The sequence below is a fragment of the Vibrio sp. S234-5 genome (genome assembly GCF_000960595.1).
Classification (GTDB): Bacteria; Pseudomonadota; Gammaproteobacteria; order Enterobacterales; family Vibrionaceae; genus Vibrio.
This window is the reverse complement of record NZ_JZAM01000160.1, coordinates 1-57,671: the sequence shown is the minus strand read 5'-3', so window position 1 is coordinate 57,671 and position 57,671 is coordinate 1. Positions and strand designations below refer to the sequence as shown.

Below are 57,671 nucleotides of genomic sequence, written 5' to 3'. Positions count from 1 at the left end.
TCTTCCAGCTCGTCAATTTCACGCACGCTGCCATAGACAACAATGCCTTCCCATTCGTTTTCTTCTGCTAGGGTGGCAATTTCTGCATCGACCAGTGCGCGGCGCAATGAGCCTCCGCCATCGACCAGCAGCACGCGTCCAACACCATCTTGTTCCAGCGTCTCACGAATCAGCGAGTTATCTTCGAAGCATTTTACAGTGGTGATTTGCCCGGCAAATGAGGCACGCCCACCGAAGTTGCTGAACATCGGCTCGACCACATCCACTTGATCCAGATAGATATCACATAGGGCAGAGGTGTTGTATTTCATAGCATACCTTTTTCGGTAAATGAATTTTCTCTTGAGTATATCTGCGCATTAAGTCAATGCAATGACAATTAGTGATTAACTAACAAGAGTTTGAGCTATCACAACTGTTGCAAACAAAATATTGGTGACCAATGAGCACTTCACCACTACGGGCATCATCGGCGCAATTTGAGCGGGTTGATGGGTTAACCACACCGCTTTGCCATGATTAATAACCAGTAACAGGCTGAAAATAAAAGGAAAGCTGATCCACAGTGGTTTGCCTTGCAACAGCAAGTAAATGGCAAACGCCAGCACCGCGCCACCGAGTAATACGAAGTGGTATTGCTTGGCTTTGCGCTGACCGAGGCGAACTGCAACAGTGCGTTTCCCGCACGCGGCGTCGTTTTCGATATCGCGCATGTTGTTGATATTCAGTACCGCGACCGCTAACAAGCCGCAGCCCAAGGCAGGCAAAAACAGCGCTGAATCCAACACGCCGGTATGAAGGAAATAGGTGCCGGAAACACCGAGCAAACCGAAGAATATGAATACCGAGAGATCGCCCAGACCCACATAGCCATAAGGCTTATTGCCCATGGTGTAAGCAATGGCGGCGAGGATGGCTAAAATACCCAAAGCGATAAACGCGAGGATGCTTTGTAAACTGCTTAAGGCATAAAACACCAGTGCTAAACCCGAGACGATGGTAAGCAAAATATTAAATACGATGGCACGTTGCATCTCTTTAGCGCTGACCGCGCCAGATTGCATTGCTCGCAATGGGCCAAGGCGCTTGTCGTTGTCGGTGCCTTTGACGGCATCGCCGTAGTCGTTGGCTAAGTTAGACAAGATTTGCAGCAAAATGGCGGTAACAAACGCCAGCAGAGCGACCACCAATGAGAATTGCCCCGAAGAGTAAGCCAGCACACTGCCAGTTAAAATGGAGACCAAAGCCAGAGGCAATGTTTTAGGGCGCGCGGCATCAAGCCAGATTCTCAGAGATTGATTCATGTGTGTTTCGTGCGAGTAAAACCGACGGTCAGTATACGAAGAAACACGTAAGGAAGAAAGGGAGAAGAGAAGGTCGCTAGGGACTAGGAAAAGAAGGTTCTAGGTGCTAGGAAAAGAAGGTTCTAGGTTCTAGGTTCTAGGTTCTAGGTTCTAGGTTTCTAGGTTCTAGGAAGAGCGGATAAGAGCGGGCCTGGGAAGGGCAAGAGCGGCCCTGGTTCCTAGGTCGCTAGGTTCTAGGAAGAGCAGGAAGAGCGGTCCTTCTCTTCCGCTTTTTCTCTTCCTAGCAATCTAGACCCTAGAAAACTCGCCCCTTCTTTTTCCGCTCTTGCTCTTCCCCAGGACCATAGGACCATAGGACCTTTTTTTCCGCTTTTCCAAGGGCCCAGGACCCCAGGACCTTCTCTTACGCTCTTGCCTTTCCTAGTACCTGCTCTTCCCTAGAACCTTGTTTTCCCTTAAAGAATAAAGCGGCTCAGATCTTCGTCTGCAACAAACTCACCGAGGCGCTGCTTGACGTATTGCGCGTCGATGACAAACTTGGCGCCGGATTTTTCTGTGGCGTCGAAGGAGATTTCATCCATCAAACGTTCCATCACGGTGTGCAGACGGCGTGCGCCGATGTTTTCCGTGGTTTCGTTGACGGTCCATGCGGCTTCGGCTATTTGGCTGATGCCATCTTCAGTGAACTCGATATCAACCTGCTCGGTTTTCATCAGGGCGATGTATTGCTCGGTCAGAGACGCTTTAGGTTCGGTCAGGATGCGTTTGAAATCGTGGCTGGTCAGCGCTTCGAGCTCGACGCGGATCGGCAGGCGGCCTTGCAGTTCGGGGATCAAATCAGACGGTTTGGCTACTTGGAATGCGCCGGAGGTGATGAACAGAATGTGGTCAGTTCGCACCATGCCGTGTTTGGTCGATACGGTGCTGCCCTCAATCAGCGGTAGTAGGTCGCGCTGCACCCCTTCACGAGAGACATCTGGGCCTGAGCTTTCGCCGCGCTTACAGATTTTGTCGATCTCATCGATAAACACGATGCCGTTGTTCTCAACGTTGTAAATCGCCTGATCTTTCAGCTCTTCTTGGTTGACCAGCTTCGCCGCTTCCTCTTCGATCAGCGCTTTCATTGCATCTTTGATTTTCAGTTTGCGTTTTTTGCTGGTGTTGCCCGCAAGGCTTTGGAACATTCCCTGCAGCTGGTTGGTCATCTCTTCCATGCCCGGAGGCGCCATGATCTCCACGCCCATTTGTGGCGCAGCAACATTGACTTCGATCTCTTTGTCGTCGAGCTTACCTTCACGCAATTTTTTGCGGAAAATTTGTCGCGTATTGGAGTTGTCGTCACTCTGCTCACTTTGCCCCCATGCATCGCGTGCTGGCGGCAGCAAGGCATCAAGCACGCGCTCTTCCGCTAGCTCTTCAGCGCGGAACTGCACTTTTTCCATCGCTTGCTGGTGGGTCATTTTCACCGCCACGTCGGTCAGATCGCGGATAATGGTTTCCACCTCTTTACCCACATAACCGACTTCGGTGAACTTGGTCGCTTCGACTTTGATAAACGGTGCGTTGGCCAGTTTAGCCAAACGGCGAGCAATTTCGGTTTTACCTACCCCAGTTGGGCCGATCATCAGGATATTTTTTGGGGTGACTTCGGCGCGCAGCCCTTCTTCAAGCTGCATGCGGCGCCAGCGGTTACGTAGGGCAATCGCCACCGAGCGTTTTGCTTTTTCCTGACCAATGATGTGACGGTTCAGTTCGTGCACAATTTCGCGGGGAGTCATTTCAGACATCTTGCTTCCTCAAATTCTGTATAAGTTACGCTTGGGTTGCGCTTGGCAACTCTGGCGTGGCCGTGAGCTCTTCAATGGTGTGATTGTGGTTGGTAAACACACAAATGTCACCGGCGATATTGAGCGCTTTGACGGCGATCTCGCGTGCGTCTAGGTCGGTGTTTTCCAACAGCGCAGTGGCAGCGGCTTGAGCGTAAGCGCCGCCTGAGCCAATCGCAATCAGGTCGTTTTCTGGCTGCACCACGTCACCGTTACCAGTGATGATGAGCGACGCCGTTTCGTCGGCCACGGCGAGCAGCGCTTCGAGTTTGCGCAGAGCGCGATCGCTGCGCCAATCTTTGGCCAGTTCAACCGCGGCTTTGGTCAGATGGCCTTGGTGCATCTGCAATTTGCTTTCGAAGCGTTCAAATAGGGTAAAGGCGTCGGCTGTGCCACCTGCAAAGCCAGCCAGCACTTTGTTGTTGTAAAGACGGCGAACTTTGCGCGCATTGCCTTTCATGACGGTGTTGCCCAAAGACACTTGTCCGTCTCCGGCGATGACGACTGTGTTGTTACGACGTACAGATACTATGGTAGTCACGAGCAGACCTCTTGATACTTTTCACGATGGAGTTGTTTGATATATGGGGGTGGTAAAAGAGAATTCAAGAGCGAATCGAGGGCGGAGAAAGGGGGCCAGCCGAGGCAAATAAAAAGGCACAAGTGATGCACTTGCGCCTTTTCGAGTTTGCTATTTTACTGCGCTTCTTTCCAGATCGCGCAAGGCTCAATTTTGGCGCGTTGCAGCTTATGCCGATCGCGCTCGGCGTCCCTTTTGGTGGTGTACGGCCCTAGCACCACGCGATACCAGTCGCTGCCCTCTTTTTTGCGGATCTTACTGGTGATGCCTTGAAAGGCGATGTCTAGCTTGCGCGCTTCAGCTTGATCTAGCGTTTTGTAAGCACCGCACTGCATGATGTAAGGAATGGCTGAGATTTCCTGCTCTTTGGCCACCACTTCGATTTCGCGTTTAGGCAGAGACTCCACGTATTGCCATTTTTCTTCTGGCGGAGGAGGCAGCTCTTTTTTCGCTGCGGGCTTGGGAGTTGGTTTGCTTTGTTGCACGACCGGCACGGGGGGCTCAGGGTCGTTATTAAGGATATACAGGCCATAGCCAAACGCGCCAACCAGCAAAATTGCCAGTAGGCCTGCGCGCCAAGGTTTTCTTTTCGCTGTGGCGGTCTTTTTAGTAGCCGGTTTTTTGGGGCTACGACCACGCCTTACATAATCTTTAGCCACGATAATTACTAGGGTCTGTTGACCTTTTGCGGTTAAATTTTGTTCGAGATAAAAGCGTTTTAATCGCGGCGAGAGGTTTGTAGCCTAGTCATTCTAAGCAAAACACCTCTCAACAAAGAGTAAAACGCTTTTAGCTGAACCCTTCGGGCAGCGTTTGTGGCTCCTTTTTGCTGCGTTATCGGCTTATCATGTAGGCCACTACAATTCAAAGCCTCTGCCTTGCACAAAGAACCCACAAACTGCTGCAAAAATCATCTCAAAAGGTCAACAGACCCTAACTATGATTTATTCAGCCAGACATGGTAATCCAGAATGACAGAACAGAACAGGGCACGGCGTAATAAAAGGAAGCGACGCAACACAATGCGCCGCTTTGACTTGGTTTGAGCGCTTAACGCAATCTCGGTGGCGCGGCGCTGCCACGGATCACCAGTTGCGTTTCGAGCAGGCGAGAGCCGCTGTGGATCTCATGCCCTTTGAGCACTTCAAGCATCATCAACATCGCTTGACGGCCAATCTCATAGCGCGGCTGAGAGATGGTGGTTAAAGGGGGATCGCAGTACTGGGCAAATTGAATGTCGTCAAAACCGACCACGGAGAGATCTTGTGGAACGCGCAGGCCCAGTTTTTTCGCTTCTTGAATCGCGCCAATCGCCATGGTGTCGCAGTGGCAGAATACGGCTGTCGGCGGTTCAGGTAACTCTAACAACTGGCGAATGGCCTCTGTACCGCCGGCGAACGAGAATTCGGCTTCCGCGCAGTAATCTGGGTTCATGGTGATGCCAGCGCGTCGTAGCGCTTGTTGATAGCCTTGCTGACGGAACTGACACAGCACCGCAGACGATGGACCTGAGATTTGCGCGATGCGTTTGTGACCCAACTGGGTTAAGTAGTTCACGGCTTCAAACGCCGAGGTTAGGTTGTCGATGTGCACGGTGGGCAGTTCGAGCTCGGGGGCGAACTCACACGCCATCACCATCGGCGGCAGGTTTTTCTGCTCCGGCTTGCTGACATCAAACGGCAGATCGGTGCCAAGCAGCAACATACCATCGGCTTGTTTGGTGAAGACAAGGTTGACGAACGAGCTTTCGCGACGCTTTTGCTGACCACTGTCGCCCAGTAGAACCAAGTAGCCTTGCTCCATCGCTGCGTCTTCGATACCGCGAATAATCTCGGTAAAGTAAGGGTCACAGATGTCTGGGACAATCGTTACTATGGTTTTTGATTCGTTCCGACGTAAATTTCTTGCAAGCGAGTTTGGTGAATATCCAGCCTCTAAAACCGCGTCTTCCACCCGTTTTCTGGTGGTGGCCGACACTTTTTCGGGATTCATTAGTGCTCTTGAGACCGTGGCGGTCGAGACACCAGCAAGCTGGGCAACATCCTTCATTGTCGCCATAAATTAAACCCTCTTTTTCGCCATGATTGACGTTCAATTATTGTTCTGATGCAAAATATGAGATAACCCGGATAGTCTATTCATTTCTTCAGCGAAAGTTACGGCGGAATTAACAGAATTTACATTCTTCATGTGATTGTCATCACGTAAAAAGGTAATACCTTGCAAGTATCGAAGATTGTTTGAAGATTTTATCGTTTGCTAGCTCAAATCCTGTGGCTCAATGTCTACGATCCATCGTACTTTCTTTGCATTCGGTAACATTTCAATCGCCGGTTTCGCGCTGATTAACAATTTTTGCATCAAGACGCGGCTTTGCGTTTGCAGCAGCAGTTGCCAGCGATATTTGCCCGCGCGTTTGGCCAGCGGCGACGGGGTCGGCCCAAGCACTAAACAGGTGTCATCAAACAAGGGATGGGACTCGAGGGTGAGACGAACTTGGCGCAAGAACACCTCGCAAAGCTCGCTGTGATTGGCCTCGGCGCGAAACAGGGTTAAAAAGCTGTAGGGCGGCAGTTGGGCGATGCGTCGTTCTTCTAACGCGCTTAGGGCAAACGAGCGATAGTCCTTGGTCAGCAAGGCTTGCAGCAGCGAGTGTTCCGGATGATGGGTTTGCAGCAGCACTTCACCGGGTTTGCTGGCGCGCCCAGCGCGTCCGGCCACCTGGATAAACAACTGGGCCAATCGCTCGGAAGCGCGAAAATCACTGCTGTAGAGCGAGCCATCCACATCAAGCAAAGCAACCAGCGTCACATCAGGAAAATGGTGCCCTTTGGCCAGCATCTGCGTGCCGATCAAGATTTGATACTCGCCGCGTCGGATCGCTTGCAATGCATCTTCCAAGCTGCCTTTGCGCCGCGTGCTGTCTCGGTCAATACGGATCGCTTTGTACTCGGGAAAGAGGTTTTCCAACTGGTTCTCTAGCTGCTCGGTGCCGACGCCAACGGTGACCAACTGAGTGGAACCGCATCCTTGGCACTGATGAATCACCGGCTGCTGCGAGCCGCAATGGTGGCAGCGGATCTCGTTGCTGTATTGATGGTAGGTGTAGTAGGCATCGCAGCGTTTACATTCCGCAATCCAGCCGCATTGGTGGCACATCAGTGCTGGGGAGAAACCGCGCCGATTGAGAAACAGCATCACCTGATTACCCGCTTGGAGATGGCGGCGCATTTCGACAATCAAGGGCGCAGACAAGCCACTTTCCAAATAGAGCCCTTTGACATCCAGCACTTGGTTGCGTGTTGGTACGGCAACGCCGGCCCGCTGGGTTAAAGTCAGATGGTGGTATTTGCCGCTGAGTGCATTGTGCAGCGACTCCAGAGCTGGCGTCGCCGAGCCGAGGATGATCGGAATATCTTCTTTGGCGGCGCGCATCACCGCCACATCGCGCGCGTGGTAACGCAGGCTATCTTGCTGTTTATAGGACGTATCGTGCTCTTCATCGACGATGATCATGCCCAAGTCGGCAAACGGCGTGAACAAGGCCGAGCGAGTGCCAATCACAATGCCAGCCACTTTGTCGCGCGCGCTCAGCCAAGCGTTGAGGCGTTCAGTGTCGTTCAGACCCGAGTGAATCACCGCCACGGGGACATTAAAGCGGCGGCGAAAACGGTTAATGGTTTGCGGGGTTAAGCCGATTTCCGGCACCAGCACCAGCGCTTGGCGACCTTGGGCTAAGATCGGTTTGATCAGGTTTAAGTACACTTCGGTTTTACCCGACCCCGTCACCCCCTCAAGCAAGAAGCTGGCAAAGCTCGTCTGGCACTGTACGGTGGCAATGGCGATCGCTTGCTCTTGATTGAGTTTCGGCTTGTCGTTCTCATTTTCAATCGCCTCGCCCCAAGCTTGGACTTGCGGTGTTTTGTCTTGGCTTTCGATCCAACCTTTCTCTTCGAGGGCTTTGAGCACTGTGGAGGAAATCTCTTCGTCGAGAAAGCGCTGATGGCTAACTGGGCCATCGGCGAGCATTTTCATCACTCGCGCCTGTTTGACTGCACGGCCAAAATCCTGCATCAACTGGCTTTTGCCTTGCTCGGTTAACTGCCACTCCTGCAAAGTGGCAAAATCGGCCGCTTTGCCTTTGCGCAGCGCCGCGGGTAGAGCGTTGTGCAGCGTTTCTCCTAGAGGGTGCTGGTAATATTGGCTGCACCATTGCAGCAGGCTGTAAACCGACGCAGGCCACAGCGGTTGGCTATCGAGCACTGCTTTGACCGATTTGAGTTGCTCACGCGGAAAGTCCGACTCCTGCACCAGCGCCGTGACAATGCCGACCAGCGTCTGCCGGCCAAACGGGACGCTCACCCGACCGCCGATAATGGGAAACAGATGATTGGGCACCAGATAATCAAACTGTTTATCGAGGGGGACGGGTAGGGCAACTCGGGCAATCGATGGGCGCATAAGGTGGCGTGAGTAAACAGAAAAATAATGACTGACAGTCTAAAGGAAGCGGCGGGCAAATTCGAGAAGCGATGGCTGATTAAAAAACTAGCGCAAAATGGTGCAAATAGGTTGATCCGTTTGAGCCGATTCATTACTATATCGCGCCTTAAGATATGGCTTCGCATCAGCGAGCGCGGTATCTAAGAGTTCATTTTTAACTACGTGTGGTGTGCGGCAAAGGCTCGTATAGCGACACGGCCTACTATTTGAGGTTATCCCATGAAAGCTGGTATCCACCCAGAATACAAAGCAGTAAACGCAACTTGTTCTTGCGGCAACTCTTTCGTTTTTAGCTCTACTCTAGGTAAAGACGCTATCCACCTAGACGTATGTGACAAGTGCCACCCATTCTACACTGGTAAGCAACGTATCGTTGATACAGGCGGCCGTGTTGATCGCTTCAACAAGCGTTTCGGTGCGCTATCAAGCGGTAAGAACTAATCACATTTGTGATGACTGTTTGAGAAAAGGTCGCTTCGGCGGCCTTTTTGCTTTTTGCCTTTCTATTATTTTCCTCGTTATTTTCCTTGTTGTTGTTCAGGGGCGCTTTTCTCTCGCCCTTTGCTGGTCTTACCTTCGCCTTTCTTGGTCATTTTGTAGATATGCTTCGCATTCTTGGCTAGGAAGATTGACTTATATCAATTAGAATTTATCTCCAAATTATCTAAAAACGCAGAGTTTTAGGTCATTTTGCAACATTCCCCCTATCCCACAAAACATATAAAGAGAATAACGACCTATGTCCGATGACAATCGCCAGGCATTGACCCCTGAAGAAGATCGCCGCCAGCAAGCGCTGGATTACCATGCCTACCCAACGGCGGGAAAAATCGCCATTGCGCTGACAAAACCAGCCGAAACCGCCAAAGATCTTGCGCTCGCTTACAGCCCAGGTGTGGCTGAGCCAGTACGTGAAATCGCACAAAACCCGGAGAACGTCTACAAGTACACGGCCAAGGGGAACATGGTGGCAGTGATCTCTAACGGCACCGCAATTCTTGGTCTGGGCAATTTAGGTCCGCTGGCGTCTAAGCCAGTCATGGAAGGGAAAGCGTTACTGTTCAAACGTTTTGCAGGATTAGACTCGATCGATATCGAAGTAAAACACCGCACCATCGATGAGTTTGTCGATACCGTTGCCAACATCGCCGACACCTTTGGTGGCATCAACCTTGAAGACATCAAAGCGCCGGACTGTTTTGAGATCGAGAAACGCCTGATTGAGCGTTGTGATGTGCCAGTTTTCCACGATGACCAGCACGGCACGGCGATTGTGACGGCGGCGGGCATGCTCAATGCGATCGAGCTGCAAGGCAAAAAACTCAACGAATGTGTGATTGTGTGTTTGGGCGCGGGCGCGGCGGCGGTGGCGTGTATGGAACTGTTGATCAAATGCGGCGCGATGCGTGAGAAGATCTACATGCTCGATCGCAAAGGCGTGATCCATACGCGTCGTGATGACCTCAACGAATATAAGCAGCTGTTTGCCAATAACACCGACAAACGCACGCTGGAAGATGTGATTTCCGGCGCGGATCTCTTCTTGGGCGTGTCAGGTCCAAACCTGATGCCCGCAGAAGCGCTGAAACTGATGGCCGATAAACCGGTGGTGTTTGCCTGTTCAAACCCAGATCCCGAGATCAAGCCTGAGCTGGCACATGAAGTGCGTGACGATTTGATCATGGGAACGGGCCGCAGTGACTATCCAAACCAAGTGAACAACGTGTTGTGCTTCCCGTTTATTTTCCGCGGCGCATTGGATGTTCGCGCCAGCGAAATCAACGATGAGATGAAACTGGCGGCGGTGGATGCGATTCGTCAACTGGCGAAAGAACCGGTTCCTGCGGAAGTGTTGAAAGCGGCAGGCGTTGACAGCTTAGAGTTCGGTCCGCACTACATCATTCCAAAACCGATGGACCCACGTCTGCTACCGCGCGTAGCGAAAGCGGTCGCGCAAGCGGCGGTCGATTCCGGTGTGGCGCGCATCGCGATGCCAGAGAACTACATGGCGCAATAAGCCCAACGATGATGTAGACCAGTTAGCAAAACGGGACGCCAAGGCGTCCCGTTTTTATTTCTATTGTTGGCTTGGTAGTCAGCCGCTTCCCCCGAACTGACCAGCCAATCCTTAGTCGTCGTAAGCTTCGAACTCAATGCCCATCGCCGTCATCAGCGCTTTCGCTTCAGTTGGGATGTCATCTGGGCGATCTTTACGCAGATCTTCATCGGTCGGCAAGGGCTGGCCTGTGTAGGCGTGCAGGAAGGCTTCGCACAGCAGCTCACTATTGGTTGCATGGCGCAGGTTATTAATTTGACGACGAGTTCGTTCATCGGTCAGCACTTTCAGCACTTTCAATGGGATAGATACAGTGATCTTTTTCACCTGCTCGCTCTTTTTCCCATGCTCTGCGTATGGACTTATGTAGTCGCCATTCCAGTCGGCCATTGCGCACCTTTAGTCGTTATCGTTGGTTAATAAAATAATAGGCGCAGATTGTAGCTGGATTTACCGCCATAAGCAAAGACATATGGACGTCTAGAAGTGTTGACGTCTTAAATTTTGCTGGTTAAAGTGGCGGATAAAAGGAATGGATGACGCTGAAACAACAGTAGCCTATTCCCATTCAGAATGCATCTTTGGAGAAAGGAAACACTATGAGCACTCGCAAGCCCGCTACCATCGCCGTTCGAACTGGTATTGAGTCAGACAGTCAGTTCCGTGCTGTCGTTCCCCCCATTTACCTTTCGACCAACTACGGCTTTCCAGCCTTTGGCGAAGTGCCTAAGTACGACTATACCCGCTCGGGCAACCCCAACCGTGGCTTGCTGGAGCAGGCGCTGTATGAGCTAGAATCGGGCCAAGGGGCGGTGGTGACCAACTGTGGTACGTCGGCGCTTAACTTGTGGGTCTCTGCTTTCTTATCGCCAAACGATCTGATTGTCGCTCCGCACGACTGCTACGGCGGTACTTATCGCTTGTTCAATACCCGCGCCAACAAAGGCGATTTCAAGGTGCGCTTTGTTGATCAATCCGACCCAGCGGCGCTGGAGGCGGCCTTGGCGCTCAAGCCCAAACTGCTGTTGATTGAAACCCCCTCTAACCCGTTGGTGCGCGTGGTCGATATTGCGGCAGTGTGTGAAAAAGCGCATCGCGTTGGCGCGCTGGTGGCGGTCGACAACACCTTTCTCACTCCGGTCTATCAAAAGCCGTTGGAGCTGGGCGCGGATTTCGTGATCCACTCCACCACCAAATACATTAATGGCCATTCTGATGTGATTGGCGGTGTGGTGGTGACCAAAACCGCGCAACATGCCGAGGAGCTGGCGTGGTGGGGCAACTGTTTGGGCGCAACCGGCACGCCGTTTGACAGCTACATGACACTGCGCGGCATCCGCACGTTGGGGGCGCGCATGCGCGTGCACGAAGAGAGCTCACAGCAAATTTTAGCCTTTTTGCAAAGCGAACAGCTGGTGGGGACAATTTACCATCCGAGCCTGCCGCAACATCCGGGGCATGAGATTGCCAAAAAGCAGCAATCGGGGTTTGGCTCGATGCTCAGTTTTGAATTTGCCGGCTCGTTTGAACAGTTGAAGCAGTTTGTGCAAGCGCTGGAGCTGTTCTCTTTGGCCGAGTCGCTCGGCGGGGTAGAGAGTTTGATCTGCCATCCAGCGTCGATGACGCACCGAGCGATGGGCGAAGCGGCGCTGGCTGAAGCGGGTGTCTCCCAGCAATTGCTGCGTCTATCGGTTGGACTGGAAGATGCGCACGATTTGATCGCCGATCTCAAGCAAGCCTTTGAACAAGTGAAGGGAGCGCAATAAATGTCTGTTGTACGTCAGTTGCACAAGTTTGGTGGCAGCAGCCTTGCCGACCCAGAATGTTATCGCCGCGTCGCTAATATCCTCAAAGAGTACTCCAGCGAGAATGACTTGGTGGTTGTCTCTGCGGCAGGCAAAACCACTAACCGCTTGATTGAGTTTCTTGATGGGTTGGAGCGTGATGGCCGTTTGGCGCATGACGCGCTGCAATCGTTACGTCACTACCAGCTTGGTTTGGTTGAATCGCTGCTCAGTGGCGAGGCGCAAGGCCAATTACTCGCCCAACTGAATGATGAGTTCAGTACCTTGGCGGAGTTGGCGGCGCCGCTCACTCAAACGCAGAGAGCGGCGGTTCTGGGCCACGGTGAAGTGTGGTCAGCGCGTTTGCTGGCTGCGCTGCTTAACCAGTCCAATCTAGCGGCGGTGGCACAAGATGCGCGTGCTTTTTTGCGCGCCGAAAGCGGCACTCAGCCGGAGGTGGATCGCGCGCGTTCTTATCCGCTGCTGAAAGAGGTGCTGGCGCAGCACGCCAAGCGCCGAGTGATCATCACCGGTTTTATGGCGCAAAATGGCGCAGGCGACACGGTGTTGCTGGGTCGCAATGGTTCCGACTACTCGGCAACCATCATTGGCGCGTTGGCGGAAGTGTCACGCGTGACGATTTGGAGTGATGTGGCGGGCGTGTACAGCGCCGACCCGCGTATCGTGTCGGACGCGTGTCTGTTGCCGCTGCTGCGTTTGGATGAAGCGAGCGAGCTGGCTCGTCTTGCCGCGCCGGTGCTGCATAGCCGCACCCTTCAACCGGTGGCGCAAAGTGCCACTGAACTCGATTTGCGTTGCAGCTACGATGCGGAATCGGGCTCGACGCGCATTGAACGCGTGCTCGCATCCGGGCGCGGGGCGAAAATCATCACTTCGCTTGATGAGGTGCTACTGGTGCAGCTCACCTTTGCCCGAGGCCATGACGACGACCGCGTGCAGCAAGAGGTGCTGCGTGCTTTGAAGCGGGCGCAACTGGAACCGCTGGCCTTTGAGTGGCAAAAAGATCAACATCGCCTGCGTTTGGCCTATACCGCAGAAATCGCCAGTGGCGCTTTGGCCTACCTACAAGAGTTGGCGGTGGAAGCGGAAATTAAACTCAAAGAGGGCTTTTCACTGGTGGCGGCGGTGGGCGCGGGCGTGTCGAAAAACGCCAGCCACTGCTTTGGCTTCTACCAGCAATTGAAACACTCGCCAGTGGAGTTCGTCTCCGAGGCGGATTCCGGCCTCAGTCTGGTGGCCGTACTGCGACGGGTTAATTTGCCTGTGCTGGTCAACGGTATTCATAGCCAGCTTTTCCAAGCGCAAAAGCGGGTGGCTATTGCCCTGTGTGGCAAAGGTAATATCGGTTCGAGCTGGCTAGCGCTGTTTGCCCAGCAAAAAAGCGAACTGGAAAAACGCCACGGCATGAACTTTGAGCTGGTGGCGGTGGTGGATAGCCAAACGTACCTGTTTAATGAGCAAGGCTTAGATGCGGCAAGCGTGCACGCCCATTTTGATGACGACTCGATCGCGCATAATGGTGATAGCTGGCTGCTGCGTTTGGGCGCTCTGCAAGGTTATGACGAAGCGGTGGTGTTGGATGTGACTGCCAGTGCTGAGTTGGCGGCGAAATATCTCGAGATCGCCAACCAAGGGCTGCACCTGATTTCGGCCAACAAGATCGCCGGTTCGGCCAGCAGTGACTACTACTATCAAGTGCAAGATGCGTTTGCCAAAATTGGCCGCCATTGGCTGTACAACGCCACGGTGGGCGCAGGGCTGCCGATCAACCATACCGTGCGCGATTTGCGTGAGAGCGGTGACGAAATCGTTGCGCTCTCGGGGATCTTCTCCGGCACGCTTTCTTGGTTGTTCCAGCAGTTTGACGGCAGCGTTCCGTTTGCTGAACTAGTCGATCTCGCTTGGCAGCAAGGACTGACCGAGCCCGATCCGCGCAGCGATCTCGATGGCTCGGATGTGATGCGCAAGCTGGTGATTTTAGCGCGTGAATCTGGGCTGGAGATTGAACCGGAGAACGTCAAGGTGGAATCCTTGGTGCCAGCAGAGTTGAGCGCTCTCACGCTGGATGAGTTTTTTGATAAAGCGCATCTGCTCAGCGAGCGTTTGCAGGAGCGTCTGGCCAAAGCGCAGCGCCAAGATCAGGTGTTGAGATACGTGGCGCGTTTGGAGAAAAACGGCAAAGCACGGGTGAGTGTTGAGGCGCTGTCGCGTGAGCATGCGTTAGCCAACTTGCTGCCGTGTGACAACATTTTTGCCATCGAAAGTAAGTGGTATCGAGACAACCCGTTGGTGATTCGTGGGCCGGGCGCGGGGCGAGAAGTGACGGCGGGGGCGATTCAATCGGATCTCAATCGTCTGGCAGGCCTGTTTTAAAGCGATGAACAGGCGTTAAAGCGCTTGTCGCTATCGGTACACATCTTACCCAAGGGGCCAATCGGCCCCTTGTTATTTCTACTTGAACTATGCTCATTATGAACTTGAGAAATATTCATAATCGCACTGTTGACATTAAATCGTATTCAATCCATTCTGTAGCCATATAGACGTCTAAACGTCAGTTCGCAACAGTTTGCACGTTTGTGGCAGGTGGTCACAGGGAGAGGAACATGGGCTATACACACGCAAGTCATATTGGCGCTTTAAACCAGAATATCGCTGAGCTTTCAGACAACATCAATGTGTCGTTTGAGTTTTTTCCGCCCAGCACGCCGCAAATGGAAGAGACGCTGTGGAGCTCAGTACAGCGCCTAAAAACCCTGCAACCCAAGTTTGTCTCGGTGACTTACGGGGCCAACTCTGGTGAACGTGACCGTACCCATTCGATCATCAAAGAGATCAAAGCACAAACTGGCCTTGTCGCTGCCCCGCACCTCACCTGTATTGATGCCAACCGTGACGAGCTTATCAACATTGCCAACGACTACTGGGCGAATGGCATCAAAAATATTGTCGCGTTGCGCGGTGATATTCCTCCGAGCGGCGGCGCGCCAGAGATGTACGCCTCTGATCTGGTGACTCTGCTGAAATCGCTGCACGATTTTGATATTTCGGTGGCGGCGTTTCCTGAAGTTCACCCTGAAGCGAAAAGTGCTCAAGCGGATCTGCTCAACCTCAAACGAAAAGTGGATGCGGGTGCGAACCGTGCTATCACGCAGTTCTTTTTCGATGTGGAGAGCTACTTGCGCTTTCGTGACCGCTGCGTAGCGGCTGGGATCGATGTGGAGATCGTCCCAGGTATTTTGCCCGTATCGAACTTTAAGCAGGCGTCGCGTTTTGCAGCGCAGAACAACGTTAAAGTGCCCGGTTGGATGGCGAAACAGTTTGAAGGGCTGGATGATGACCCAGTGACTCGTCAGCTAGTGGGTGCAAGCCAAGCGATTGATATGGTGCGTATTTTAAGCCGAGAAGGGGTGAAAGATTTCCACTTCTACACGCTAAACCGCGCCGAGATGACTTACGCATTGTGTCATACGCTGGGCGTACGTCCCAAGCAAGCTTAACGGTTTGAAGATAGTTTGAAGAGTAAAAGCGGCGCAAAGAGTGCCGCTTTTTATTGAGCGCACTCTTTTGCTTTGAGCAAACAGAGGCAAATAAAAAGGCTGGTATCAAACCAGCCTTATTTGTTTCTCTCGTTAATTAACGAGTGTGATGTGCGCGAACAGTTAGCCGAGAGCTTCCAATTCCGCCAACACTTCGTCTGCCCAGTTGATCCACGTTTCACGTAGCATCAGGTTGCGACGCAGCGTCAAACGCTCTAGGCGACCTTGTTTGTCGAGGGTCGATGGCGTGGCGTAGTAAGCCGCTTCAATCTCTTTGTAGTGAGCGACTAGCTTGCGAGACTCTTCGACCAATTGCGCCAATTGATGGTGGTATGGCGCAGACGGTTGAACCGAACAAGCCATCAGCTTGGCAGAAAATTCGTCACGCACCGTTGGGTGTGCTGTCGGTTGATCAAACCAATCACCAAGCGCCGCACGTCCTGCGTCGGTAATGGAGTAAACTTTACGATCCGGTTTGCCTTCCTGTGGTTCAAGCACACAAGTCACCAGTTCCTGCTCAGCCATTTTGTTGAGCTCGCGGTAAACCTGTTGGTGGCTCGCTTTCCAGAAGTAGCCGATACTGGCTGAGAATTCTTTCGTGATGTCGTAACCGGTAGCATCACGTGTGCTTAAAACGGTCAGAATAACGTGTGGTAATGACATGTCTTCATCCAAATGGTCAATAAACTGTTAACAAGCTGGCTGTACTGCGTTTGCACTCTTATTTGATGCAATTTGTTTTATGTACAGTCAGCACCAACACTGAGTTGGTCCTGTCACCTTAAAAGCCGTTTATCACCTAGGGTGGATGGAATGTTCCATCGAGCTGTGAAAATGATGATTTGATAATTAATTCACAGCGGACGCGTAGTATATCTAAATATAAGCATAAAGTAGAATACATGAGTGGTTTTGCCTAAAAAACTAATAAAATACTAAATAGGCTGCACTTCAAGGCCATGCTCTGCAATGACTGTTTAATAAATGTTCTTTTTGTAGTTTAAAATACTGCTGGCTTGTTGCTTGGTTTGCAGTTGTTAAAGTGATTTATGTCACAGTTTGTTGCTTTTATCTGACGAGTTTTCTGAGTGATGGTGCGTCCATAAGCTGGGAAGTACCGGGGCGCGATGGGCGTAAGAGAGGATAAAACCAGAAAAGATGGCAGCGACAACAAAAAGGCTGCATTTTCATGCAGCCTTGAGATTAATCAGATTCGCCAATGGTGTGGCTTAACCGGTATTGCGCATCCCTGCCGCAATGCCAGCGATGGTTACCATCAAGGCTTCTTCCAACTCTTCCGCCGCTTCTTGCGTTTGACGTGTGCGATACAAAAGTTCAGCTTGCAGCATGTTGAGTGGTTCGATGTAGATATTGCGCAAACGGATCGACTCCTGTCCCCACGGATCGCTTTGCATCAAGTTCTCGTTGTTTTCCACGTTCAGCACGGTTTTGATGTCACGTTGCAACTGTGCCCGCAGTTTATCGCCAAGCGGCAGCAGGGATTCATCTGCCAGGCGCTCATCGTAGTAACGCGAGATCTCGATGTTGCACTTCGAGTACACCATCTCCAGCATGCCAAGACGAGTGGAGAAGAATGGCCATTCGCGACACATCTCTTCCAGAAGCGCTTGATGCCCTTTGTCGATCGAGTATTGAATCGCTTCACCCGCACCGAGCCACGCTGGCAGCAGCAAGCGGTTTTGGCTCCAAGAGAAGATCCACGGAATCGCCCGCAAGCTTTCCACACCGCCATTGGGGTTGCGTTTCGCCGGGCGAGAACCGAGTGGCAGTTTGCCAAGTTCCAGCTCCGGGGTGGCTTGGCGGAAATAAGGGACGAAATCCGGCTCACCGCGCACCACGCTGCGATAGGCTTCGCAGCTCACTTCAGAGAGCACGGTCATCAAATCGCGCCACTCTTGCTTTGGCTCTGGTGGTGGCAGCAGGTTTGCCTCGAGAATCGCGCTGGCGTACATGTTAAAGCTGTTGACCGCCACTTCAGGCAAGCCAAGTTTAAAGCGGATCATCTCGCCTTGCTCGGTCACGCGTAGGCCACCTTTTAGGCTCTTCGGTGGCTGAGAAAGCAGTGCGGCGTGCGCCGGTGCACCGCCACGGCCAATCGTACCGCCGCGGCCGTGGAACAGAGTCAGCTCAATGCCTTCTTGCTCGGCGACTTTCACCAGCGATTCCATCGCGTGGTATTGCGCCCAGCCCGCCGCCATCACACCGGCGTCTTTGGCCGAGTCGGAATAACCGATCATCACCATCTGATGATTTTGGATAAAGCCACGGTAGAGATCGATGCTCATCAGCTGCTTGATCACCGCTTCGGCGTTGTTGAGGTCGTCGAGGGTTTCAAACAACGGGCAGACGTCCATGCGATACGGACAGCCAGATTCTTGCAGCAGCAGGTGAACGGCTAACACGTCCGACGCGGTACGTGCCATGGAGATCACATAGGCGCCAAACGCTTCACGCGGTTGTGCAGCAATGATTTTACAGGTGTCCAGCACTTCTTTAACCGGTTCACTTGGTTGCCAATCACGTGGCAGGAGCGGGCGTTTGGACGCCAGTTCGTTGGTTAAGAAAGCCAGCTTATCTTGCTCGCTCCAGTGATTGTAATCGCCAATGCCGAGATAGCGAGTCAGCTCCGACAGCACATCGGCATGACGGGTGCTCTCTTGGCGCACGTCAAGGCGCACCAGATGCACGCCAAAGGCTTTGACGCGGCGCAGTGCATCGAGCAGCGAGCCGTCTGCAATCATGCTCATGCCGCACTCGCGTAGTGACTGGTAACAGGCCAGCAAGGGCTGCCAAAGTTGGTCGATGTGTTGCAGCGGGGCTTTGACCGCCAGTTTTTGGCCGTTGATCTTGGCGTCCAAAATCTCTTTGGTTTCAGACAGCAGAGTGCGTAGCTGCTTGAGCACTGCGCGATACGGTTCGTGCTCTTCTTCGCCGGCGAGTTGACGCACGGTGTCGTTACACTTGGTCATTGACAGTTCGCTGATCAACTCATTGATGTCTTGAAGATAGAGGTCGGCGGCTTTCCAGCGCGACAGCAGCAGCACTTCGCGCGTCACGCTGTGGGTGACAAACGGGTTACCATCGCGATCGCCACCCATCCAAGAGGAGAAATGTACCGGGCGGGCATCAATCGGCAGCCCTTCACCCAGATACTCTTTCAGGCGCTCATCCAGTTCACGCAGAAAATCGGGTACCGCTTCCCACAGTGAGTTTTCCACCACGGCAAAGCCCCACTTGGCTTCATCCAGCGGTGTTGGGCGCTGCTTGCGGATCACATCTGAGTGCCAACCTTGAGCAATCAACTGTTCTAGGCGTTGTTCGGTTTTGTGACGCTCTTTGGAGGAGAGATCGCCAAGTTCCAGCTTCGACAAACACTCGTTGATCTTGACCAGTTTGTTGATCATGGTGCGACGGGTGATTTCCGTCGGGTGCGCGGTCAGAACCAGTTCAATATTCAGTTCACGCAGCGCTTGCGCGGTATCAAGTTTGCTGACGCCGTTTTGGCTTAGCTTGGCAAACAAGGTGTTGAACGCATCCGGTTCGCAGACGTGCGAATCGCAATGGCGTGAAATGGTGTGGTATTGCTCGGCGATATTGGTCAGGTTCAGAAATTGGTTGAACGCACGGGCCACCGGCGTTAGTTGCTCGTCTGGCAGATTTTTAATTTCTTCAATCAGGTTGTCGCGATCCGCCTGATTGCCAGCGCGGGCAGATTTGGAGAGTTTACGAATCGTCTCCACCTTCTCTAAGATTTCGTCACCGTGTGCTTCTTGTATGGTGTTGCCCAACAAGTGCCCCAACATGCTGACATTACTCCTGAGAGCGGCGTATTTCTCGTTCATTGTCGTCCTGCCTCGTAAAAAAATTACATCCAATGTTCCTTGTTAAGGTCACAATCTAGCGAAATTTGTTGTAACTAGTCAAATAAAGCAGACTTAGTTTGCAAATATTCCTTCGCAGTGCTGATTTAACGCAAATTATGCCTTAATGAATAAACGATACTGAAAGTTAATTACAATCTAGCCGTGGCGGATTGGCGCAAAGCCACGGCTGTTGTCATCCCCTTCTGCTCAAAAACAGTACTGACGCATCGCTTTGCGCAAAATGTCGGTAGTCGGCTCGATAAAGTCAAAAGAGAGAAACTCATCGGGCTGATGCGCTTGATCAATCGAGCCCGGGCCAAGCACTAAGGTTGGACACAATTGCTGCAAAAACGGCGCTTCGGTGCAGTAGTTGACGGTTTGTGACTCGCTGCCGCACAGCTTTTCGACTCCGTGAATAAACGGATGGTCGTGCTGGCATTCATAGCCCGGGATGGGATCATGCAGTGGCACGATGTCAATCCGCCCCGGCCATTTGGCTTCGACCTCTTTGAGCGCGCCGCGCAGCAGATTATTGAGGCCATCAAGGCTGATGCCGGGCAGTGGGCGCACATCGTAATGCAGTTCACAGCAGCCACAAATGCGGTTGGCACTGTCGCCGCCGTGGATGTGGCCGAGGTTGAGTGTCGGTCCGGGAATGGCGAACCCTGGGTTGTGGTATTCCTTAATGAGGCGATCGCGCAGTTGCATCAGCGCAAACAGCACTTCATGCATGATTTCGATGGCATTGACGCCGAGCGAGGGATCTGACGAGTGGCCCGATTTGCCCGTCACACGTACCACGTTGGCCACATGGCCTTTATGTCCGCGTACGGGCACTAAGCTGGTTGGCTCACCGATGATGCAGTAATCTGGTTTGTAAGGGGTGTGGGCGCTGAAATGACGTGCGCCAAGCATAGTGGTCTCTTCATCGCAGGTCGCGAGCACGTACAGCGGCTTACTCTGCCCTGTCCAGTCCATGCGCTTGGCGGCTTCATAAATAAAGGCGAAAAAGCCTTTCATATCGGCGGTGCCGAGGCCGTAAAACTTGTTGTCTTTCTCGGTGAGTTGATGTGGGTCGAAACTCCAGCGCCCTTGATCAAAGGGGACAGTATCACTGTGTCCGGCCAGTAGCAGGCCGCCTTCTCCTTGGCCCTTTTTGGCCAGCATATTGAATTTGCCAGGTTCCACTTCGACAACCTCGACCGCAAAACCCAACGCGCTAAACCAATCGGCCAGTTTGGCGATCACCTCACGGTTGCCTTGATCCCAACTTGGGTCGCTGGAACTGATGGATGGTGTCGCGATCAAGCCGCGGTAAACCTCAAGAAAACTTGGTAATTGCATAGATTCTTCACTTCCCCTGTTGACAGTTGGGTAACAAAAAGGTAAAACACATATTAACTCATATTTAATGAATAAAAAATCAATATAAAGCAAAAATTAAATATGAATAGTCACTTTTGTTTCCCTTTTGCTTTACGGATATATTGAGATGTTAAAGACAACAATTATAGGCGCCAGCGGCTACACCGGTGCGGAATTGGCTCTGATGGTGCAAAAACATCCTGAGCTCACGCTAGCAGGTTTGTATGTCTCCGCCAATAGCGCGGACGCCGGTAAGTGTATCTCTCAATTGCACGGAAAATTGGCGGGCGTGGTAGAGATGGACGTTCTACCGTTAAGCGATCCTCAAGCCGTGGCCGAGCAGTGTGATGTGGTGTTTCTTGCCACCGCGCACGAAGTCAGCCACGACTTAGCGCCGATCTTTCTCGAACAAGGCTGTCAGGTTTTTGATCTTTCTGGCGCGTTTCGCGTCAAAGGCGACGATTTTTACCCCACCTACTATGGGTTTGAGCACCAGCACGTCAGTTGGCTCGACAAAGCGGCGTATGGCTTAGCGGAGTGGAACGAGAGCGCGATTGTGCAAAGTCAGCTGATTGCGGTCGCTGGGTGTTACCCAACCGCATCGCAACTTGCGATCAAACCGCTGCTGGCGAAAGAGTTGCTCGATACCGCGCAGTGGCCGGTGATTAACGCCACCAGTGGCGTTTCTGGTGCGGGGCGCAAAGCCTCCATGACCAACAGTTTTTGCGAAGTGAGCTTGCAAGCTTACGGCGTATTCAACCACAGACATCAGCCTGAAATCGCCAACCATCTTGGTTGTGAGGTGATCTTTACCCCGCATCTTGGCAATTTCAAACGTGGCATCCTCGCGACGGTGACCATGAAACTCAAAGCGGGTGTCACCTTAGAGCAAGTCAACGCCGCGTTTGAAGCGGCTTATGCTGGCAAACCTGCGGTGCGTTTAAAAGGCGACGTGCTGCCTCGCTTACAAGAGGTGGAAATGACGCCGTTTTGCGACCTCGGATGGAAGGTGCAAGGCGAACATATCATTGTCATTTCAGCGATCGACAATCTGCTGAAAGGCGCATCCAGTCAGGCGATGCAATGCCTGAATATTCATTACGGTTTTTCACCACTGACAGCCTTGCTGTAGTAGCCGGAGTAAGGAAAGAACCATGACTCAGTCTCTCAATCCACTTGTGATCAAATTAGGCGGTGCAGCGCTTTCCTGCACAAAGACATTAAGTCAGCTCTTTGGAGCGATTGCAGCCTATCAGCAAAAAGCGCAGCGACAGATCGTCATCGTCCATGGTGGCGGTTATCTGGTGGATGAACTGATGGAAAAACTTCAGTTGCCGACGGTGAAGAAAAACGGCCTACGCGTGACGCCTTACGATCAGATGCCGATCATTGCTGGCGCACTGGCTGGCACGGCGAACAAACTGTTGCAAGGTCAAGCCATTGCCGATGGTCTGAACGCGGTTGGCTTGAGCTTAGCCGACGGCGGTCTGTGTCAAGTGGAAGAGCTTGACGCCGAGCTTGGCGCGGTGGGTAAAGCCACACCGGGTGATGCTACCTTGCTAGGCGCGATTTTAGCCACGGGCGCGCTGCCGATCATCAGCTCAATCGGCTTAACGCCGAGTGGTCAACTGATGAATGTTAACGCCGACCAAGCGGCGGTGGCGGTTGCCGGGGCGCTGGACGCGGAGTTGGTTCTGCTCTCTGACGTTAGCGGCGTGCTGGATGGCAAAGGTCACTTAATCAAGAGTTTGACCGAAGCCGAAGCCGATGCGCTGATCGCTGGCAAAGTGATCACCGACGGCATGATCGTCAAAGTGAAAGCCGCCTTGGAAGCGGCCAACGATTTGGGCCGGGCGATTGAAGTCGCGACCTGGCGCTACCCAGATAAATTGGAAAGGCTGTTTGCCGGTCAAAGCATCGGTACACAGTTTGTCCCCGCTTAAGCGGAAATTTTTGTAAGCCTTATCAGACACAGAATGAATGAGTATGGCACTGACCGCCGAGTGCAGCGCCACACCAACGGAGAATTAAAATGAGCAAGTTAAATGTAAATAAAGTGGTCGTCGCGTACTCAGGCGGATTGGATACCTCAGTCATCATCCCTTGGCTAAAAGAGAACTACGACTGCGAAGTGGTGGCGTTTGTGGCCGATGTCGGCCAAGGCGAAGAAGAGCTGGTTGGCATTGAAGAGAAAGCCAAAGCGTCGGGCGCTTCTGAGTGCTACGTGGTCGATCTGAAAGAGGAGTTGGTGGCCGATTACATCTACCCAACGCTGAAAACCGGTGCTTACTACGAAGGCAAATACCTACTGGGTACCTCAATGGCGCGCCCGGTGATTGCCAAAGCGCAAGTAGAAATCGCACGTAAAGTGGGCGCAGATGCGTTGTGCCACGGCTGTACAGGTAAGGGCAACGACCAAGTGCGTTTTGAAGGGGCGTTTGCAGCGCTTGCACCAGATCTCAAAGTGATTGCGCCTTGGCGTGAATGGGATTTGGTCAGCCGTGAGCAGTGTCTGGATTATTTGGCTGAGCGCAATATTCCGTGTGCCGCGTCACTCACCAAAATTTATTCGCGTGATGCCAACGCATGGCACATCTCGACCGAAGGTGGCGTGCTAGAAAGCACTTGGAATGCGCCCAATGAAGATTGCTGGGTGTGGACCGTCGATCCTGAGCAAGCGCCGAATGAGCCAGAGTACGTTACCGTGCAAGTGGAAAAAGGCGAAGTGGTGGGTGTCGATGGCGAACCGATGACGCCATACAACGCGCTGGTTTACCTCAACGAGAAAGGCGCGAAACATGGTGTGGGTCGTATCGATATCGTGGAAAACCGTCTGGTTGGCATGAAATCACGTGGCTGCTACGAAACCCCAGGGGGCACCATCATGATGGAAGCTCTGCGTGCGGTAGAGCAGTTGGTACTGGATAAAACCTCGTTTGAATTCCGTGAAGAGCTGGGCGTGAAAGCTTCGCACCTGGTATACGATGGCCGTTGGTTCACGCCGCTGCGTAAATCCATCATGGCGGCGGCGGATGAGCTGGCGCAAGATGTCAACGGCGAAGTGGTTGTGAAGCTGTATAAAGGTCAAGCAACGGTGACGCAAAAACGTTCAGAGAACAGCCTCTACTCAGAAGAGTTTGCCACCTTTGGTGCCGACGAGGTGTATGATCACAGCCACGCAGGCGGTTTTATTCGTCTTTACTCGCTTTCAAGCCGTATCCGTGCGTTGAACAATCTGAAAAAATAAGCTCTCTGAAAAAATAAGCCCTCTGAAGAAAAAGATTCTTCAGTTAAGGTAACAATATCCAAGGCCTGTCGAGTGATCGACAGGCTTTTTCGTTCTCTGCGGCACTCACGACAAACAGCAAGTAAATCATTTCAAATTTCATGAATAAATATGTAGAAATAATGAATTAATACTTTATTTTTTGGTGGAATTGCCGTAACGTTGGCACATAAGAAAAAGTGAGCAAATTGCCTGCATTTTGGCTAACACTTGTTAACAACACCACAGTAAGCAATAGTCATCAGGAGAGACACAATGGCATTATGGGGCGGAAGATTTACCCAGGCGGCAGATACTAGGTTCAAAGAGTTTAACGATTCATTGCGCTTTGATTACCGATTGGCCGAGCAAGACATTGTGGGCTCGATTGCCTGGTCGAAGGCATTGCTTTCAGTCAATGTGCTTAGCCAAGAAGAGCAGCAAAAGCTGGAACTGGCGCTCAACGAGCTTAAGCTCGAAGTGATGGAAGATCCGCACCAAATTTTGCGCTCGGATGCAGAAGACATTCACTCTTGGGTCGAGCAGCAGTTGATCGGCAAAGTGGGCGATCTGGGTAAAAAGCTGCACACTGGCCGTTCGCGCAATGACCAAGTGGCAACCGATCTGAAACTGTGGTGCCGTCAGCAAGGTCAACAATTGTTGCTGGCGCTCGATCGGCTGCAAGCCCAGATGGTTGGCGTGGCGAAACAGCATCAAGCCACAGTATTACCCGGCTACACCCACCTGCAACGTGCTCAGCCTGTAACGTTCGCTCACTGGTGCTTGGCATACGTTGAGATGTTTGAGCGCGACTATTCACGCCTGAGTGATGCTCTGCAGCGTTTGGACACTTGCCCGCTTGGCTCGGGCGCGCTGGCAGGGACTGCTTATCCGATTGATCGCGAGCAGTTGGCGCACAATCTCGGTTTTCGCCGCGCAACGCGCAACTCGCTCGATTCGGTGTCGGATCGCGACCACGTGATGGAGCTGATGTCGGTGGCGTCGATCTCGATGTTGCACCTCTCTCGCCTCGCGGAAGACATGATCTTCTATAACTCTGGTGAGTCCGGTTTTATTGAGTTAGCCGATACCGTTACTTCTGGCTCTTCCTTGATGCCGCAGAAGAAAAACCCGGATGCGCTGGAGTTGATTCGTGGCAAAACAGGTCGGGTTTATGGCGCATTGGCGGGCATGATGATGACGGTCAAAGCTCTGCCACTGGCGTACAACAAAGACATGCAGGAAGACAAAGAAGGGCTGTTTGACGCGCTCGATACCTGGAACGATTGTATGGAGATGGCCGCGCTCTGTTTTGATGGCATCAAAGTAAACAGTGAACGCACGCTGGAAGCGGCTAAGCAGGGCTATGCCAACTCAACCGAACTGGCGGATTATCTGGTCGCCAAAGGCATTCCGTTCCGTGAAGCGCACCATATTGTCGGGGTGGCGGTGGTCGGCGCAATTGCCAAAGGCTGCGCGCTGGAAGAGCTCTCACTTGATGAGCTGAAAGCCTTCTCGCCAGTGATTGAGCAAGATGTCTATCAGATCCTCACTATCGAATCGTGTTTGGAAAAACGCAGTGCCCTTGGCGGCGTATCACCCAAGCAAGTGGCTTACGCTGTGGAGCAAGCCGACAAGCGCTTAGCGCAGCGTGATGCCTCAGCGGTCAAAGTGCGTCCGGCACGTTTGACCGACATTGAAGCGCTCGAAAGCATGGTCGCTTACTGGGCCAATATGGGGGAAAACTTGCCGCGTTCACGCAATGAACTAGTGCGCGACATTGGCTCGTTTGCCGTGGCAGAGCATCAAGGCGAAGTGACTGGGTGTGCCTCTCTGTATGTGTACGATTCGGGCTTGGCAGAAATTCGTTCGCTAGGCATTGAGGCGGGCTGGCAAGGGCAAGGGCAAGGAACAGCGATAGTGCACTATTTGCTGGCGAAAGCGCGGCAAATGGCGATCAAAAAAGTGTTTGTGCTCACCCGTACGCCGGAATTTTTTATGAAGCAGAGCTTTATTCCCACCTCAAAATCATTGCTGCCAGAGAAGGTGCTAAAAGATTGTGACCAGTGTCCGCGTCAGCATGCGTGTGATGAAGTGGCGTTGGAAGTGAACCTTTTTGAGCAAGTGATTGCACGGGCGCATGTTGCATAGCTCTGTTTTTATTGACTATTTTAAGTTTCTTATAAAAAAGTTAAAAAAAGCGAATTTTTGCGGAACCAACATAAAGCAGTGCGGTCTACTTAGTACCACTGCTTTTTCTTAGAACGAATCTAAGAAGGCCCCGAAACCGGAATTGGTTTTGGGGCTTTTTTTATTTGCGCGCATCGTTTTGTCTCGCTCGCCAAGGCAAAATCACATACTTCATCCATAAATGCAGGAAGAGCAGAGCGTTAAACGCAAACCCCGCCACAATCAGCGCGATCGACTCAATAGAATTCGGTTGCTCTCGAAACGCCAACCACCAGACAATCCAGCACAGCACCGACAAAACGGTAAGCTGATCCATACAGCGCTTGCATCGCCCAATCTTTTGCCAGAACCAATGTTCACTACATGTTTTACAGCCCATTGCTTTCCTCCCACGCCACGGATGCCAGTATAAACATAAAAGGCAGAGAACCGAATCTTGGCCAAGTATGGCTTGATTATAAGCGTAGCTCTCCAGTATGGTAAAAAAGTTTTGATAGCTCTAATCGTTTAATGCTATGGTTTCAATAGTCAAATTCGATTGAGGTTGCGATGAATATCCGAGACTTGGAATATCTGGTGTCACTGGCGGAGCACAAACATTTTCGTAAAGCGGCGGAGGCCTGTTTTGTCAGCCAGCCGACACTGAGTGGGCAGATCCGTAAGTTAGAAGAAGAAATTGGCACCATTCTGTTGGAGCGTAGTAGCCGCCGAGTGCTGTTTACCGATGCGGGTTTGCAACTGGTCGATCAGGCGAAAGTGATCCTGCGTGAAGTAAAAACCTTCAAAGAGATGGCCAGTGGGCAAAATGGTGAAATGAGTGGTCCGATGCACATCGGTTTTATTCCTACCTTGGGACCCTATTTATTGCCACGTATTATTCCGCAGTTGAAAGAACGTTACCCTGAGCTGGAGCTGTTTCTGCATGAAGCACAAACGCAGCAATTGATCAGCCAACTGGAAGCGGGCAAGTTAGACTGCCTCATCTTGGCGTCGGTCGCGGAAACCGAGCCGTTCAAAGAGATCGACATTTATCATGAGCCGCTCAGTATCGCCGTGCCCTTAAATCATGAGTGGGCCAAACAAGATCAGTTGGACATGTTAGAGCTGAATGGCAAAACGGTGTTGGCGCTGGGGGATGGCCACTGCCTGCGCGATCAGGCCCTTGGTTTTTGTTTTGCGGCGGGCGCACGCGATGACGAGCGTTTTAAGGCCACCAGTTTAGAAACGCTGCGTAACATGGTGGCCGCTGGCGCTGGGATTACTTTGCTGCCGGAGCTCTCCTTGCCGAAAGAGAAAGAGAAAGATGGCGTCTGCTATCTCAAAGCGGTGAATCCGGTGCCGTCACGCAAAATTGTCTTGGCTTATCGCCCAGGTTCGCCACTGCGTGGGCGTTTTGAACAGTTGGCGAAAACCATCAGCGATATTCTCACTCAGCGAGCGTAACGGCGCGGTTGCATGTCAGATAAACAAAAGGTTGCTTCGCCAAGCAACCTTTTTACTTTATTGTTCTGGTAAGTGGGCTTAGAACAGCCCGTTATCACTGCCATCGCCAGAACTGGAATAGATGCTCTCTTCACTGTGCTCAGAGACGTACTGCGTTGGCTCCGTACCTTTGATGAAGTACTCGAACATCGAGCTCTCATCCACTTTGTGGGTCAAGAGGCCCGTGTCGCGATCAATGCGCACTCGTACGATGTCAGCTGGAACGACTTTCTCTTGCTGGGGCAGGCTATCAAGCGCTTGCTGCATGAAGTCGATCCACGCTGGTTGCGCGGTTTTTGCACCCGATTCAGCGCCTGAAATAACCTCCTTGCTGAGGTTACGGTTCAAGGTGGTTTTGCCCAGTGCGCGACTGTGGTCATCAAAACCGACCCAAGCAATCGCCACTAAACCAGGGCCATAACCGTTGTACCACGCGTCTTTTGAATCGTTGGTTGTCCCGGTTTTACCGCCAATATCGCGGCGGTTGAGGGTTTGGGCGCGCCAGCCTGTGCCATTCCACCCCGTACCTTCACGCCAGTTACCGCCGCCCCAAATGTTGCTGTACATCATTTCGCGCAGAATAAAGGCGTTCTGTTCACTGATCACCTGCGGCGCGTGCAAGTTATCTTCATCCTGCTCGTTAAACTGCTCGGCCTGCGGATCGCGGTTTGGCGTTTGGCATGCGTCGCGACAGATGGTTTTGGGTTGCGCTTCAATGACGGTATTGCCATAGGCGTCGTCAATACGGCTGATGTAAAAAGGCTCGACGTAGTATCCGCCGTTGGCGAATACCGAGAAACCTTGCGCCATTTTCATCGGCGTCAAACTGCCTGCACCAAGAGCAATGGTCTCGGAGCGAGGAAGCTGATCCAGTTCAAAGCCAAAACGGGTCAAATACTGGCGCGCTTCATCCAAACCGACTTCACGCAGCGTTCTAACCGCCATGACGTTTTTCGATGTGGCAAGACCAATTCGCACTCGCGTTGGACCTGAATAGGTCGGCGGAGAATTTTTAGGACGCCATGCGGTGCCTTGGCTCTCATCCCACTTGTTGATGGGTGCATCGTTGATTAAGGTCGCTAAGGTCATCCCTTTGTCGATCGCCGCGGAATAGATGAAAGGTTTGATGCTCGAACCAACCTGACGAACCGACATAGTGGCGCGGTTAAACTTGTTGTGCACAAAGTTAAAACCGCCGACCAGAGAAAGCACCGCGCCGTTTTCCGGGTTCATCGCAACAAAGGCGGTGTTGGCATTCGGTACTTGGCTTAGGTGCCAACTGGTGCTGGTTTCCCCTTGCTCATTGTGCTGGGTGATTTGACGCACCCATATTTGTTCCCCTGGGGCCAAAATATCGCTGGCGGTTTTCGGATCATCGCCCTGACGCTCATCGGTCAGGAAGCGTCGCGCCCAGCTCATGCCTTCCCAAGCAATGGTTTGTTGCTGCTGACGTTTGACCCAAACCGTGGCTTGCTTACCGCTCACTTTGGTCACAATCGCGGGGACCAGTTCACCATAGGTCGGCTGGTCATTGAGATGGCTGTCCATCTTCTCGCTGTCCCAAGGGGTCTGGTCTGCTTTCCACAGCACGCTTTCTGCGCCGCGATAGCCATGACGCTCATCGTAGGCCAGCAGGTTGTTGATCGCCGCGTTATTGGCGGCTTCTTGCAGCTTGGAATCGACCGTCATGTAGACATTCATGCCCGAGGTGTAAGCTTTCTCTTCGCCGTACTGCTGCACCATCCACGCGCGCGCTAGCTCAGCTACATACGGGGCATTGAGTTCAATCTCTGCACCGTGATATTGCGCGATCAAAGGTTCTGAACGTGCCGCGTCATACTCTTCTTGGCTGATGTACTTCTCATCCAGCATGCGCATCAACACCACATTGCGGCGATTGGTCGCGCGTTCAAGTGAGTAGAGTGGGTTGAGGGTCGAAGGGGCTTTCGGCATACCCGCCAGCGTGGCGATTTCACCCAGCGTCAAATCGTGCAGATCTTTACCAAAGTAGACGCGTGCCGCCGCGCCAAAGCCATACGAGCGGTAACCAAGGAAGATTTTGTTGACGTACAGCTCCATGATCTCCTGCTTGCTCAGCAGTTGCTCAATGTGGATAGCAATAAAGATCTCTTTCACTTTGCGCATCAACTTCTTCTCATTGGAGAGGAAGAAGTTACGTGCCAACTGTTGGGTAATGGTACTCGCCCCTTGCTTGGCGGAGCCTGACATGGCCACGACCAGCGCCGCTCGGGTGATACCAATCGGGTCGATGCCGTAGTGGTCATAAAAACGGCTGTCTTCCGTGGCGATCAGCGCGTTAATCAACTGACGAGGAATTTGTTCGTAGGTGACCGGAATTCGGCGTTTCTCACCAAATTGTGCGATCAACTTGCCATCTTGGCTGAAGACCTGCATCGGGGTCTGCAATTCCACATTTTTTAATGCCGCCACATCTGGTAGGTCGGGTTTAACGTATTGATAAAACCCAAATATTGTAGTGACTCCAAGAATTATGCAAACCAATGCAAAGATAAGTAAACGCTTTATGAACTTCACCGGAGAATCCCTGTTTAGTTGAGGCTGTATGACGGCAAACCCTTGTACTCTAGGCTAAAAATTTAGCTCTTGCGTTATTAACTCTCATTTGACGGCTAATAACAACCTTTTGAGCTAAGAAAATGGGAGCAGTTGGAGATGGGTAAACCCTTAGTTACCGGGATTGATATTGGTCATCGTAGCCTCAAGGCTGTCATTCTGAAACCCGCAGGAAATAGCTATGCCTTGCTGGGATATAAAGAAATTGTATTTGAGCGCGCTATTGTCGCCGAAAACCACACTCTGAATCATCAGGAAATTGTCAATACGCTTAAAGTCCTGAACAAAGAGTTGCCGCGTTTCCGTCGTCAGGTGGCGCTGGCCGTGCCGGATAGTGCCGTGATCAGCAAGCAATTGCAAATTGAACCGATAGAAGATGAGAAAGAGTGTGAAATCGCCATTTTGCAGGCTTTTTCCCATCAATCGCCATTTCCGGTCGATGAGCTGAATATTGATTATGTGCGCTTGCATGAACCCGCGCAGAGTAAAAGCGCCAGCCAGAGCGTGCAGATCTTTGCCACCAAAAAAGAGGTGGTCGAGAGTCGGGTGCGCGCTGCGCGAGCGGTGAGGTTGAAACCGGTGTTGGTGGATATGCACGCCCACTGCTTGTTTAACCTGCGAGATCTGGCGGCGCAGCGATACCCAGACAAAAGTGCTTTTTGTTTGTTGGATGTCGGTGCGCAATCCACCTCGCTGATTATTCATCAGCGCGAGAAAACGCACTTCATCAAAGAGTTTGCATACGGCGTTGAGCACCTGAACGCTGCGATTGGCGATGAGTTCAGTGCCCATGATGCGCAAGAGAAAACCGAGCGCTTTATAGTGGAGATGGTGGATCGCGTCGCGCGTCAGTTGCAGCTCTTTCAGTCCATCAATAGCCAAGACAAGCCACAAGGGCTTTGGTTGTGTGGCGAGGGAGCGGCGACGCCTCTGTTGCTCGAGGCGCTCTCTCGTCGTTTGTCGTTGGAGTGCGAACTGCTCAATCCGCTCGGTCTGTTTGAGATGAAAGTGGCACGCAAAAAACGTCGCAGTGTTGACTGGCACCACTTTTCGGTCGCCGCTGGGCTAGCCATCGGTGGGATTCAATGGTTGGAGAACAAACATGAAGCACACCATTAACCTTCTGCCGTGGCGCGAATATCAGCGAGAAGAGCATCGACGCCGTTTTGTTGGGGTGCTGATTTTAGGTGTGCTGATCGCGGTGGCGATTCAGTGGGGGATCGGCCAATACGTGAATTATCAGCAGCGCTTGCAGCAAGATCGCCTCAACTACCTAAACCACTACATCGCCCAATTGGATCAGCGTATCCAAGCGATGAAGATCGCTAAAGAAGAACACGGCCAGATCTTAGCGCGTCTGAAGGTGGTGGAATCACTGCAAGCGCAGCGTAACAACACCACTGAATTGATGAACCTGATGCCAAATGTCATCCCTGAAGGGGTTTACGTCGACAAGATCAAAATGAGCGACCAGCAAGTGGAAATGGCGGGCATTAGCGACAGCACGGCGCGCCTTGCCACCATGTTGGACAATCTAGAGCGATCGGAGGCGATTTACGACGTTGAGATGCACTCCATCGTGCATGGCAAAGAGCGTTTTGGCAAAGCGTTTCAGACCTTCACCGTCTCTTTTATGTTTGGCGTGAAACCACAACCCGTACCGGTACTGGCGGAGGCAAATCATGGTTGATTGGCAGGATCTCGATATCGACGAAATTGCGGAGTGGCCATTGTTGCCACAAAGCTTGGTGGTGCTACTACTGATGATGATCATTCAGGGCTTTGGCTACTGGTTCTATTTGCAACCCGAGCAAGAGGCGTTGCAACGGGCGGTGGAAGAGGAGCAAAACCTCAAAGTCGCGCTGCGCATCAAAGCCAACAAAGCGGCCGCCTTGCCACAGCTTCAGTCTCAGTTGGATGAGTTGTCAAAACGCTACGACTATTTGCTCCAGCAACTGCCCGCGCAAAAGGAGCTAGCGACCTTGCTCGCGTCGGTCAATGAACTCGGGCTTGAAAACGATCTCACTTTTACCCGCATCGATTGGGGGGAAAAACTGAGCAAGGACTTCCTATATCAGCTCCCTCTCAACATTGAACTGACCGGGAATTACAACGACATCGGCCAGTTTTCCCAAGCGATCGCCGAGCTGCCGCGCATCATTAGCTTTAGCGACGTCACTTGGCAGCGGGTCAGTTTGGAAAGCAGCACACTGCATTTTCGCGTTAAAGCCAACACGTACCAGTTTAAGCCGGAGGTGACCCATGAAAAGTAGCGGGTGGATGTTCTTGGTTGTGTTGCTGTTGGCAGGCTGTCGCGCCAACAGTGACTCTTTAGATGACTTTTTGCGTCAGGTGGAATCACAGGCTCGCCAAGAGGTCGCCAAGCTCAAACCTGAAGAGGAATATGTCGCGACATCGTACGCTTCGGCGGCGCTGCGCTTGCCATTTGAACTGCCCAAAGAAGCGGTGATAGCCACCCAGCCGGTGGTGAAAAAAGAGTGCTGGCAACCCGCTGATCGCACGCGATCCGGACGCTTAGAACGCTACCCGCTCAGCCAACTGCGTTTAAAAGGCATCATGGGCAGCGGTAACTCCGTTTCCGGCTTAGTGCAAACTCCGCAAGGAACGGTCGAACGTGTGCTTGCGGGGCAATACATTGGGCAGAACAACGGCAAAGTGACGCTGATTACCCCCTCGTATTTAATGATCAATGAAACCTTACCCGATGGGCTAGGTTGTTGGCAGCAGCGTAAAGTCAAGCTGGCATTGAGATAGGCAAAGATACCACTAGAAGTGATTTGAGAAATGACCATGAAGAAAGGAATGATTCGATTACAGGCTCCGCTACGCCAATTAATGTGCCTGTTTGCTGTCTGCCTCTTTGCCACGTTTGCAAACGCGCAGTCAGAGAATAACGGCCAGTCAGCGAGTGAGAATGCGCTGAAAGGCATTGATTTCAGAACCAACCAGAATAAAGCGGCAGTAATTATTGTCGAGTTGGCTTCGCCTGCCGCGGTGGTGGATCTTAAACCTGTGCAGGAGGGGCTCAGCATTGAGCTGCTCAACACCCGCGTCAGCGACGAACAGCTCTATCTATTAGACGTAAAGGACTTCTCGACGCCGGTTGAAAGTGTTGAAGTGTTCCGCGATGTGTCAGCGACGCGGTTGTTGGCGTCTGTCTCGGGGGAGTTTCACCATGAGTATCGTTTGACTGGGCGCTATTTGGAAGTGACGGTCAGTCGCATAGAAACTCCGCAGCAAGTTGAGGAGAAAAGCATCCTTGAAAAAGAGGGCAAGCTTATCTCGATCAACTTCCAAGACATTCCGGTGAGGAACGTCTTGCAACTGATAGCGGACTACAACGGTTTTAATCTAGTGGTCTCCGATTCGGTCACGGGCAATCTGACGCTGCGTTTGGATGGCGTGCCGTGGCAGCAAGTACTCGACATCATTTTGCAAGTCAAAGGGCTCGACAAGCGGGTGGAAGGCAATGTGGTGCTGATCGCGCCAAAAGAAGAGTTGGATTTGCGTGAAAAGCAGCATCTGGAAAAGCAGCGTTTGGCGGAAGAGCTAGGCACGCTTAAATCGGAAATCATCAAGGTGAATTTTGCCAAAGCGTCGGACATTGCCGAGATGATCAGCGGCACGGAATCGGTCAGCATGCTGTCCGAGCGCGGCAGCATTGCGATTGATGAACGCACGAACTCCTTGCTACTACGAGAACTGCCGGAAAACATTGCAGTGATTCGTGAGATTGTCAATTCGCTCGATATTCCGGTCAAGCAGGTGCAAATTGAGGCGCGTATTGTCACCGTCAATGAAGGTAATTTGGATGAACTGGGCGTACGCTGGGGCTTCACCTCGATCAACGGTAGCCACACGGTGGGCGGTTCGATCGAGAACAACTTGGCGAGCATCGGTTTGTACAATGCGGCCGGTGGCGGTTCTGGCTCAGGAGGCGATAGCGGTGGCGGCTCTAGCAGTATCGACGATTTTCTCAACGTCAACCTCGGTGCAACCTCCGGCAATGCATCGAGCATCGCTTTCCAGGTCGCCAAGCTGGGTTCGGATCTGCTGCTTGATTTGGAACTGTCGGCGCTGCAGCGAGAGTCAAAAGCGGAGATCATTTCCAGCCCACGTTTGATCACCACCAATAAAAAGCCCGCCTACATCGAACAAGGGACCGAAATTCCCTATCTGGAATCGTCCTCCAGTGGCGCGACCACCGTCTCGTTTAAAAAGGCGGTGCTGAGTTTGAAAGTCACACCACAGATCACCCCAGATAACCGTTTGGTGCTCGATCTTAGCGTCACGCAAGACAGGCCGGGTGAAGTGGTGAAAACGGGCACGGGTGAAGCGGTAGCGATTGACACCCAACGTATCGGCACTCAGGTGTTGGTTAACAATGGTGAAACCGTGGTTCTCGGCGGCATTTTCCAACACAGCATCACCAGTACGGTCGACAAAGTGCCTTTGCTGGGCGACCTACCGTTGCTCGGCGCGCTGTTTCGCCGTAGCTATGAAAATATCGGTAAACGGGAACTGTTGATCTTTGTGACGCCAAAGGTGGTTATTCAATAGTTGTCTCTCTCCCCTGACCGCAGATAGGGTCAGGGGAGCGTAATTAGATCAAAAATAAAGTTGCAATAGTGTCACCATACCTTGATAATTTCGGGTCTTATCACGAATGTCTGTGAGGAATTGGTGCCACAAGCCTTGAAATATCAGCATTACGCTGAACCATTCTTGTGGCGATGTCATTGAATTAACGTTGTAAATTACTGCTAAACATGGCTGAGAAACGTAATATTTTCCTTGTTGGCCCGATGGGCGCTGGCAAAAGCACAATTGGTCGCTACCTGGCTCAACAACTCCATATGGAATTTCTAGATTCCGATACGGTTATCGAAGAACGTACTGGTGCTGATATCGCTTGGGTATTTGATGTTGAGGGCGAAGAAGGTTTTCGCAAACGTGAAGAAACGGTTCTTAACGACCTGACACTGGAACAAGGTATCGTACTGGCAACAGGCGGTGGCTCGGTAAAGAGCAAAGAAAACCGCAATCATCTTTCTGCTCGCGGTATTGTTGTTTACCTAGAAACAACGATAGAGAAACAACTCGCTCGTACCAACCGCGACAAAAAACGTCCTCTACTGCAGACGGACAATCCACGTGAAGTGCTGGAAGCACTTGCCGAGGAGCGCAACCCTCTTTATGAGGAAATCGCAGATTACACAGTGCGCACTGATGATCAAAGCGCAAAAGTGGTAGCCAACCAGATCGTAAAAATGCTAGAAGAGAGATAAATCAACTATTTCTTTTTAAGTGGAGTGCAACCATGGAACGGATTACGGTCAACCTTGCTGAGCGTAGCTACCCAATCTCTATCGGCGCCGGGTTATTTTCAGACCCGGCGTACCTTTCTTTCTTATCCTCTGGTCAGAAAGTGGTGGTGATCACCAACGTCACCGTAGCACCTCTCTATGCGGACAAAATCCTCTCCTTATTAGATCAACTCGGCTGCCAAGCCTCACTGCTCGAATTACCCGACGGTGAACAGTACAAAACGCTAGAAACGTTCAACCAAGTGATGAGCTTTTTGCTGCAAGGCAACTTCAGCCGTGATGTGGTTGTTGTGGCATTGGGGGGCGGCGTAATTGGCGATTTGGTCGGTTTCGCTTCGGCGTGTTACCAGCGCGGCGTTGACTTCATCCAGATCCCTACCACCTTACTTTCCCAAGTGGACTCCTCGGTAGGGGGCAAAACCGCCGTCAACCATCCGCTGGGTAAAAATATGATCGGCGCTTTTTACCAGCCCAAATCGGTGATTATCGACACCGATTGTCTTAGCTCGCTCCCGGCACGCGAATTTGCGGCAGGCATGGCGGAAGTGATCAAATACGGCATTATTTACGATGCGGCTTTCTTCACTTGGCTGGATGAAAACCTCGACAAACTCTACGCGCTCGACGAGCAAGCGCTTACCTACGCGATTGCTCGCTGCTGCGAGATCAAAGCCGAAGTGGTGGCGCAGGACGAAAAAGAGTCGGGCATTCGTGCCTTGCTCAATCTTGGTCACACCTTTGGTCACGCTATCGAAGCGCAAATGGGCTATGGCAACTGGCTGCATGGCGAAGCCGTCGCGGCTGGTACGGTGATGGCGGCGCGCACGGCGCAGCTGCAAGGCATGATTACTGCGGCGCAGTTTGAGCAAATACTCTCTATACTTAAACGAGCTAAGTTGCCGGTGCACACGCCAGAAAGCATGTCATTTGAAGACTTTATGACGCACATGATGCGTGATAAAAAAGTATTGTCCGGAAAACTACGCCTAGTTCTCCCCAACGGGATCGGCACCGCCGATGTGGTGGCCGATGTACCTCAGGAAGTGATCCGTCAGGCCATCGAAGAGTGCCGCATAAGTGATTAAACTGGCCTTTGAGTAGCTCCGATTGGAGCTATTTTATTAGGGAAAATGCCCATGAGTTTCGCACAGCCTCATGTACTTGAATTAGATTCGCAAACAGAACTGCTCGAACGCCTCGAGTTGCTGACCAATTTTGGCTCCAATTTGGTGACCATTCACGGTGCCAAAGGCCATGGTAAGTCGTGGCTGGCTCAGCGCTACCTTGAACAGTACGCGCAAGAGAAAAATCAGTGTTTATTGCTTTGTCATCCTAACCAAAATGACGGCCAGCACCGGACGTTGATCTTAAGTCAACTGGTGAGCGAGCCGATGTTTAATCAGCATGATTCCTTGCTTGAAAGCTTGGAACGTTTGCTGGAAGGGCAGGGATGCAATGTCGCCATCGTGATTGACGATGCCCACTTGCTTAGCGAAACCGTAGTCTCTGAGCTGTGGATGTTGGTGCTGGAAGCGCAGTCGAATCCGCATTGGTCGGTCAACGTGTTGCTGTTTAGTGAAGCCGGCACCATGGAGCCGCTGCTGACCCGACTGGGCTATGGACAAGAGCATAAACCGATTGATCTCGACATCGAGATGCTGAGCGAAACCGAAGCGCTGCGCTTTTTTGAAAACATGGTGGTGCGATATGTGGCTGACGATGCGGAGAAAAAAGTGCGCGCCGCCTTTAAGAAAACCAGCCCGACACCGGGGGCGATCATGGCATTAGGAGAGATTAAGGTGGAAAAAAGGGTTGTGATTCGTTCTATTGTCGCCTCGCCAATCAATATGGCGTTAACCGCGTTGATTTTACTGCTGCTCGCCGCTGCCGGGTATTGGTGGGTGTTTAGTCAGCCTTCTGCCGATGAGCAAGCTGAGCTTATCACTCGCACTATGGAACAGACGGCGATTCCGACCTTAGAGCCAAGCACAGACACACCAGACGCCAGCCAAGCAACAGACTCCGTGGCTGAAACCGCTAAAGACAGCATGGAGAGTGAGCAGTTTAAAGATGCAACGGATGACTCGGCGTCCCTTCCTCCGCCGGTGATGACCAGCGCCGCCAGCGTCGGTATCAGCGATCAAAATCAGCAACGGGTCATCATTGAATCAGACGTGGTCGATGCGCTGCTGGAAAATAAACCCGAGCAGGCGGATACCAGCAAGATTGACGCTGTGGTGACCGATTCCATGGTTGAAGTGCCTGTCGAGACGCTAAGTGAAGTGGATGCAGAAGCCGTGACGGCGCCCGTTGCCGAGCAAGTGCCACCAACCGTCTCTTTCTCATTCGCCCGCGAAGAGCTGAAAGCGCTCTCGCCTCGCAGTTACACCTTGCAGCTTGCCGCGATGACGTCCATGCCCGATGTGCAGGCATTTTTGGATAAGCACCAGTTGCACAATGCGGTACGCATTTATCCGACACTGCGTAATGATACCGAGTGGTACATTGTGACCTATCAGGATTACCCGACCATTCAGATGGCTCGCGATGCGGTAGAAAGCTTGCCTGCGTCACTGCAATCGCTCGGTCCTTGGGCAAAATCGTTAAGTCAGGTGCAGCGTGAGATTGATCGGGTGAAATAATCCTGAGCTTCACAGCAAAATATGTTACATTCCGCAGCCTTGATGCGGGTTGATAGATAGAGCGGTTAAAGAGCAGTCGATGAAAAAGCAGCGTGCCTTTTTAAAATGGGCCGGAGGCAAATATGGCCTGGTAGACGATATCCAGAAACATTTGCCTGAGGCTCGTAAACTGGTTGAGCCCTTCGTCGGTGCAGGTTCGGTGTTCCTCAATACGGATTACGAGCACTATTTGCTCGCTGATATCAACCCCGATCTGATCAATCTCTACAATCTGCTCAAAGAGCAGCCGCAGACGTACATCAGCGAGGCAAAACGCTGGTTTGTTGCGGAAAACAATCGCAAAGAGGCGTATCTGCATATTCGCTCTGAATTTAACAAATCAGACGAAGTGATGTACCGCTCGCTGGCCTTTCTTTATATGAACCGTTTTGGTTTTAATGGCTTATGCCGTTACAACAAAAAAGGCGGCTTCAATGTGCCGTTTGGCTCTTACAAAAAGCCCTATTTCCCAGAAGCCGAGTTGGAGTTTTTCGCTGAAAAAGCGCAAAAAGCGACGTTTGTGTGTGAGGGTTACCAAGAGACGTTTCGCCGTGCGCGCAAAGGCTGTGTGATTTACTGCGATCCACCGTATGCACCGTTATCCAACACCGCCAATTTTACCTCCTACGCGTGCAACGGATTTACCTTGGACGATCAAGCGGCTCTGGCCGATGTGGCGGAGAAAGCGGCCAAAGAGCGCGGTATTCCGGTACTGATTTCCAACCACGACACCACCTTGACACGGCGCTTGTATCACGGCGCTGAACTGAGCGTGGTCAAAGTCAAACGCACCATTAGCCGTAACGGCGGCGGTCGCAGCAAAGTTGATGAGCTGCTGGCGCTGTTTCACGCCGAGCAAAACGACTAACTGCCCGTCGCAATCCATAACACTCACACTATTGCACTCTAACAGTGGATCTGTGCTCTGGCTTCGGTAAAATTGCGCGCAATTTGGTTTGCTCGCTACTACTGAGGTCAGGTATGAAAGATTTTCTTATTGCTCCATCGATTTTGTCTGCTGATTTTGCCCGTTTAGGGGAAGATGTTGAAAAAGTGCTGGCGGCAGGCGCCGATGTGGTGCATTTCGATGTGATGGACAACCACTACGTGCCTAACCTGACGTTTGGCGCGCCCATCTGTAAAGCGTTGCGTGACTACGGCATTACCGCGCCGATCGATGTGCATCTGATGGTAAAACCGGTCGATCGCATCATTCCTGATTTCGCCAAAGCGGGCGCTACGATGATCACCTTTCACGTAGAAGCGTCTGAGCATGTCGATCGCACCTTGCAGTTGATCAAAGAGCACGGCTGTCAGGCCGGTGTGGTACTCAACCCAGCGACGCCTCTGTCTTGCCTCGATTACATCATGGATAAAGTGGATTTGATCTTGCTGATGTCCGTCAACCCGGGCTTTGGCGGTCAGTCGTTTATCCCGCACACCTTAGATAAACTGCGTGCCGTACGCCAGCGTATCAACGAGTCTGGACGCAACATCCGTCTGGAAATCGACGGCGGGGTGAAAGTCGAGAATATTCGTGAAATCGCCGAGGCGGGCGCAGATATGTTTGTTGCCGGTTCAGCGATTTTCGGTCAGCTAGATTATCAAGCGGTGATCAATGAGATGCGTGCTGAATTAGCCAAAGTGTAAATGCGAGAGGTGAGGTAGCTAGTTTTCTAGTTTTCTAGTTTTCTAGCTTCCTAGCTTCCTAGCTCCCTAGCTCCTCGCCTCCTCCTTAGCTGCGGTTGAAAAATACCCCTTGCGTAATTTGTGCTCTTTCTGTACCATCTGCCATCCTTAAAACTCGGTCAATAACCCTTAGTTCCTTGCTTCCTCTGGACGACCGGGCCAAACGTGGAAGCTAATAATCCGTAAGGAGCAATAAATGCGTCATTACGAAATCGTATTCATGGTGCACCCTGATCAAAGCGAGCAAGTTGCAGGCATGATCGAGCGTTACACTGGTTCAATCACTGAAGCTGGCGGTAAAGTTCACCGTCTAGAAGACTGGGGCCGTCGTCAACTGGCTTACCCAATCAACAAGCTTCACAAAGCTCACTACGTTCTAATGAACGTGGAAGCTGACCAAACTGTTATCGATGAACTGGAAACTGCTTTCCGTTTCAATGATGCAGTACTACGCAACATGATCATGCGTACTAAAGCGGCTATCACTGAGCCTTCAATCATGCTTAAGCAGAAAGAAGAGCGTGCTCCTCGTCGCGACGCTGAAGCGAGAGAAGCAGCTGCTGAGTAATTGATTGTCTGACCCATCGAATGAAGCCGCGCGGCATTGTCGCTAAAGATTCGTTCGAAGCCACCTCTGCACAGAGCATTGCTCCATCGTAGGGAAAGCAAGCTGAGTAAGGCAATTTATTGTCGAATACTAGTGGCTGGCAGTGGCGAAAGGTCTCATGAGAAAACTCAACAACTCGTTTTAGGCAGTAACATTAAGGTAAGTGGCTTCGTCGCTTATCAAACTGGCCAACATGGCGTCAGAAAATTAGTGTTACATGCCGATGACATCATTCATATTTAAGATCAGGAGATAGCCCATGGCTCGTTTCTTCCGTCGTCGTAAATTCTGCCGTTTCACTGCAGAAGGCGTACAAGAGATTGATTACAAAGACGTAGCAACTCTTAAAAACTACATCACTGAAGCTGGTAAAATCGTACCAAGCCGTATCACTGGTACTAGCGCTAAGTATCAGCGTCAACTAGCTCGCGCGATCAAGCGTTCTCGTTACCTGGCTCTGCTACCGTACACTGACAAACATCAGTAATCGGTACCGTTTATTAAGAAAGAGGATTAAGCAATGCAAGTTATTCTACTTGATAAAATCGGTAACCTAGGCAGCCTGGGCGACACAGTAAACGTTAAGTCTGGTTACGCTCGTAACTTCCTTATCCCACAGGGTAAAGCAGTTATGGCGACTAAAGGCAACGTTGAGATGTTCGAAGCACGTCGTGCTGAACTTGAAGCGAAAGTTGCTGAGCAACTGACTGCTGCGCAAGCACGCGCTGAGAAAGTTGAAGCTCTAGAAGCGGTTGTTATCGCATCTAAAGCGGGTGACGAAGGCAAACTGTTCGGTTCTATCGGTACTCGTGACATCGCTGATGCAATCACTGCAGCTGGCGTTGAAGTTGCTAAGAGCGAAGTTCGCCTTCCTGAAGGTGCACTACGTACAACTGGTGAGTTCGAGATCAGCGTTCAACTTCACTCTGAAGTGTTCGCGACCGTTAAACTACAAGTTGTTGCTGCTGACTAATTTCAGTATCAAGACGATGTTAAAAGCACCTGCTCGCAGGTGCTTTTTTTATGCGTCGGTTTTGGCTGAAGAGGTATGGAACCCTGCATGGGTTCAATACCATTAAAATACAAACAACAAATTAATCGACAACACGCTGTCGGCTTTATTGAGCCCTTCCGGCACTTTATCGTGATATTGCCGCGAGTGCGCAATCTTAAGTGCGATCTCTTCGGTGATGTTGTTGGTCAAACTCAGTTCACTGTCGGTGCGGGTGTTGCTGCGGCCTGTGACCACGGTGATATCGGCAGCGAGACGAAGATTGTCTAGCGCTTGCCAACTGGTCTTCATGTTGCCACGAAAAATGCCTTCTTCGACGATGTGAGGCAGGATAATGTCGTCATCGTCAATCTCATCTAAATTGGGTTCCTGATAGCGAAAGCCGGGGCCAATCTCCATTTCCAAAACAAACGTGTCGGTGCTGGCAAATTGATAGCCCAAACCACCAGAGAGGGTGTAATCCTTAAAATAGGCGCTATAGCGTGAATCGACCCCTTTGAAGCTGCCATACAGGTAGGTTTTAGGGCCGAGCTTATAGTCGGTCTGCGCGCTGTAGGTTGACGTGCGTTTGTCCTCTTCCCCATCTTTATATAGGTTATAAAACTTCCATTCGCCGTTGGAACGATGTCGTCCTTCGGTGTATTCACCACTTAAACGGGCGTTGAGCGCCTGCGAGTCAGTATTACCCGAGTGCGCTTGATAACCAAACTCCACTTCAGTTTTGAGAGGAGAGGGAATGTCGATGTCCTTATCCGGATTTTCTTCAGCGTAGGCTGACAGGCTTGCGAGCAAGCTTAGGCAATAAAACCAGCGTGTGGACACAAAGACCTCATGAGCAGAAAAACAGGCGGTTGGATAGTACGAAGATGGCAACAAAGCTGCGTCAGATTCCAGTTAAAACTTGTTGTTTGAACGGTAAACTCTATCTCGATAGACGAGCATCTCAGATCATTTTGAGTATAATGGCGGTAAATATAAGTTGTTGAGTGTAGTCATGGCGGAGAATCGAACTCGTAAAGTCGTAGATAGCCAAGTTGATGCAATAAAAGTTCCTCCTCACTCATTGGAAGCCGAACAATCGGTACTGGGTGGCTTGCTGCTGGATAATGAACGCTGGGATACGGTGGCCGAGCGTGTCGTGAGTAAAGATTTTTACAGCCGACCACACCGGCTGATCTTTGATGCGATAAAAAGCATTTTAGAAGAGAGCAAACCGCTCGATTTGATTACGCTGTCTGAATATTTGGAGCGTCGCGAACAGCTCGACGACGTGGGCGGCTTCGCCTATTTAGCCGATCTGGCCAAAAACACCCCAAGTGCGGCGAACATCAATGCCTATGCCGACATTGTCGCAGAACGTGCGTTAATCCGTAATTTGATCGGCGTGGCGAATGAGATTGCCGACGCGGGTTATGATCCGCAAGGTCGCAGTTCGGAAGATCTGCTCGATCTCGCCGAAAGTAAAGTATTCGCGATTGCTGAAGAGCGTACCAACGAAAACGAAGGGCCGCAGAACGTTGATTCCATCCTAGAAAAGACGCTTGAACGTATTGAGCTGTTGTACAAAACGCCGCAGGATGGCGTCACTGGGGTTGATACTGGTTTTACCGATCTCAATAAGAAAACCGCGGGTCTGCAAGGTTCGGATCTGATCATTGTCGCGGCGCGTCCATCGATGGGTAAAACCACTTTCGCGATGAACTTGTGTGAAAACGCCGCGATGAAGCAAGAGAAGCCGGTGCTGATCTTCTCGCTGGAGATGCCTGCAGAGCAGATCATGATGCGTATGCTGGCGTCACTCTCTCGCGTCGACCAAACCAAAATTCGTACCGGGCAACTGGATGATGAAGATTGGGCTCGCATTTCTTCGACCATGGGCATTCTGATGGAGAAGAAAAACATGTACATCGATGACAGCTCAGGTCTGACGCCAACCGAAGTGCGCTCGCGTGCACGTCGGGTGGCGCGCGAACACGGCGGTTTATCGATGATCATGGTCGACTACCTTCAGTTGATGCGCGTGCCAGCACTGTCGGATAATCGTACCTTGGAAATCGCCGAGATTTCCCGCTCACTCAAAGCGTTGGCCAAAGAGCTCAACGTCCCCGTTGTCGCGCTGTCGCAGCTTAACCGCTCGCTAGAACAACGTGCCGACAAACGCCCAGTCAACTCGGATCTGCGTGAATCCGGCTCTATCGAGCAGGATGCTGACTTGATCATGTTTATCTACCGTGACGAAGTGTACCACCCAGACAGTGCGCTCAAAGGCACCGCAGAAATCATTATCGGTAAACAGCGTAACGGCCCAATCGGTTCAGTGCGTTTGACCTTCCAAGGGCAGTGGTCGCGCTTTGATAACTACGCAGGTCCTGCTTTTGATGAAGAGTAATGCCATGAATTACATGAAAGCCGCCACCGCGTGCATCGATTTGAGCGCACTACAGCACAATCTGCAACGCATCAAACAGCTTGCCCCTCACAGTAAAGTGATGGCGGTAGTCAAGGCCAATGGCTATGGACACGGTTTGCGCCATGTGGCTAAGCACGCCATTGGTGCCGATGCCTTTGGTGTGGCGCGCATTGAAGAAGCGTTGCAACTGCGCGCGTGTGGAGTGGTGAAGCCGATCTTGCTGTTGGAAGGGTTCTACTCGTCTGGCGATTTGCCTGTGTTAGTCACCAATAACATTCAAACCGTGGTGCACTGTGAAGAGCAGCTGCGCGACTTAGAAACGGCTGAGCTGGAAACACCCGTGGTGGTGTGGCTAAAAATCGACAGCGGCATGCATCGCCTTGGCGTGCGCCCCGAGCAGTATCAGGATTTTGTCACCCGTTTGCATCAATGCCCGAATGTGGCAAAACCGTTGCGTTACATGAGCCATTTTGGCTGCGCCGATGAGTTGGACAATGCGACTACGCGCAATCAAATTGAACTGTTTATGGCGTTAACCCAAGGTTGTCACGGTGAGCGCTCATTGGCCGCTTCCGCCGGGCTGCTGGCTTGGCAAGAGAGCCAGCTTGAGTGGGTGCGCCCCGGGATCATCATGTACGGAGTGTCGCCGTTTGGCGATAAATCGGCCGCTGAGCTAGGCTTTAAACCAGTAATGACTCTCAAGTCGCATTTGATTGCGGTGCGAGAAGTGAAAGCGGGCGAGTCCGTGGGGTATGGGGCGACGTGGACCAGCGCGCGCGACACCAAAGTCGGCGTGATTGCGATTGGCTATGGTGATGGCTATCCGCGCACCGCACCTAACGGTACGCCCGTGTTGGTCAATGGTCGCCAGGTGCCGATCGCCGGTCGAGTCTCTATGGACATGTTGACCGTTGATTTAGGGCCTGATGCGGCTGACGAAGTGGGCGATGAAGCCATTCTTTGGGGCGCCGATTTGCCCTCAGAAGCGGTGGCACAACACATCGGCACCATCGCCTATGAACTGGTGACTAAACTGACGTCTCGTGTGGAGATGTCTTACAGCGAATAATCATGATGACAACTCTGAAACGGAATTCTTTGCTTTTGCTCCCTCTTGTGCTGCCCATATCCAATGTGAGTTGGGCTGACGGCTGGCCAAGTTGGTTGCCGAATACTTCGGCTGCGCCTTTTTATTACACCAGTGAAGGGATGGGAAATGCGCTCGGTGTTGCAGGTGCTGTCAAACATTTCGGTCAGTCGAACGCTTCACTGTTTGGCGCCTTAGCCTACTCAGACAGAGGCAGCTACTTCACTTATCTGGCGGCGAGCAACTATAAATTTGGTGATTACTGGCTACTCGGTGCAGAGTTGTATCAAGGCAAATACGTCGACAACGAATATTACTTTCGCCGCGCTGGCAACAATGATTCCCGCCGTGATGAGCGAGCGATGGCAACCGGTGAAGAGTCGAACAATCGTTTGTCGATTCGCTATATCGTGCCGTGGGGACACGCCGCTTTTCGCGGTGCTCGTGCGGCTTTTGAGACCAATCGCCAAATCAAAGGCCATTCTCCCGCCCGCAGTGGCATTACCTCCCTCGATTTTCAGCCGTTTCAAACCTCGCGCTCGGTGCAAAACATGCCAAGCCGTGACAGCGATTCTAGCGGGCTCAAAGTGCAATTGGAGTGGGATAATCGCAACGATGTGCGTGATCCTTCTGATGGCTATCGCACCAATGTGGCGGTCAGCTATGCCGACGAAAATTGGGGTAACGACAATCGCTGGCTGAAGTATGAGTATCAAGCCAACGCGTTTTGGGATCTGGGCTCGTGGGAGGAGACGTTTGAAAAGCAGGTAGTGGCGGTCGATGTCTATTTTGCTGATACGCCGACGTGGTTCGAGTGTAATGAGCGGTTTGTCTGTGAGCGCCCACCCGAGTTGGATCAGGTCAGTTTAGGCGGTTTGCAGCGGCTGAGAAGTTTTCCTGACGGGCGTTTTCATGGCCGCTCGGCGATCCATTACAGCGCGGAGTATCGTGTTTTGCCCAACTGGCAACCGCTGAGCGAGGTGTCGCTCCTCAATAGCTACAGTATTCCATGGTGGCAATGGGTAGCGTTTGTCGATCTTGGTCGAGTGAGTGACGAGCTGGATCTGTTTGAACTGCACAACAGCCTAAAATGGAGCGCTGGTGGCGGCGTGCGCATGCAGCTCGAAGGCTTGGTCGTTCGAGCTGAGATGGCTTGGGGCGGTGAGGGAAGCCAGCTGCGTCTGATGGTGAATCAACCTTTTTAAACGCACATGTCCAGCAGCTTACTTCTCTTCGCCGTGCAAAGTGACAATCAGTTTTCGCGCTCCACCATGATCGCGATGTTCTCCCAGATAGATCCCTTGCCAAGTGCCCAAAGCGAGCCTGCCATGTTGGATCGGAATCGTCACGCTGCTCCCCAATACGGAAGCTTTGATGTGTGCTGGCATGTCGTCGTCCCCTTCGTAGTCGTGGTGATAGTAGGGAGCTCGTTCAGGGATAAACTGATTAAAATGGCTTTCCATGTCCATTCTTACCGTTGGATCGGCGTTTTCATTGATGGTCAGACTGGCCGACGTGTGCTGAATAAAAACATGTAACAAACCAACGGATACGGACGATATCTGCGGCATTTGTTGTTCAATTTCATCAGTAATCAGATGGAAGCCGCGCTTTTTCGCGTTGATTGTTATGCTTTTCTGTAACCACATAGTGCATCCTTTATATTCTATTTGGCAATTAGAGCTTTCAAGGCTATCTTTGTTGGCAAAAGCAAACCACAAGAGCACGCCGTTGCCGGTCAATCCTCGGCGTCGTCAGGTTGATATCGCTTTACGTGACTTAACTCAAGGTGAGTGCACGCTGAGTCAGTCATAATTGCATGCTGAAATAAAATTACAATTCAAGATTGTCATGCTGCCCAGTGCTGTGGACAATCACTAAAACTTTTTTGCTAAATCGGGGATTCCTCAGTTTTCGCTAGACTGTCAGGAATAGAACCTACTGTAACATCGGGATAGAGACCATGTTGAAAAATATCAATCCAACGCAAACACAAGCTTGGAAAGCGCTTACCGCGCATTTCGAATCTGCACAAGATATGGATCTGAAAGCGCTGTTTGCTCAAGACGCGGCGCGTTTTGACAAATACTCTGCACGTTTCGGCTCCGACATCCTCGTCGATTACTCAAAGAACCTTATCAATGAAGAGACGCTAAAGCACTTGTTCGCTTTGGCGCAAGAGACGGAATTGAAATCGGCCATTGACGCGATGTTCAGTGGTGAAGCGATCAACCAAACCGAAGGTCGTGCTGTTCTTCACACTGCACTGCGTAACCGCGCCAACACACCTGTGATGGTCGATGGCGAAGACGTTATGCCAGCAGTGAATGCAGTCCTGGAAAAAATCAAAGCCTTTACTGAGCGTGTGATTGGCGGTGAGTGGCTAGGTTACACAGGCAAAGCGATTACCGATATCGTCAATATTGGTATTGGTGGCTCTGACCTTGGTCCTTACATGGTGACGGAAGCGCTCGCGCCATTCAAAAATCATCTAAACCTTCACTTCGTCTCTAACGTGGATGGCACGCACATCGTTGAAACGCTGAAGAAAGTGAATCCAGAAACGACGCTATTTTTGATCGCATCTAAGACGTTCACCACGCAAGAAACCATGACCAACGCGCACACCGCACGTGATTGGTTCCTAGCGTCTGCAGGCGATCAAGCACACGTGGCTAAGCACTTTGCTGCGCTTTCCACCAACGCAACCGCTGTGTCTGAGTTCGGTATCGATACCGCGAACATGTTCGAATTCTGGGACTGGGTGGGTGGTCGTTACTCACTATGGTCTGCAATCGGCCTATCCATTGCGCTAGCGGTAGGTTACGACAACTTCGTTGAGCTGCTAGATGGCGCGCACGAGATGGATAAGCACTTCGTATCAACAGACTTAGAAAGCAACATCCCTGTGATCCTGGCGCTGATTGGTATTTGGTACAACAACTTCCACGGTGCGGAATCAGAAGCTATCTTACCTTACGATCAATACATGCACCGTTTCGCGGCTTACTTCCAGCAAGGTAACATGGAATCGAACGGTAAATACGTTGACCGTGAAGGCAATGCTGTGACTTACCAAACTGGCCCAATCATTTGGGGTGAGCCGGGCACAAACGGTCAGCACGCGTTCTACCAGTTAATTCACCAAGGTACTAAGCTGATTCCGTGTGACTTCATTGCGCCAGCCATCAGCCATAATCCTGCTGGTGATCACCACCAAAAACTGATGTCGAACTTCTTTGCACAAACAGAAGCACTTGCGTTTGGTAAGAGCGAAGAGACCGTAAAAGAAGAGTTGGTGAAAGCGGGCAAGAGTGCTGAAGAAGTGGCGGCGATTGCGCCATTCAAAGTGTTTGAAGGTAACCGTCCAACCAACTCGATTCTGGTCAAGCAAATCACCGCGCGCACACTGGGTAACTTGATTGCGATGTACGAGCACAAGATCTTTGTCCAAGGTGTTATCTGGAACATCTTCAGCTTCGATCAGTGGGGTGTGGAGCTAGGTAAACAACTGGCCAACCAAATTCTGCCTGAACTGGCGGACAGTGCGGCGATCAGCTCTCACGACAGTTCGACCAACGGTTTGATCAACGCGTTTAAAGCGTTTAAAGCCTAAGCATGATGCAAAAGGGAAGGTCGGTAGCGGCCTTCCTCTGTGCGATTGAGCAAAAATAAAGTGCACAAAAAAGGTTGATGTCAAAAACATCAACCTTTCATTTTTATCATCTGCGTTTACTCAAAGCAGATTTCGATAAAGGCATTACCCCATTGGGATACAAATGGCATGATGATGATCGACCCTTCGCATTTGTGACGAATGGTATGCCCTTTGCCAGAGACCACTATCGGTGTTGCCATCTCAAAGTCAAAGCCGCTTTCTGCCAGAATACGTTTTGCGCCACCAGTCACCATGTTGGTAATCTCGCCTACCATGTCGGTCACTTCTTCATTCAATCCGTTGGGGCGCTCACCCAGCATGTTTTGCATGATCTCTAACGCGAGAGATTCATCAAACGTAATCGACATTGAGCCGCGAGTTTGTTGGCCAACCATTCCGATAAGGCCAGAAACATCGCCACGGGCGATTTCGTCTTTTTTGATACGTGGTTTCTGAGGCTTCAATTCCAGTGAAGCCATCGTTTTTAGAACATTCATTAAAGAAGCTAAAAACGGGTTTACAAATTCAGCGCGCATAACGTTCTTCTATAATCTTTTTCTTTCACTGTGAGGCACAGGCTTTACAGATACCATGAGTTTCAATCACTTGATTGGTCAGCTTAAAACCATACTTTTCAGCATTATTGGCCAACAAGGATATCAGTGTCTCATCCTGAAGTTCAACGACGTCACCACATTTATCACAAATTAGTAGCTGAAAAAAATGTTGTTTTGCGTTGCATGAGCAGCAGGAGATAAAACTGTTGGTTGACTCAACCCTATGAATAAAACCCTGCTCCATTAAAAAATCTAAAGCGCGATAGACGGTTGGAGGTTTGGCTTGAGGTTCACTCTCTTTTAATTGCTCCAGCAGATCATAGGCGCTGGACGCTTTCGAATTTGAACAGATCAGCTCAAAGACTCTTTTACGTTGCGGAGTCAGGCGGACTCCTCTTGCCGAACACAGGCCTTCTATTTGCTCAAGTAGTGTGTGGTCCAAATCTTTCACCATATTAATTGGACTTTCTTAATAATAAACTATTTCTATACGAAGATCGTTGAGAAACCAATAAAATTGCTAATAACGCTTAGTCAATCTCACAAATCGCTTTCGCAGTGTCTACCTGCGCAACGATAAATGGAAAAGCGCGTCAGGTAAAGCGAGTGTGGCACAAGCTGCGGTGAACCAGTACAATATCGGCCCAAAATTTGATATTCAGTCAATCGGTATACGTAACCGTGCAACCACTCCGATGGTGCGCTGTTACTTATTCTGATTGGCCAGCTGTTGTGAACTAGTAGGATTAACTCTCATGACCCACTCCTGTCGCCTTTCTGTCGCTCCTATGCTCGATTGGACCGATCGTCATTGTCGTTACTTTCACCGTTTGATGACCAAAGAGACTCTGCTCTACACCGAAATGGTGACGACGGGCGCGATCATTCATGGTAAAGGCGATTTTTTAGCATATAACGAGGAAGAGCACCCGGTTGCATTGCAGTTGGGCGGCTCAAACCCACAAGATCTCGCGACTTGTGCCAAGTTGGCGCAAGAGCGTGGCTATGATGAGGTGAATCTTAACGTTGGATGCCCATCTGATCGGGTGCAAAACGGCCGTTTTGGTGCCTGCTTAATGGCTGAGCCACAATTGGTGGCAGATTGCGTTGCAGCGATAAAAGAGGTTGTGGATATTCCGGTGACGGTCAAAACCCGTATTGGTATTGACGATCAAGACTCTTATCAGTTCCTCACCGATTTTGTTGCAACAGTTGCTGAAAAAGGCGGTTGTGAGCAGTTCACCATTCATGCACGCAAAGCGTGGTTGAGTGGGTTGAGCCCGAAAGAGAACCGTGAGATCCCGCCATTGGATTACCCTCGCGCGTATCAGCTAAAGCGAGATTTCCCGCACTTGACCATTGCCATCAACGGTGGCGTCAAGTCGCTGGAAGAGGCGAGAGAGCATTTGCAGCATTTGGATGGCGTGATGATTGGGCGTGAAGCATACCAAAGCCCTTATTTGTTAGCCTCGGTTGATCAAGCGCTGTTTGGTTCTAACGCGCCGATCAAGAAACGTCGTCAGATCGTGCAAGAGATGTATCCTTACATTGAGCAGCAATTAGCTCAAGGTGCTTACTTGGGGCACATGACCCGTCACATGCTGGGGCTGTTCCAAAATATGCCGGGCGCACGTCAATGGCGTCGTCACATTAGTGAAAATGCGCATAAACCAGGTTCAGGCATTGAAGTCCTTCAGCAAGCGCTGGCGAAGATCCCTCAGGAATTAGATGTGTAAAATTGACCACTAGCAGGTAAAAATTACCATCTCTACTCAAAAAGCCAGCCGACTTTTTCAATCTTCAGGTTGGCTTTTTCTTTTATATCATTAAGTTAAATTTTTTTTGAAAACTTGGTACGGAACCTGCTCTAACGAATAAAAACAAAGGAGAATGGCTATGTTCGAGTTGATTTTTATTCTGGTCTTTGCTGCAACCTTATTGGTGACAGGCATTACAATGATGACTGTCTTTGCCGCTACCGCGATAGCACTGGTGGTGATGCTACTGTTGGGCATGCTCGGATTTGTCTTGAAACTATTACCTTGGTTGATTGTGATAGCGGTCGGTATTTGGTTCTTTAAGCATGTGGTTGCCTCCCCAAAGTGTAAATCGTAAGGTCCGGTGATTTTATGCAGAGTGTGCGCTGAGAGTGTGATAGGATCTGCCCTCTGCGTAATCTCTCATTTATCTAGCTATACCGGAGTATCAGTTTCATGCTTAGAACCTTGGCAATATCGGCCGCAGCCTGCACCTTGTCTCTCAGCTTTCCTTTGCTTGCGGACTCGGATCTTGATTTTACCGCCGGCGCTGAGTTTTGGAACGTTAGCACCAAGGTAAACGAAGTGAAGCGCGATGCGGTGGCAACAGGCACTGTGTATACTTCGTTAGAGCACCCAATCAAGTACTTGCCGAATGCGCGTTTGCGCTTCTCTTCGGTGGACGCCGACTACATGGCCTTTGATAAGTTGGATGCGACGTTTTACTACCAAGTGCTGGATCACGAGTTATTGCATTTTGATGCCGGCATCACGGTGAGCGATTTGAGCAACAGTAAATACCTAGACTTAGCCACGCCCGGGGCTCAGGCAAAATCGTTTGATGAACTGATTTGGGCTTGGTATGGCTATGCGGAAATTACAGTGCCAGAGACTCAGTTTGATGTGATCGGTGAGATGAACTTCGGCGACAGCAAAGGAATAAAGAGCACCGACTTAATGGCGGGTATGCAGTACAAAATGCCGCTTGAGCAATCTCAGTTGACTCTACGTGCAGGGTATCGAGTGATTGATTTGGAATCGGACACGTTTGCTTCTTCCTTAGGTAAATCGTTCATTTTTGCCAACGGCTGGTTTCTTGGTGCGCAGTACCACTTTTAATGCCCTTTAAGTGAATGAATGGATGACAGATGAGGTCACTTAATTATAAGTGGCCTTTTTTTATATCTGTTTTTTATATCTCTAGTGTTTTTTCTCGCATAACGGCCAATCTCATCCATGCTTATTGAGAAACTAATTCATAGTCAGACAGGGGCAAAGATGACCATTACTGAGCTACGGAATTTATTCAGAGAGAAGCAATTGGTTGAGGCGATTATTGAGCCATCGATTCAGGAAGGAAGTTGGGTAGTGGAGTTTCGCCATGCACGTGGCGGTTTTGTGTTGCTCACCGATAGTCATGGCGGTGAATGTCTTTATGATGATTTGGATGAGGCTTCCAAATCCGCTCTCGCAGTTGGCTTTCAGCAAGTCAGAGTCGAAGGCCGCTAGCCTCTTTTTGCCTTACTTCCAAAAAGTTATAAAACATGCTCATCTATTCTTTCTTGTTATTAAGAGGAGTGGTTAATCTATCGTCACGCAATGAATAAGGAAGTCGTGACAATGTCTTCAGGAAACACCAAACCAAAAGAGCTCGCTGGGCTTGCAAGCCCAATCAACGACTCGCAGCTAAACCAGCTGCAACAAACGATTTCACAACTCTCACCTCAGCAAATGGCTTGGGTGAGCGGTTATTTCTGGGGGCTTAGTCAGTCTCAGACGCTAGGCGCTTCAGCGCCGTTGACTCAGGCAACTGCACTGACCGCGGCAAAACCTGCAGGTAAACTGACCATTATCTTTGCTTCGCAAACTGGTAACGCTAAAGGCGTGGCGGAAGCTTTGGAGCATGAAGCGCAGGCTGCTGGCATCGCGGTACAACTGTTTGATGCCAGTGATTACAAAGGCAAAGATCTGGCGAAAGAAACGCACGTGATCTTTGTCGCTTCAACCAATGGTGAAGGCGAAGCGCCGGACAACGCGCTGGAGCTGCATGAATTCCTGCAATCGAAAAAAGCGCCGAAACTGCCCAGCCTGCAATACGGTGTAATTGGCTTGGGTGACTCGAGCTATGAGTTCTTCTGTCAAACTGGTAAAGATTTCGATGCTTTCCTTGAAAAACTGGGTGCGAAACGCTTTATCGAACGCGTAGATTGTGATGTGGACTACGATGCGCCTGCTGCCGAGTGGCGCGCTAAAGCATTAGAAAGCGTCAAAGAAGCCTTGGTGAGCAGTCAAGCGCAAGTGGTTCAGCTTCCTGTTGGTCACGCTGCGACTTCTCACTCTCAATACAACAAACAAAATCCTTACACGGCGACATTGCTAACCAGCCAGAAAATCACGGGGCGCGATTCGGGTAAAGACGTGCGTCACATCGAAATCGATTTGGCGGACTCGGGCCTGACATATCAACCGGGCGATGCGCTGGGCGTATGGTATGAAAACAGCGCGCAGTTAGCGAATGTGGTCGCAGCGGCGGTAGGGCTGTCTGGTGTTGAAAGCGTCGAAGTTGACGGTGAGAGTTTATCGCTGCACAGCGCACTGGTGAGCAAATACGAAATTACCGGGGCGAATCCGCAGTTCGTCACTAAGTTTGCCGAGCTCTCTGGCAGCAAGAAACTGCAAAAGCTGGTGGAAGACAAAGACAAGCTACGCGAATACGCGGCGAACACGCAAATTGTCGATGTGTTAAAAGAAAAGAAAACCAAGCTCTCGGCGGAGCAGTTGATTTCTCTGCTGCGTCGACTCACGCCACGTCTGTACTCTATCGCATCCAGCCAATCGGAAGTGGATGAAGAAGTACACTTGACGGTTGGCATCGTGGAATACGATGTGGATGGTGAAGTGCGTCAAGGTGGGGCATCCAGCTATTTAGGTCAACGCCTAGAAGAAGGCGAGACGGTGAAAGTGTTCATCGAGCACAACAACAATTTCAAACTGCCTCAAGACGATTCCACGCCAGTGATCATGATTGGTCCGGGTACCGGCATTGCGCCGTTCCGCAGCTTTATTCAAGAGCGTGACAATCGCGGCGCCGACGGTAAGAACTGGTTGTTTTTTGGCGATCGCACCTTCACGCAAGATTTCCTCTACCAAGTGGAATGGCAGAAATACCTCAAATCAGGGATTTTGACGCGTTTGGATGTGGCCTTCAGCCGTGACCAGCACGAAAAAGTCTACGTGCAACACCGAGTGTTGGAACAGGCCGAGCAGGTTTGGCAGTGGCTGCAAGATGGTGCCTACGTTTACATCTGTGGTGATGCAACGCGCATGGCGAAAGATGTCCATGAAGCGCTTCTCGTCGTCGCGCAGCAACAAGGCGGCCTATCACGTGAAAAAGCAGAAGAATATTTCAATGAGCTTCGTAAAGCGAAACGTTACCAGAGGGATGTGTACTAATGAGCAGCAAGATTGAAAACAACGTACAGGAAGTCCTTGGCGAAGTGCTCGGCTCGCTTTCTGATAATGAACGTCTCAAGCGCGAAAGTAATTTTCTACGCGGTACGATCGAACAAGATCTGCAAGATCGCATTACGGGCGGATTTACCGCCGATAACTTCCAACTGATCCGCTTCCATGGCATGTATCAGCAGGATGACCGCGACATTCGCAATGAACGTACCAAACAAAAACTGGAGCCGCTGCACAATGTGATGCTGCGTGCTCGTATGCCAGGCGGCATCATCCAGCCAAAACAGTGGCTGGCGATCGATAAGTTTGCGACCGAACACTCGCTGTATGGCAGTATCCGTCTGACCACGCGACAAACTTTTCAGTTCCATGGTGTTCTGAAACCGAACATTAAACTGATGCACCAGACACTCAACAGCATCGGTATCGATTCGATTGCGACCGCGGGTGACGTAAACCGTAACGTACTATGTACCTCAAACCCGGTGGAATCTGAGCTGCACCAAGAAGCGTACGAGTGGGCAAAAAAAATCAGTGAGCATCTGCTGCCAAAAACGCGCGCTTATGCCGAAATCTGGCTGGATGGTGAGAAAGTTGAAGCCACCGATGAAGAACCGATTCTGGGCAGCAACTATTTACCACGTAAATTCAAAACGACCGTGGTGATCCCGCCACAAAATGACGTGGACGTGCATGCCAACGATCTTAACTTCGTGGCGATTGCGGACAACGGCAAGCTGGTTGGTTTTAACGTGCTGGTGGGTGGTGGTCTGGCGATGACGCATGGTGACACCTCGACTTATCCGCGTCGCGCGGATGACTTCGGTTTTATCCCACTGGATAAAACGTTAGACGTGGCTGCTGCCGTGGTGACAACACAACGCGATTGGGGTAACCGTTCAAACCGTAAGAACGCGAAAACCAAATACACGCTGGATCGTGTTGGCGTTGATGTCTTTAAAGCGGAAGTGGAAAAACGCGCAGGCGTCACTTTTGCTGAAAGCCGTCCATACGAGTTCATCGAACGCGGGGATCGCATCGGCTGGGTAGAAGGCATTGATGGTAAGCATCACCTGACGTTGTTCATTGAAAACGGCCGTCTGTTGGATTTCCCAGGCAAGCCGCTTAAAACTGGCGTGGCGGAAATTGCCAAGATTCACCAAGGCGATTTCCGTATGACGGCAAACCAGAACTTGATCATTGCCGGTGTGCCAGCCGATCAAAAAGCCGCGATTGAAGCATTGGCAGTCTCGCATGGTTTGATGGATAGCAGTGTCAGCGAGCAGCGTAAGAATTCGATGGCGTGTGTGGCGTTCCCAACCTGTCCGTTGGCAATGGCTGAAGCCGAACGCTTCTTGCCGGAGTTTGTCACTCAGGTCGAAGGTATTCTGGAAAAACACGCGCTGCCAAAAGAAGAGAACATCATTTTGCGTGTCACCGGTTGTCCGAACGGTTGTGGCCGCGCGATGCTGGCTGAAATCGGTCTCGTGGGCAAAGCGCCTGGCCGCTACAACCTGCACTTAGGCGGCAACCGAGCGGGAACGCGTGTGCCGAAGATGTATAAAGAGAACATCACCGATAAACAGATCCTGGAAGAAATTGATACGCTGGTGGGCCGTTGGGCGAAAGAGCGTGAGGCGGGTGAAGGGTTTGGTGATTTCACTATTCGTACCGGCATCATCCAAGAAGTGATCGTGTCTAAGAGGGACTTTTATGCCTGAGATCGTCTCAGCTCCGAATTTGGCGGAGTTGCTAACATTGACTAAGGTGGAGCAAACGCTCGGCTTGGCAGAAGTTAACGCTTATCTGGAAACGCTAACGGCGCAAGAGCGTGTCGTTTGGGCGCTGGAAAACCTGCCGGGTACTCATGCGGTCTCTTCCAGCTTTGGCATTCAGGCTGCGGTGATGCTGCATTTGGTGACGTCAGTCGACAAAGACGTCCCAGTGGTCCTGACCGACACGGGCTATCTGTTTCCAGAAACCTACCAGTTTATTGACCAACTGACGGAGCGTTTGGATCTGAATCTGAAAATCTACACTGCAGAAATATCGTCAGCGTGGCAGGAAGCGCGTTTTGGTAAATTGTGGGAACAGGGTGTGACGGGGATTGAGCAATATAATCGCCTTAATAAAGTCGAACCGATGCGCCGCGCGCTGCAGGAGCTTGAAGTCGGCACCTGGTTCTCGGGTTTGCGTCGTGAGCAATCTAAGTCGCGTGCGACCTTACCGATTCTTGCGGTACAAAATGGCGTCTTCAAATTCCTTCCGGTGATCGACTGGAGCAACAAAGATGTGCACTATTACCTAAAAGACAACGATCTTCCTTATCACCCGCTTTGGGATCAGGGTTACCTGTCAGTCGGTGATACCCATACCACCCGTAAGTGGGAACCGGGAATGAGTGAAGAAGAAACTCGATTCTTTGGTTTAAAGCGAGAATGTGGGCTGCATGAAGAATCTCCTGAGCAAGACGGTTCAGGTATCTAATGTGACTAATATAGAAAAAGCCGCGTCAGCGGCTTTTTCTATATATAAAAGGGCGACTCACCGCGATCGAAGGGCTAAAAAGAATAACTCTGTGGATAAGTTGTACGCATCCTTGGGGTAAAGTTGGATAAATAAGGATTTGAGCGCCAATTCGCCACTTAAGCGTTATTTTTGTATTTTTTAATAAAAAGCGCTTGCCAATGTGATCGCAATCTCTATAATGCCACCTCGCTGACACGGCAAGGCTCCATAAGGAACCAAGGCAAATCAGCAAGGCATTTTAGCCAGGTGATAAACCTGAAAAAAGTTTTGAAAAAAGTGGTTGACACAAAAACTTAACTCGCTAAAATGGCCGCCTCTTCCACGGTGACTCAGTCACTGAAGCAGGAAGAAAGCTCTTTAACAATATAAACCTATCAATCTGTGTGGGCACTCGTTGATGATAATCCAAAAGATTTATCAATGAACTGAGTGACCAATTTGATACTTCGGTATCGAGCACAGTCAATTCAAGTTTTC

General features: G+C 51.2%; 51 protein-coding genes and 1 pseudogene (1 of these 52 running past the window's edge). 35 read left to right on the top strand and 17 right to left on the bottom strand.

All coding sequences use genetic code 11. The annotated features are described in order from the left end of the window. From rraA to priA, 7 genes are all read right to left on the bottom strand, one after another. Window positions 1-311: the 5' portion of a ribonuclease E activity regulator RraA gene (rraA, locus tag UF06_RS06870; protein WP_045569781.1), read on the bottom strand. The gene continues 193 nt to the left of window position 1, outside the view; only the first 311 of its 504 coding nucleotides appear in the window; its start codon is at window positions 309-311; its stop codon lies off the left edge, out of view. A 75-nt stretch (window positions 312-386) separates the two neighbouring features. Continuing rightward, complete coding sequence (locus tag UF06_RS06865) at window positions 387-1,304, bottom strand: 1,4-dihydroxy-2-naphthoate polyprenyltransferase (protein WP_045569780.1); 918 nt, start codon at window positions 1,302-1,304, stop codon at window positions 387-389. Window positions 1,305-1,759: 455 nt separating this feature from the next. Next, the gene (hslU, locus tag UF06_RS06860; RefSeq protein WP_045569779.1) at window positions 1,760-3,091 is read right to left on the bottom strand and encodes an HslU--HslV peptidase ATPase subunit; all 1,332 of its coding nucleotides are present in this window, start codon (window positions 3,089-3,091) and stop codon (window positions 1,760-1,762) included. A gap of 25 nt (window positions 3,092-3,116) precedes the next feature. Further along, window positions 3,117-3,671, bottom strand: a complete 555-nt coding sequence (gene hslV, locus UF06_RS06855) for an ATP-dependent protease subunit HslV (RefSeq protein WP_039422960.1) — start codon at window positions 3,669-3,671, stop codon at window positions 3,117-3,119. A gap of 155 nt (window positions 3,672-3,826) precedes the next feature. After that, the gene (locus UF06_RS06850; protein ID WP_039422963.1) at window positions 3,827-4,372 is read right to left on the bottom strand and encodes an SPOR domain-containing protein; all 546 of its coding nucleotides are present in this window, start codon (window positions 4,370-4,372) and stop codon (window positions 3,827-3,829) included. 388 nt (window positions 4,373-4,760) lie between these two features. After that, window positions 4,761-5,768: a DNA-binding transcriptional regulator CytR gene (cytR, locus tag UF06_RS06845; protein WP_045569777.1), complete on the bottom strand. Its 1,008-nt coding sequence runs from the start codon at window positions 5,766-5,768 to the stop codon at window positions 4,761-4,763. A 201-nt stretch (window positions 5,769-5,969) separates the two neighbouring features. Then, window positions 5,970-8,171 carry a primosomal protein N' gene (gene priA / locus UF06_RS06840; RefSeq protein ID WP_045569776.1) on the bottom strand — a complete coding sequence of 734 codons (2,202 nt, stop codon included), beginning with the start codon at window positions 8,169-8,171 and terminating at the stop codon, window positions 5,970-5,972. Window positions 8,172-8,432: 261 nt separating this feature from the next. Between priA and rpmE the strand changes: the two genes are divergently transcribed. After that, window positions 8,433-8,654, top strand: coding sequence for a 50S ribosomal protein L31 (gene rpmE / locus UF06_RS06835; protein WP_045569775.1), 222 nt, complete (start codon window positions 8,433-8,435; stop codon window positions 8,652-8,654). Window positions 8,655-8,952: 298 nt separating this feature from the next. After that, window positions 8,953-10,230, top strand: a complete 1,278-nt coding sequence (locus UF06_RS06830; protein WP_045569774.1) for a malic enzyme-like NAD(P)-binding protein — start codon at window positions 8,953-8,955, stop codon at window positions 10,228-10,230. A gap of 111 nt (window positions 10,231-10,341) precedes the next feature. Here the strand turns inward: UF06_RS06830 and metJ are convergent, their stop codons facing one another. Continuing rightward, window positions 10,342-10,659, bottom strand: a complete 318-nt coding sequence (gene metJ / locus UF06_RS06825) for a met regulon transcriptional regulator MetJ (protein WP_039422980.1) — start codon at window positions 10,657-10,659, stop codon at window positions 10,342-10,344. A 209-nt stretch (window positions 10,660-10,868) separates the two neighbouring features. Between metJ and UF06_RS06820 the strand changes: the two genes are divergently transcribed. From UF06_RS06820 to metF, 3 genes are all read left to right on the top strand, one after another. Further along, window positions 10,869-12,035 (top strand): O-succinylhomoserine (thiol)-lyase, encoded by a 1,167-nt coding sequence (locus tag UF06_RS06820; RefSeq protein WP_045569773.1) that lies wholly within the window; start codon window positions 10,869-10,871, stop codon window positions 12,033-12,035. Next, complete coding sequence (locus tag UF06_RS06815) at window positions 12,036-14,447, top strand: bifunctional aspartate kinase/homoserine dehydrogenase II (RefSeq protein WP_045569772.1); 2,412 nt, start codon at window positions 12,036-12,038, stop codon at window positions 14,445-14,447. Between the two features lie 233 nt (window positions 14,448-14,680). Then, window positions 14,681-15,574 carry a methylenetetrahydrofolate reductase gene (gene metF / locus UF06_RS06810; protein ID WP_045569771.1) on the top strand — a complete coding sequence of 298 codons (894 nt, stop codon included), beginning with the start codon at window positions 14,681-14,683 and terminating at the stop codon, window positions 15,572-15,574. Between the two features lie 162 nt (window positions 15,575-15,736). Here the strand turns inward: metF and UF06_RS06805 are convergent, their stop codons facing one another. The 3 genes from UF06_RS06805 to argE all read right to left on the bottom strand — a co-directional run bounded on the left by UF06_RS06805 (window position 15,737) and on the right by argE (window position 20,841). Next, window positions 15,737-16,276, bottom strand: a complete 540-nt coding sequence (locus UF06_RS06805; protein ID WP_045569770.1) for a PadR family transcriptional regulator — start codon at window positions 16,274-16,276, stop codon at window positions 15,737-15,739. A gap of 566 nt (window positions 16,277-16,842) precedes the next feature. After that, window positions 16,843-19,476, bottom strand: coding sequence for a phosphoenolpyruvate carboxylase (gene ppc / locus UF06_RS06800; RefSeq protein ID WP_045569769.1), 2,634 nt, complete (start codon window positions 19,474-19,476; stop codon window positions 16,843-16,845). 228 nt (window positions 19,477-19,704) lie between these two features. Further along, complete coding sequence (argE, locus tag UF06_RS06795; protein WP_045569768.1) at window positions 19,705-20,841, bottom strand: acetylornithine deacetylase; 1,137 nt, start codon at window positions 20,839-20,841, stop codon at window positions 19,705-19,707. Window positions 20,842-20,989: 148 nt separating this feature from the next. Between argE and argC the strand changes: the two genes are divergently transcribed. From argC to argH, 4 genes are all read left to right on the top strand, one after another. Beyond that, complete coding sequence (gene argC / locus UF06_RS06790; protein ID WP_045569767.1) at window positions 20,990-21,994, top strand: N-acetyl-gamma-glutamyl-phosphate reductase; 1,005 nt, start codon at window positions 20,990-20,992, stop codon at window positions 21,992-21,994. Between the two features lie 22 nt (window positions 21,995-22,016). Continuing rightward, complete coding sequence (gene argB / locus UF06_RS06785; protein ID WP_045569766.1) at window positions 22,017-22,805, top strand: acetylglutamate kinase; 789 nt, start codon at window positions 22,017-22,019, stop codon at window positions 22,803-22,805. 89 nt (window positions 22,806-22,894) lie between these two features. After that, window positions 22,895-24,109: an argininosuccinate synthase gene (locus tag UF06_RS06780; RefSeq protein ID WP_045569765.1), complete on the top strand. Its 1,215-nt coding sequence runs from the start codon at window positions 22,895-22,897 to the stop codon at window positions 24,107-24,109. Between the two features lie 294 nt (window positions 24,110-24,403). Then, complete coding sequence (argH, locus tag UF06_RS06775) at window positions 24,404-26,278, top strand: argininosuccinate lyase (protein WP_045569764.1); 1,875 nt, start codon at window positions 24,404-24,406, stop codon at window positions 26,276-26,278. Window positions 26,279-26,438: 160 nt separating this feature from the next. Here the strand turns inward: argH and UF06_RS06770 are convergent, their stop codons facing one another. After that, the gene (locus UF06_RS06770) at window positions 26,439-26,696 is read right to left on the bottom strand and encodes a DUF3624 domain-containing protein (RefSeq protein ID WP_045569763.1); all 258 of its coding nucleotides are present in this window, start codon (window positions 26,694-26,696) and stop codon (window positions 26,439-26,441) included. 170 nt (window positions 26,697-26,866) lie between these two features. Between UF06_RS06770 and oxyR the strand changes: the two genes are divergently transcribed. Next, window positions 26,867-27,760: a DNA-binding transcriptional regulator OxyR gene (gene oxyR, locus UF06_RS06765; protein WP_045569762.1), complete on the top strand. Its 894-nt coding sequence runs from the start codon at window positions 26,867-26,869 to the stop codon at window positions 27,758-27,760. A 78-nt stretch (window positions 27,761-27,838) separates the two neighbouring features. Here the strand turns inward: oxyR and UF06_RS06760 are convergent, their stop codons facing one another. Continuing rightward, window positions 27,839-30,355, bottom strand: coding sequence for a PBP1A family penicillin-binding protein (locus UF06_RS06760; protein ID WP_045569761.1), 2,517 nt, complete (start codon window positions 30,353-30,355; stop codon window positions 27,839-27,841). A gap of 138 nt (window positions 30,356-30,493) precedes the next feature. Between UF06_RS06760 and pilM the strand changes: the two genes are divergently transcribed. From pilM to rplI, 14 genes and pseudogenes are all read left to right on the top strand, one after another. Beyond that, window positions 30,494-31,513 carry a type IV pilus assembly protein PilM gene (gene pilM, locus UF06_RS06755; protein WP_045569760.1) on the top strand — a complete coding sequence of 340 codons (1,020 nt, stop codon included), beginning with the start codon at window positions 30,494-30,496 and terminating at the stop codon, window positions 31,511-31,513. Next, window positions 31,497-32,084 (top strand): PilN domain-containing protein, encoded by a 588-nt coding sequence (locus tag UF06_RS06750; protein WP_045569759.1) that lies wholly within the window; start codon window positions 31,497-31,499, stop codon window positions 32,082-32,084. The genes pilM and UF06_RS06750 overlap by 17 nt, the downstream gene beginning before the upstream one ends. Further along, on the top strand, window positions 32,077-32,667 hold the full coding sequence (gene pilO / locus UF06_RS06745) for a type 4a pilus biogenesis protein PilO (RefSeq protein WP_045569758.1): 591 nt from the start codon (window positions 32,077-32,079) through the stop codon (window positions 32,665-32,667). The genes UF06_RS06750 and pilO overlap by 8 nt, the downstream gene beginning before the upstream one ends. Continuing rightward, window positions 32,657-33,169 carry a pilus assembly protein PilP gene (locus UF06_RS06740; protein WP_045569757.1) on the top strand — a complete coding sequence of 171 codons (513 nt, stop codon included), beginning with the start codon at window positions 32,657-32,659 and terminating at the stop codon, window positions 33,167-33,169. Before pilO ends, UF06_RS06740 begins: the two co-directional genes overlap by 11 nt. Window positions 33,170-33,199: 30 nt before the next feature. Continuing rightward, the gene (locus UF06_RS06735; protein WP_045569756.1) at window positions 33,200-34,975 is read left to right on the top strand and encodes a type IV pilus secretin PilQ family protein; all 1,776 of its coding nucleotides are present in this window, start codon (window positions 33,200-33,202) and stop codon (window positions 34,973-34,975) included. Window positions 34,976-35,184: 209 nt separating this feature from the next. Then, window positions 35,185-35,703, top strand: a complete 519-nt coding sequence (gene aroK, locus UF06_RS06730) for a shikimate kinase AroK (RefSeq protein ID WP_045569755.1) — start codon at window positions 35,185-35,187, stop codon at window positions 35,701-35,703. A gap of 32 nt (window positions 35,704-35,735) precedes the next feature. Continuing rightward, entirely contained in the window at window positions 35,736-36,827 is a 1,092-nt protein-coding gene (gene aroB / locus UF06_RS06725; RefSeq protein WP_045569754.1) for a 3-dehydroquinate synthase, read from the top strand. Window positions 36,828-36,878: 51 nt separating this feature from the next. Further along, window positions 36,879-38,384, top strand: coding sequence for an AAA family ATPase (locus tag UF06_RS06720; protein ID WP_045569753.1), 1,506 nt, complete (start codon window positions 36,879-36,881; stop codon window positions 38,382-38,384). A gap of 79 nt (window positions 38,385-38,463) precedes the next feature. After that, window positions 38,464-39,291, top strand: coding sequence for a Dam family site-specific DNA-(adenine-N6)-methyltransferase (locus tag UF06_RS06715; RefSeq protein ID WP_045569752.1), 828 nt, complete (start codon window positions 38,464-38,466; stop codon window positions 39,289-39,291). Between the two features lie 113 nt (window positions 39,292-39,404). Further along, window positions 39,405-40,073 (top strand): ribulose-phosphate 3-epimerase, encoded by a 669-nt coding sequence (gene rpe, locus UF06_RS06710; RefSeq protein WP_045569751.1) that lies wholly within the window; start codon window positions 39,405-39,407, stop codon window positions 40,071-40,073. A 235-nt stretch (window positions 40,074-40,308) separates the two neighbouring features. Next, entirely contained in the window at window positions 40,309-40,680 is a 372-nt protein-coding gene (gene rpsF, locus UF06_RS06705; RefSeq protein ID WP_045569750.1) for a 30S ribosomal protein S6, read from the top strand. 8 nt (window positions 40,681-40,688) lie between these two features. Beyond that, window positions 40,689-40,962: pseudogene (locus UF06_RS23955) on the top strand (primosomal replication protein N). A gap of 16 nt (window positions 40,963-40,978) precedes the next feature. Then, window positions 40,979-41,206, top strand: a complete 228-nt coding sequence (rpsR, locus tag UF06_RS06700) for a 30S ribosomal protein S18 (protein ID WP_000090472.1) — start codon at window positions 40,979-40,981, stop codon at window positions 41,204-41,206. Window positions 41,207-41,239: 33 nt separating this feature from the next. Continuing rightward, window positions 41,240-41,692: a 50S ribosomal protein L9 gene (rplI, locus tag UF06_RS06695; protein WP_045569749.1), complete on the top strand. Its 453-nt coding sequence runs from the start codon at window positions 41,240-41,242 to the stop codon at window positions 41,690-41,692. 102 nt (window positions 41,693-41,794) lie between these two features. Here rplI and UF06_RS06690 read toward each other — a convergent pair whose 3' ends face one another. Continuing rightward, window positions 41,795-42,553, bottom strand: coding sequence for a DUF481 domain-containing protein (locus UF06_RS06690; protein ID WP_045569748.1), 759 nt, complete (start codon window positions 42,551-42,553; stop codon window positions 41,795-41,797). A 172-nt stretch (window positions 42,554-42,725) separates the two neighbouring features. Between UF06_RS06690 and UF06_RS06685 the strand changes: the two genes are divergently transcribed. The 3 genes from UF06_RS06685 to UF06_RS06675 are packed head-to-tail and all read left to right on the top strand — an operon-like array spanning window position 42,726 to window position 46,433. Next, window positions 42,726-44,120, top strand: a complete 1,395-nt coding sequence (locus tag UF06_RS06685; protein WP_045569747.1) for a replicative DNA helicase — start codon at window positions 42,726-42,728, stop codon at window positions 44,118-44,120. Between the two features lie 4 nt (window positions 44,121-44,124). Further along, on the top strand, window positions 44,125-45,210 hold the full coding sequence (alr, locus tag UF06_RS06680) for an alanine racemase (RefSeq protein ID WP_197467450.1): 1,086 nt from the start codon (window positions 44,125-44,127) through the stop codon (window positions 45,208-45,210). A gap of 2 nt (window positions 45,211-45,212) precedes the next feature. Beyond that, entirely contained in the window at window positions 45,213-46,433 is a 1,221-nt protein-coding gene (locus UF06_RS06675; RefSeq protein WP_226972490.1) for a BamA/TamA family outer membrane protein, read from the top strand. A gap of 18 nt (window positions 46,434-46,451) precedes the next feature. Here UF06_RS06675 and UF06_RS06670 read toward each other — a convergent pair whose 3' ends face one another. Continuing rightward, window positions 46,452-46,877: a secondary thiamine-phosphate synthase enzyme YjbQ gene (locus UF06_RS06670; protein ID WP_045569746.1), complete on the bottom strand. Its 426-nt coding sequence runs from the start codon at window positions 46,875-46,877 to the stop codon at window positions 46,452-46,454. Between the two features lie 314 nt (window positions 46,878-47,191). Between UF06_RS06670 and pgi the strand changes: the two genes are divergently transcribed. Further along, window positions 47,192-48,844, top strand: a complete 1,653-nt coding sequence (gene pgi / locus UF06_RS06665; RefSeq protein WP_045569745.1) for a glucose-6-phosphate isomerase — start codon at window positions 47,192-47,194, stop codon at window positions 48,842-48,844. 116 nt (window positions 48,845-48,960) lie between these two features. Here the strand turns inward: pgi and UF06_RS06660 are convergent, their stop codons facing one another. Then, window positions 48,961-49,422: a chemotaxis protein CheX gene (locus UF06_RS06660; protein ID WP_045569744.1), complete on the bottom strand. Its 462-nt coding sequence runs from the start codon at window positions 49,420-49,422 to the stop codon at window positions 48,961-48,963. 25 nt (window positions 49,423-49,447) lie between these two features. Beyond that, the gene (zur, locus tag UF06_RS06655) at window positions 49,448-49,897 is read right to left on the bottom strand and encodes a zinc uptake transcriptional repressor Zur (RefSeq protein ID WP_039423265.1); all 450 of its coding nucleotides are present in this window, start codon (window positions 49,895-49,897) and stop codon (window positions 49,448-49,450) included. A 301-nt stretch (window positions 49,898-50,198) separates the two neighbouring features. On the opposite strand from zur, the gene dusA reads away from it, so the two are divergent. The 7 genes from dusA to UF06_RS06620 all read left to right on the top strand — a co-directional run bounded on the left by dusA (window position 50,199) and on the right by UF06_RS06620 (window position 57,152). Beyond that, a complete protein-coding gene (gene dusA, locus UF06_RS06650) occupies window positions 50,199-51,179 on the top strand; it encodes a tRNA dihydrouridine(20/20a) synthase DusA (RefSeq protein ID WP_045569743.1) in 981 nt (326 codons plus the stop codon). A 160-nt stretch (window positions 51,180-51,339) separates the two neighbouring features. Next, window positions 51,340-51,558 carry an envelope stress response protein PspG gene (pspG, locus tag UF06_RS06645; RefSeq protein ID WP_045569742.1) on the top strand — a complete coding sequence of 73 codons (219 nt, stop codon included), beginning with the start codon at window positions 51,340-51,342 and terminating at the stop codon, window positions 51,556-51,558. A 98-nt stretch (window positions 51,559-51,656) separates the two neighbouring features. Further along, a complete protein-coding gene (locus UF06_RS06640) occupies window positions 51,657-52,319 on the top strand; it encodes a TIGR04219 family outer membrane beta-barrel protein (protein ID WP_045569741.1) in 663 nt (220 codons plus the stop codon). A 159-nt stretch (window positions 52,320-52,478) separates the two neighbouring features. Continuing rightward, complete coding sequence (locus UF06_RS06635; RefSeq protein ID WP_045569740.1) at window positions 52,479-52,709, top strand: hypothetical protein; 231 nt, start codon at window positions 52,479-52,481, stop codon at window positions 52,707-52,709. 90 nt (window positions 52,710-52,799) lie between these two features. Beyond that, window positions 52,800-54,653 carry an assimilatory sulfite reductase (NADPH) flavoprotein subunit gene (locus UF06_RS06630; RefSeq protein ID WP_171816709.1) on the top strand — a complete coding sequence of 618 codons (1,854 nt, stop codon included), beginning with the start codon at window positions 52,800-52,802 and terminating at the stop codon, window positions 54,651-54,653. Further along, the gene (cysI, locus tag UF06_RS06625; protein ID WP_045569738.1) at window positions 54,653-56,386 is read left to right on the top strand and encodes an assimilatory sulfite reductase (NADPH) hemoprotein subunit; all 1,734 of its coding nucleotides are present in this window, start codon (window positions 54,653-54,655) and stop codon (window positions 56,384-56,386) included. Before UF06_RS06630 ends, cysI begins: the two co-directional genes overlap by 1 nt. Beyond that, window positions 56,379-57,152, top strand: a complete 774-nt coding sequence (locus UF06_RS06620; RefSeq protein ID WP_045569737.1) for a phosphoadenylyl-sulfate reductase — start codon at window positions 56,379-56,381, stop codon at window positions 57,150-57,152. Before cysI ends, UF06_RS06620 begins: the two co-directional genes overlap by 8 nt. Window positions 57,153-57,671 lie beyond the last annotated feature (519 nt).

What these genes read in the sequence shown, in the direction of transcription:
- pilM (WP_045569760.1), top strand. Translation starts at nt 30,494, where the DNA reads ATGGGTAAACCCTTAGTTACCGGGATTGATATTGGTCATCGTAGCCTC.
- rpe (WP_045569751.1), top strand. Translation starts at nt 39,405, where the DNA reads ATGAAAGATTTTCTTATTGCTCCATCGATTTTGTCTGCTGATTTTGCC.
- UF06_RS06815 (WP_045569772.1), top strand. Translation starts at nt 12,036, where the DNA reads ATGTCTGTTGTACGTCAGTTGCACAAGTTTGGTGGCAGCAGCCTTGCC.
- metF (WP_045569771.1), top strand. Translation starts at nt 14,681, where the DNA reads ATGGGCTATACACACGCAAGTCATATTGGCGCTTTAAACCAGAATATC.
- UF06_RS06715 (WP_045569752.1), top strand. Translation starts at nt 38,464, where the DNA reads ATGAAAAAGCAGCGTGCCTTTTTAAAATGGGCCGGAGGCAAATATGGC.
- cysI (WP_045569738.1), top strand. Translation starts at nt 54,653, where the DNA reads ATGAGCAGCAAGATTGAAAACAACGTACAGGAAGTCCTTGGCGAAGTG.
- ppc (WP_045569769.1), bottom strand. Translation starts at nt 19,476, where the DNA reads ATGAACGAGAAATACGCCGCTCTCAGGAGTAATGTCAGCATGTTGGGG.
- UF06_RS06805 (WP_045569770.1), bottom strand. Translation starts at nt 16,276, where the DNA reads ATGTCATTACCACACGTTATTCTGACCGTTTTAAGCACACGTGATGCT.
- UF06_RS06670 (WP_045569746.1), bottom strand. Translation starts at nt 46,877, where the DNA reads ATGTGGTTACAGAAAAGCATAACAATCAACGCGAAAAAGCGCGGCTTC.
- UF06_RS06635 (WP_045569740.1), top strand. Translation starts at nt 52,479, where the DNA reads ATGACCATTACTGAGCTACGGAATTTATTCAGAGAGAAGCAATTGGTT.
- alr (WP_197467450.1), top strand. Translation starts at nt 44,125, where the DNA reads ATGAATTACATGAAAGCCGCCACCGCGTGCATCGATTTGAGCGCACTA.
- dusA (WP_045569743.1), top strand. Translation starts at nt 50,199, where the DNA reads ATGACCCACTCCTGTCGCCTTTCTGTCGCTCCTATGCTCGATTGGACC.
- UF06_RS06740 (WP_045569757.1), top strand. Translation starts at nt 32,657, where the DNA reads ATGAAAAGTAGCGGGTGGATGTTCTTGGTTGTGTTGCTGTTGGCAGGC.
- oxyR (WP_045569762.1), top strand. Translation starts at nt 26,867, where the DNA reads ATGAATATCCGAGACTTGGAATATCTGGTGTCACTGGCGGAGCACAAA.
- UF06_RS06770 (WP_045569763.1), bottom strand. Translation starts at nt 26,696, where the DNA reads ATGGGCTGTAAAACATGTAGTGAACATTGGTTCTGGCAAAAGATTGGG.
- UF06_RS06640 (WP_045569741.1), top strand. Translation starts at nt 51,657, where the DNA reads ATGCTTAGAACCTTGGCAATATCGGCCGCAGCCTGCACCTTGTCTCTC.
- zur (WP_039423265.1), bottom strand. Translation starts at nt 49,897, where the DNA reads ATGGTGAAAGATTTGGACCACACACTACTTGAGCAAATAGAAGGCCTG.
- rpsF (WP_045569750.1), top strand. Translation starts at nt 40,309, where the DNA reads ATGCGTCATTACGAAATCGTATTCATGGTGCACCCTGATCAAAGCGAG.
- pilO (WP_045569758.1), top strand. Translation starts at nt 32,077, where the DNA reads ATGGTTGATTGGCAGGATCTCGATATCGACGAAATTGCGGAGTGGCCA.
- UF06_RS06630 (WP_171816709.1), top strand. Translation starts at nt 52,800, where the DNA reads ATGAATAAGGAAGTCGTGACAATGTCTTCAGGAAACACCAAACCAAAA.
- UF06_RS06660 (WP_045569744.1), bottom strand. Translation starts at nt 49,422, where the DNA reads ATGCGCGCTGAATTTGTAAACCCGTTTTTAGCTTCTTTAATGAATGTT.
- pgi (WP_045569745.1), top strand. Translation starts at nt 47,192, where the DNA reads ATGTTGAAAAATATCAATCCAACGCAAACACAAGCTTGGAAAGCGCTT.
- priA (WP_045569776.1), bottom strand. Translation starts at nt 8,171, where the DNA reads ATGCGCCCATCGATTGCCCGAGTTGCCCTACCCGTCCCCCTCGATAAA.
- metJ (WP_039422980.1), bottom strand. Translation starts at nt 10,659, where the DNA reads ATGGCCGACTGGAATGGCGACTACATAAGTCCATACGCAGAGCATGGG.
- pspG (WP_045569742.1), top strand. Translation starts at nt 51,340, where the DNA reads ATGTTCGAGTTGATTTTTATTCTGGTCTTTGCTGCAACCTTATTGGTG.
- argH (WP_045569764.1), top strand. Translation starts at nt 24,404, where the DNA reads ATGGCATTATGGGGCGGAAGATTTACCCAGGCGGCAGATACTAGGTTC.
- cytR (WP_045569777.1), bottom strand. Translation starts at nt 5,768, where the DNA reads ATGGCGACAATGAAGGATGTTGCCCAGCTTGCTGGTGTCTCGACCGCC.
- argB (WP_045569766.1), top strand. Translation starts at nt 22,017, where the DNA reads ATGACTCAGTCTCTCAATCCACTTGTGATCAAATTAGGCGGTGCAGCG.
- hslU (WP_045569779.1), bottom strand. Translation starts at nt 3,091, where the DNA reads ATGTCTGAAATGACTCCCCGCGAAATTGTGCACGAACTGAACCGTCAC.
- aroB (WP_045569754.1), top strand. Translation starts at nt 35,736, where the DNA reads ATGGAACGGATTACGGTCAACCTTGCTGAGCGTAGCTACCCAATCTCT.
- rpmE (WP_045569775.1), top strand. Translation starts at nt 8,433, where the DNA reads ATGAAAGCTGGTATCCACCCAGAATACAAAGCAGTAAACGCAACTTGT.
- UF06_RS06720 (WP_045569753.1), top strand. Translation starts at nt 36,879, where the DNA reads ATGAGTTTCGCACAGCCTCATGTACTTGAATTAGATTCGCAAACAGAA.
- UF06_RS06820 (WP_045569773.1), top strand. Translation starts at nt 10,869, where the DNA reads ATGAGCACTCGCAAGCCCGCTACCATCGCCGTTCGAACTGGTATTGAG.
- rplI (WP_045569749.1), top strand. Translation starts at nt 41,240, where the DNA reads ATGCAAGTTATTCTACTTGATAAAATCGGTAACCTAGGCAGCCTGGGC.
- argC (WP_045569767.1), top strand. Translation starts at nt 20,990, where the DNA reads ATGTTAAAGACAACAATTATAGGCGCCAGCGGCTACACCGGTGCGGAA.
- rpsR (WP_000090472.1), top strand. Translation starts at nt 40,979, where the DNA reads ATGGCTCGTTTCTTCCGTCGTCGTAAATTCTGCCGTTTCACTGCAGAA.
- UF06_RS06675 (WP_226972490.1), top strand. Translation starts at nt 45,213, where the DNA reads ATGATGACAACTCTGAAACGGAATTCTTTGCTTTTGCTCCCTCTTGTG.
- argE (WP_045569768.1), bottom strand. Translation starts at nt 20,841, where the DNA reads ATGCAATTACCAAGTTTTCTTGAGGTTTACCGCGGCTTGATCGCGACA.
- UF06_RS06830 (WP_045569774.1), top strand. Translation starts at nt 8,953, where the DNA reads ATGTCCGATGACAATCGCCAGGCATTGACCCCTGAAGAAGATCGCCGC.
- UF06_RS06780 (WP_045569765.1), top strand. Translation starts at nt 22,895, where the DNA reads ATGAGCAAGTTAAATGTAAATAAAGTGGTCGTCGCGTACTCAGGCGGA.
- aroK (WP_045569755.1), top strand. Translation starts at nt 35,185, where the DNA reads ATGGCTGAGAAACGTAATATTTTCCTTGTTGGCCCGATGGGCGCTGGC.
- UF06_RS06620 (WP_045569737.1), top strand. Translation starts at nt 56,379, where the DNA reads ATGCCTGAGATCGTCTCAGCTCCGAATTTGGCGGAGTTGCTAACATTG.
- UF06_RS06735 (WP_045569756.1), top strand. Translation starts at nt 33,200, where the DNA reads ATGACCATGAAGAAAGGAATGATTCGATTACAGGCTCCGCTACGCCAA.
- UF06_RS06750 (WP_045569759.1), top strand. Translation starts at nt 31,497, where the DNA reads ATGAAGCACACCATTAACCTTCTGCCGTGGCGCGAATATCAGCGAGAA.
- UF06_RS06865 (WP_045569780.1), bottom strand. Translation starts at nt 1,304, where the DNA reads ATGAATCAATCTCTGAGAATCTGGCTTGATGCCGCGCGCCCTAAAACA.
- UF06_RS06685 (WP_045569747.1), top strand. Translation starts at nt 42,726, where the DNA reads ATGGCGGAGAATCGAACTCGTAAAGTCGTAGATAGCCAAGTTGATGCA.